Below are 57671 nucleotides of genomic sequence, written 5' to 3'. Positions count from 1 at the left end.
GTTCCCGCAGCTCGGCGTCGCCGCCCACGAGCACGCCGCGCCCCGTCAGCTCCAGCAGCGGCAGATCCGAGGAGTGGTCGCCGTACGACGTCGAGGCCGTCAGGTCGACGCCCCGTGCCCGCGCCCAGGCGCGGGCCGCGTCCGCCTTGGCCCGGCCGATCATCGGGGTGTGGACCCGGCCCGAGTACCGGCCGCCGACGATTTCCGGCTCCGTGGCCAGCACCGCGTCCACGCGAAGGTGCCGGGCGAGCGGCGCGAGCGCCGCGGGAAAGGACCCCGATACGAGAACGACAGGCTCCTCCGCCGCCTGGTGCTCGCACAGGGCGGCGACGGCGGGCCCGTGCAGGAACCCGCCGTGCGCCAGTTCGCCGCTGAACCACTCGGCCGCCAGCTCCGCCACGTAGGACGCGTCGAGCCCCGCGTAGCTGGCGAAGTACGCGCGGTTCGTCTCCGTGCGCGGCACGCCTCCCGACGTCATCGCGCGCAGCCGCTGCCGCTCGTGCCGGTACGCGTGCGCGGGACGGCCCTCGGCCGCGAACCGGTACTCCAGGAAGCGGAACAGGGTGGTGCCGGTGGTGAGCGTCCCGTCGACGTCGAAGAACGCCGCCCCGCGCCCCGCCCCGCGCGCCGACAGGCCCGCCGAAGGGCCCGCCGAGGGCCCCGGGGTCGGCTCAGCCATGGGGCCGTGCGCCCTTCCCGGCGAGCAGCGCCGCGGTACGGGTGACGTCGGCGGCGTCCAGGATCTCGTCGTCGGTGACCTCGACCCCGTACTCCTTCGTCAGGTGCACGGCGAGTTCCAGGAGCACGAGGGAGTCGAACTCCATGTCCTCGTACGGGGTCTCCGCCGTGGACCCCTCGGGCGCCTCGAACTTGCCGCGTACGGTGGCCAGCACCTCCTCGGTCAGCTCCCGCGTGACGGTGTCGGCCTGGGTGGCGGTCTGGGTGTGGGTCTGGATGCTCATGGTGTCCTTCCTTGGTTTTCTGGGACGGGGCGACGGGGCGACGGGCCGACGACCGACGGCCGGGGCCTTCAGGCCGGGACGATGTCCGGCCAGGTCAGCGCGGCGGAGCCCCAGGTCAGCCCGCCGCCGAAGGCGGTGAGCAGCAGCCGCTCGCCGGGGACGAGGCGGCCGTCGGCCGCGGCGTCGGCCAGCGCGAGGGGTATGGAGGCCGCCGACGTGTTGCCGACCTGGTCGAGGTTGACCACCGCGCGCTCGGCCGGGACGCCCAGTTGTTCCGCGACGGCCCGCAGGATGCGCGAGTTGGCCTGGTGCCCGACCAGGTGCCCGACGCTGTCGGTGCTCCAGCCGAGCCGGTCCAGCAGCGACTGCGAGGACTCGGTCATGCGCTGCACCGCCGACAGGAACACCTCGCGTCCCCGCATGGTGAAGAACTCGTCGCCGGGGGCCGGTGCCGTGCCCTGGGAGCGCTGGCGCGAGCCGCCCGCCGGGATGCAGATCAGGTCCTTCTGCTGGCCGTCGGAGCCGAGGTCGAAGCCCTGGAACGCGCCCGTCTGGCCCTCTTCCCCGGCCGTCAGCACGGCAGCGCCCGCGCCGTCCCCGAAGATCACGGAGGTGGTGCGGTCCTGCGGGTTGAGGATCGTCGAGTACGTCTCAGCGCCGATGACGAGCACGCTGCGCGCGCGTCCGGCCAGGATCGCGTTCGACGCGGTGTCCAGTGCGTAGAGGAACCCGGAGCACACCGCGCTGATGTCGAAGGCGCCGGGCGCGCCGAGCCCGAGGCGGGCCGCGACGTCGGGAGCGGTGGCCGGGCAGGGGTGGTCGGGGGTGGTGGTGGCCAGGACGACCAGGTCGACGGCGCCGGGTTCCGGGACGAGCCCGGCGGACTTCAGCGCGCGGTGACCGGCCTCCACGGCCAGGTCGCTGGTGGAGATGCCGGGGTCCGCCCAGCGACGGGTGCGGATACCGGTCCTGCTGGTGATCCACTCATCTGTGGTGTCAAAGCGGTCCGCGAGTTCTTCGTTGCTGACGCGGCGCGGCGGCAGGTAGGCACCGAGTCCGGTGAGTACCGCTGGCTGGGGCATGACGTCTCGCCTCCTGAGAAGAGCCGTGAAGAGAGCGAAGGGGGGCCGAGGGCCCGGAAAGCCGTCGGAGCGGCCGGGAGAGGGCCGTCAGACGGCGGGTACGGCGGGCAGCAGATGCGCGACGGAGCAGGTCAGGCGCAGGCCCGCGTACGTGCTGACCACGTCGGCGCTGCGCCAGGTGCCCTGCGCGCTCTCCAGCAGCGTCGGCTCGCTCAGGGCCACCTCGAACCGGCCGTCGCCGCCTGCATCGCCCTCACCCGCCGCGCCCGCACCCTCAGCCGCCGGGCCGATGACGGTGCGGCGCATCCAGAGCGTGTTGCTGTCCGCCCTGGCCACGCCGTCGAGCGAGTACAGCAGCACCTGGGCCAACTGGAGCGCGGAGACGAAGAGATCGACCATGGTCGGCTCCCCGCCCGGCGCGGACGAGGGGGCCGGGACGGTCGGGAGCGCGAGGTCGGCGCGTGCCAGGCAGGCGGACGTGTCGATCTCGACGTCGGTCAGGAACTGGCCCCGCTCCCGGTGCGGGACGCCGAACGGCGCGTCGTTCCACACGCCGGGAAGCTCGGCCGCCGAGGCGTAACTGCCGTCGCCCGGCCAGGAGTTCCACACCGGACGGCCGGTTCCCACGGCCGCCTCGATCCGTACCGTCAGCAGACCGATCCGGCACTCCATGGTCACGACGTTGTCGTCGGCCGGGCCCTCCACCACTCGGCCGGAGACCGCGAACGTGTCGAGGTCGTCCTCCTGCGGCTTGCGTCCGGCCTTGATGACGCACGAGCGGACCGCGAACGGCGTGCCGGGCCCGAGCCGCCCCGCGTGCGCCGCGTACAGGCCGGTCAACTGCGCGCCGAGCAGCATGACGTCGATGGTGGACAGGTGGGGGCGCTGCGTGGTCTCGCCCTTGCGGGACCAGGAGCCGGGTATCTCCAGACCGGCCGTCGCGGTGATCGTGCCGTCCTCGACGGCGATGTCGGTCAGCGCGTGGTGCACGCGCTTGAAGCCCTCCCCGAAGAAGCGCCCTTCGCGTGCTCCGAGGAAATCGTCGACAGTTCTCAGGGTGACAAGAGGTAGTGCGGTGGACATAGAGTTTCCTTCGTAGGCAGCGGTCACCCTTCGGGGTGCGGCTGTTGAACGACGGCGGCGATGCCCGGGACCCTCCGCAAAAGTGGACCGGGTGTCGCCGACGTCCGGCTTTCAGGCGCCCATCAGGAGGCACGCGCCTCTCAAGAGGTGCGCCCGGCCTGTACCGGCTCCGCCGTGCCCGGCGAGGGCTCGACGAGGGCGGGCTCGACGTGGTCGTCGGCGTCGGCCCCGGCAGCGGCCCGCTTGTTCAGGTTGAGCACCACCAGGAACGTCAGCGCGATGCCCACGGCGATCGCCCACGTCGCGGTGATGACGCCGTCCGTCAACTGGGCCGGGTCCTTCGCACCGCCGCCGCCGTTCATCGACTCGGCGATGGCGATCAGCACGGCGAGACCCACGGCGCCGCCGATCTGCTGGCCCGTCGTGGCGATGCCGGAGCCGATGCCCTGGTCCTCTGCGGCCACACCGGTCGTCGCGGCGGCGAACATGGTCGTGAAGACGATGCCCTGGCCGAGCGAGAGCAGGAAGAGCGACGGCGCGAGGACCGCGTAGGAGACGTCCTGCGTCAGCGTCAGCGCGAGCGCGACGGTGCCGACGACACCCATGGTGAGACCGATGAACAGGGTGTTGCGGACGCCGAACTTGGTGGCCCACTTGCCGCCGACGATCGTGCCGATCAGCACGCTGCCGGACGGGACGACGAACGCGAAGCCGGTGGTCCAGGCGCTGTACTCCTGCACGACCTGCCAGAACTGGGTGAGGAAGTAGGCCAGCGCACCGAAGGTGGCCATGAACAGGAAGGTGATGCCGGCGCCCGTGGACAGATTGCGGTTGCGGAACAGCCGCAGCGGCACCATCGGGGCCTTCGACTTGCTCTCGATGAGCAGGAACAGCAGCAGCATCACGACGGCCACGCCGAGCGCGCCCAGCACCTGGCCCGAACCCCAGCCCGCCTCGGGGCCCTGCACCAGGGCGAAGACGAACAGGGTGGAGGCGAGGGTGCCGGTGACGGCGCCCGGCAGGTCGAAGGCACCGGAGGTCTCGGCGCGGTCGCCCGGCAGCAGCGACATCGCGGCGATCATGCCCGCGCCCGCCAGGATGACGTTGACGTAGAAGACCGAGGGCCAGCCGAACGCGTCGGTCAGCAGACCGCCGAGGATGGAACCGAGGACCATGCCGGAGCCGCCGGCGCCGCCCCACACGGACAGGGCGCGGTTGCGCTCCTTGCCCTCGGCGAACAGCGTGGTGACGAGGGAGAGCGTGGCGGGCGCGAGGAACGCGCCGCCGAGGCCCTGCACCGCGCGGGCCGCCATCAGCAGCCACGGCTCCTGGGCGAGACCGCCCGCGAGCGAGGAGGCCGCGTAGAGGAACAGGCCGAAGATGAACATCCGCTTGCGGCCGAACAGGTCGGTCGCGCGCCCGCCCAGCAGCAGGAAGCCGCCGAAGGCGACCGCGTAGGCGGACACCACCCACTGGAGGTTCTGCGCGCTGAAGCCGAGGTGCTCGCCGATTTCGGGGAGGGAGACGAAGACGATGTTGTAGTCGATGGCGATGATCATCTGAGCGAAGGCGAGCAGCGCGAGCACTGCTCCCAGATGACGCGGCCTCGCGGTCACGTTGCTGGACACGACGATGTCCTTTCCTGGACGGGTCCTTGGACGGGTTTCGTACGGGGGTGGGGAGAGGGGGTCAGTAGCGCATCGCGTAGGCGATGCGGCGCGGGAGCGACTTCTGGCGCTGCGCCTCGTGGAAGCGGGCGTCGGCCTTCAGGTCCTCGATGTCGGCCTCGACGCGGCGCTGCGCCTCCGCGATGGCCTCCTCGATCGGGACGACCACGGGCAGGTCGAACATCTTCACGATCTTCTCGATGCGGTCCGGGATCGGGCCGCCGACGACGCGGTAGGGAATGTCCATCCGGTCCAGCGCCTCGATCAGCAGGTCGTCGGAGAGGCGGCGGAACTTCTCGGAGACGGGACGGTGGCCGTCGGGCTCCATGTCGAACTCGACGGGCAGGTGGACGTACGCGTCGTAGACGCGCTTGGCGCGGGCGCGGGTGATGTCGCCGAGGGTGTCGGTGTAGCGCTGGTAGAAGTGCTTCACGGGCAGGCCGACGACCTTCTTGATGCCCTTGAACCACCAGTCGGCGCCCGGGTTGATCCCGACGCGCATGCGGGCCTCGAAATAGACCCACTCGTGGAAGACGCCGCCGTCGGAGATGAACGCGTCACCGCTGGACTCGTTGTGCACCCGCTCCTCGAAACGCCGCAGACCGAGCTTCACCAGCTCCATCGCGTTCAGCTCCATGACGGTCTTCCCCGGCACGAGGTCGACGAGCAGTTCGCGTGAGGTCTTGGCGTGGGTACGGGGAATTCCGGTCGCGATGGAAAGGGCCTCGGTGGTGGTCGACTTTCCCGTCGAATAGGTGCCGGAGATAGCGAGTTTGAGCTTGGGATTGTCCTTGAAACTGGGTACTTCGAGTGTGCTCACAGGAATGTCGCCTTCACAGGAGAAAGCCCGGCGGGCTTGCTTGGTGGAATGTTGGTGGAACGGCTGATTACTTGGAGTCGGGCGCCGTGGTGAGGCGGACGGCTTCTTCGACGTCCATGACCGCTGTCTCCGCGAGCCCGAGGTGCCCGACGGCCTGCTTCAGGCGGTCGGCGAGGTCTCCGGTGACCGTGTGGACCGGCACGCCCGTCGCCGCCAGCGCGGGCAGCAGCAGGGCGTCGGAAAGGCGGCGGAAGTTCTCGTTGATGGGCCGGTTGTCCGGGGCGAGTTCGAACTCGACGGGCACGTGGACGAACGCGTCGTACGCGGTGCGGGCGTGGTGCTTCATCAGCAGGCCGATATCGTCGACCGCCGCTTCCAGCACCGCGGTCCCGGTGCTCCGGTGCCGGTCGTCCAGGGGGACGTCGGTCCCCGGGTAGGAACCGGCCACCAGCCGCAGCTTCGCGTACGTCCACTCGTGCACGACGGAGCCGTCGGAGACGAACCCTTCCGGATGTGCCGCCTCACCGAGCAGCCGCTCGGCGTAGCGGTTCACGGTCAACTGCATGAGCTGGCCGTCGGTCCAGTTGTGGACGCTGTGCCCCTCGCCGCCGATCGGCTCCCGCATCGGGGAGCCGTGGGTGCGCGGCAGGCCGGTCAGATGGGAGAGCGCCGTGGAGAGAGTGGTCTTCCCCGACCCGTAGGCGCCGACTACTGCTATTCGCTTGCTCACGGATCCAGATTCACACTGAAACCAAGTATGTACCAGTGGCCATTAATGGTATTGCCAGGAACAACAGGAACGCACTTCTGGAGTTGACAATTCCGTGACGCGTGACGCGGAACGGTGCGTTGTGGAACCGTGCGTTGCGGAACGGAGAAGTCAACTCCAGAAGTCGCCTTCAGGGATGCCCCGTCAGGGGCGCGCCTTCAGGGGCGCGTGTTCGTCATGCCGGACGTCTTCAGCTCGCGGTGCCGCCCACGCCGTTGAGGCGGTTGCGCAGCGCCTCGGTGTGCGGGAAGACGGCCCGGTTCTCCACGCTCCACCGGATCGAGTCGAGGCCGCGCTCGGCCGACCCGTTGAAGCGCGGGGCCACCTCGCTCGCCAGCAGCTCGAAGCTCCGCTTGACCTTGTCGAACGAGGCCCAGTTGACGACGTAGGTGAGGAACGTGCCGAACCCGCCGGTCGTCTCCTGGAGCCGCTGGATCGCCTCGACGGCGTCCTCGACCGAACCGATGATCGCCCGCCCCTGCTCGACGGTCGTCTCCAGCTCCCGCGACTCCGGCACCCCTTCGAGCCCTGCCGCGACATCCGCGCCGACCGACTCGCCCCAGTAGCCGTGCAGCCACTTGCCGAAGCCCGCGCGCGCGTCGCGGTACGCCTCCTCGCGGGTCTCCGCGATGTGCAGCGGTACGGCGATGCGCCAGTTGCGACGGTCCACGGTCTGCCCGTGCTCCTCGGCGGACTCCTCCGCGTACCGCCACTGCTGCGCGAGGTCGGTCGACGGCCAGCCGGGGGGCGCCGCGCCGAAGGAGAGCAGGCCGATCCCGTACTTGCCCGCGATCTGCGGGCTGTTGGGCGTGCCGACGCTGGAGATCGCCATCTCGATGCCGGGCCTGCTGTAGCGCGGCAACTGCATCTTGGCGTCCTGGAGCGTGTACCAGTCCGTCTTCTCGGAGATCCGCTCCTCGCCGTTGACCAGCTCCAGGATCGTCGGCACCGCCTCGCGGGCCATGCGCTTCAGCTCGCCCGCGTCGAGACCGAGCATGTGCGCGTCGTTGGGCGTGGCGCCGGGCCCTACGCCCAGGATGTAGCGGCCACGGGTGAGGTGGTCCAGCATGATCGCCCTGGTGGCGACGTGGAACGGGTGGTGGAACGGCAGCGTCACGACACCGTTGGCGAGCTTGATCTGACGGGTGCGCTCGGCGGCGGCGGCGATCAGGGTCTCGGGGGCGCCGATCGTCGGCCAGGACAGCGAGTGGTGCTCGCCGAACCAGCACTCGTCGAAGTTCAGCTCGTCGAGGTGCTCCACGAGCTGGAGGTCGCGCCGGATGGTCAGATGCGGGTCCTGGCCGGGGGCGTGGAGGGGGGAGAGAAAGGCTCCGAAGCCGGTGTGCATGGGGGCTCCTCAGATGGTTCGGACAGGTGGAAAACAGGGGTTTTCGGGCATGGCAGGGCAGGGTGAGCCCTTGCGTGAGCCATGTGTGAGTGGTGTGGCGTAGGGGGGAAGGGCGAGCTGACGGGGGAGGGGTCAGGCCTGGGTGCCGGTGCGGGCCGCCGTCTCGATGCGGTCCAGGAGGCGGTGGTGCGCGGCGGCGTGCGCGAAGTCCGGTACGTGGTGGGTGCCTTCGGCGAGGTCGGCGCGCAACTGGACGTACGCGTTGGCGACGACACCGGCGGGCCCCTCCAGGCCCGGCGCCAGCTCGTAGCTCTCCGGCACCGTGAGCGGACGGGGCTCCGTCTCCTCGCCGCGGCTGCCGCGCAGCTCGACCTGCCCGAACTGGAGGTGCCCGGATCCGCCCGTCACCACGAGGTCGCCCTCGGTGCCGTTGATCTCCCACAGGAAGTTCGTGCCGCGCGACGAGCCGCCCCGGTAGTGCAGGGAGGCCACGGCGCCGCCCGCCAGTCGCCCCGTCACGGCGATCTGGTCCTCGGCCGTCATGGGCAGCGTCGCGCCGGTCTCGGCGACGCGGACCTCGGTGCGGCGGGTGGCGGTGGTCGCGGTGAGCGAGTCGAAGCCGGAGAGCACCATGGTCAGCGCGTCGAGGGTGTGACCGAAGGGGACGGTGAGCATGGTGGCGCCGTTGGCGCGGTCGGCCACGTAGGCGGACCGCTCCTGGACGGCCGGGCCCCAGCCGCCGCCCGAGCCGACGAGCGTGGTGGACAGCACCTCGCCCACATAGCCGTCGGCGACGAGGTCCCGCAGATAGCGGACGACGGGCGCGGAGCGCGCCTGGAGGCCGACGGCCGTCCGGGTGCCTGACTCGGCGGCCAGCGCCGCGAGTTCCTCCGCCTCCGCGAGACCGTTGCCGAGCGGCCACTCGCTCAGCACGGTCTTGCCCGCCTGGAGCAGCGGAAGGATCAGCTCCCGGTGGCGGGGCACGCGCACGGTGACGACCACGACGTCGACGTCGTCCCGCGCCGCGAGTTCACCCGCGTCCGTCCCGGCCGCCGACTCGGGCAGCCCGAACGCGGCAGCGGCCTTGCGCGCCGACTCCGGCGTGGACGCCGTCAGCGCGCGCAGCTCGTAGCCCCCGGCGGCGGAGAGCGCGGGCAGATGCCCCCGCGCGCCCCAGCCGCCGTCCGCGCTGAGTCCGACGATCCCCACACCGAGCGGGGCAGCGTTGTGCGCCACGAATCTTCCTTTCGAACGAGATGAGCGAGATGAGCGAGACGAGCGGGCCGCGCGAGACGAGTGGGCGGCTGTGCGCCGCACGGTGATCAGAGCTGGGCGTAGCGCCCGTAGAGGCCGCGGAAGAAGACAAGGGGGGAGTCCTCTTCGGAGGCGTCCAGGTCGTGTACGCGGGCGAGCACGACGGTGTGGTCCCCGGCCGGGATCTCCTCCTCGACGGAGCACTCGATCCAGCCGATGGAGCCGTCGAGCACGGGAGCGCCGCCCGGCGACGGCGTCCACGGCACGCCGCTGAACTTCTCCGCGCCGCTCGTCGCGAAGCGCGTGCTGAGCATGCGCTGGCCCTCGCCGAGGATGTTGACGCAGAAGCGGTCAGCCGACCGTACGTCGGGCCAGCTCGTGCTGGTCCTGGCCGCGCAGAACAGGACGAGCGGCGGTTCCAGGGAGACCGAGGTGAACGAGTTGACCGCGAGCCCGACCGGGGCGCCGTCGCTCGCGCGCCGCGCTGTCACGGCCACCACTCCGGTGGTGAACCGTCCGGCGATGGACCGGAAGCGGCGTGCGGCGACCGGGGTGGCCGCGGACGCCGGGGTGGCCGTCGGGGTCGCCGCGGATGCCGGGGCCGCCGGAGCCGCCTCGGAAGTCTGGGACGTCGGGGAGGTAACCGTCGAGGACATGTCTCCAGACTCGGGGCGCCCCGCACCCCCTGCCAGTGCGCAGACAACATATTGGTCGCGCCAACAGACGCACCGCGAAATCGCCCCGGAACACGGGAATAGGCCCGGGAACCGCCCGTAGAACGGCGGCGCCCCGGCCGCCGACGTACGGCGGCCGGGACACGGGGCACGGGAACGTGGCGTCTCAGACGGTGAGCGGCTCCCAGCGCGGACGCGAACCGTCGGCCCCCGTGGCCTCGGCTCCTGTGGCCTCGGGACCCGCGCCGGAAAGGGCCAGCCGCCCGAAGACCGCACCGGCGAAGTGGCCCGCGTACCCGATCGTGCCCGGCCTGGACAGCTCCGCGACGATCCGTTCGCGGCTGCGCACCGCCTGCGCGGGGTGGACGTCGGAGAACGCGTTCCACGACAGGTCGGCGAGCTGGAGGGGGGAGTGGAGCACGTCCCCGACGACAACGGCACGCGCGCTCCCCGGCCCGCCCGGGGCCGAGGACGCCTCCGTCTCGCCGATCACGTACGAGAGGTGCCCCGGCGTGTGCCCCGGCGTGGCGAGCACCCGCACCCCCGGGAAGATCTCCTCGCCGTCCGACGCCGCGACGGCGCGCCCCGCGACCGCTCGCGGCTCCGCGCGCCACTCCTCGGCCGACGCGACGAACCGTGCGTGGCCGAGACCGGGATCGGTGGCCCAGCCGACGTGATCGTCGTGCAGATGCGTGAAGGCCACACAGCTCACCGACGCGAAGGTGTGCCCCACGGCGGCCAGGCTGGCCGGAAGCGCGCCGCCCTCGATCCGGCCGAGGGGCGGAATGGTGCGGTCGGCGGGGATACGGGCCGGGCCGAAGCCGGTGTCGATCAGCATCGCCTCGTCCCCGTACTCCACCAGCAGGGCGCCCACCGAGCCGACGAGGCAGCCGTCGGCGTCGAGGTGGCTTCCCTTGTCGGCCCAGAAGGCGTCAGGCGACGCGGGATACCAGGCGCGCGGGTACAACTGCACGTATCCGTCCGGCAGATACGTCAGCCGGTGTGCCCCTGCCGTCACGCCGGACGGCCTCATGGACGCCAGGCTGCCGACGTTCCCGGTACCGGTGCCGGACCCTGCCCCGGTTCCGAGCCCGCTCATCGTGTCTCGCCGAGCGGATCGACGGCGTTCATGCCCTGCGACAGCGTGACGTGCGAGAGCCGCCGGAGCGCCGCCTCCGTGCCGGTGCCCGGCGTGGGCAGGAAGACCGTCATCCGCATGGCGATGCGACGGGTGAAGTCCAGCGTGGCGCGGGTGAAGTGCAGTTCACCGACGTCGCGGTGGCGCAGGACCTCCGGGCCGCAGGAGTCCTCCACGACCTCGTGCCGGTCCCACAGCTCGGCGAAGTACGCGCTCTCCGCCATGAGTTCGGCGGCCAAGGCCGGGATCGCGGGCTCGTCGAGATGGTGCGCGGCGTGGCTGCGGAACCGGGCGACGAGCGTCGGCGCGGTCTCCTTCCAGCTCGGGAACGCCGCGCGCATATGCGGGCTGGTGAAGAACTCCCGCAGCACGTTGTAGGGACGGCCTTCGGCGTCCTGCTGCGCCGAGTCGATGCCGAGGAGCGCCTGTGCCGCCGCGTTCGCGACCACGATGTTCCACGCGTGGTCGGCGATGTAGGCGGGGTTGGGCCACCAGTTGTCCACGAACGGGCGCATCGCCTCGGCCTCGGGCTGCGCGACCGGCGGATGCGGAACGGCCTGGACGCCCGCCAGTTGACGCATATAGAGGCGCTGGTTCTCGCTGAGCTGGAGCACGCGGGCGATGGAGTCCAGCACCTCACCCGAGACGTTCTCGGCCCGGCCCTGTTCGATCCACGTGTACCAGGAGACGCCGACCCCGGCGAGCAGGGCGACTTCCTCCCTGCGCAGCCCCGGAGTGCGGCGCTTTCCCGCGTCGGGAAGCCCGACCTGGCTGGGAGCGACCTCGGCCCGGCGCGTCATCAAGAATCGGCCCAGATCGACCAACTGCGGAGACACAGCCCTGCGGGCTGAAGCAGTGTTCCCCATATCGGTTCGAGTCCCTTCTGTTCATCGCGGAGCAGAGGGGTGGTCAGGTTTCGTGCAGCTCCCCCGTGCCGCCGTACCTCTCAAACAAACATACTCGTCTGTTTATTGCGGTATGGCTACGTGATTTTGAACAGCAGGGTCCAGATCGGACATCGGGCGCCGTCGGCGGACGTGCGGGACTCCGGCCCAACTGGGGCTCCTGTCAGGGCATTTCATCCCGACGAGTTCCCCCGGATGCCCTCCGCGCGGCCCTCGGAACACCTACTCTCCGCCCCAACAATTTCTTGTTCCGCATCCTGAACGGAAACCGCCCGACTGGTATGTGAGGCGTTGGCTCCGCATGTGTACGGCTCGGGCTGAGTCGGGGCGGATGGGGTGAGGGCTCGCGTCGGCGCCGTCGCGGCTGGTCGCCCCGACCAGCTCCCACTGATCACCCACGACGCGGGCCTGACGACCTGACAGCTCAGCTCACGGGCCCGGGCTCAGGACCCCGGCCGAGGTGGCGCTGGGCGGGGCGAGTGCGACCAGGGCTGCGATCATCGCCTGCCTATTTGCCGCTCTCCGGGCCGTACCACTGGAGAGCCTGGCCGGTCACTGCCGCGATGCACTCGAAGCCGTGATCGCGATGGAGCAGGGTGAGCCCTTGCAGTTCGGCCGTCGCGGCGACGACGAGGTCCACCGCACCCGCACTGCGATGCTTTCCCTGTTTGGTGAGAGCTTCCTGGACCTGCCAGGCGCGGTCATGGGAGCGGTCGTCGACGGGAACCCAACCGAAGATCAGCCGCGTATCCTCGATGCCGCGTGCCCTGTCGGCAGCCGACCGGGCGCTGTAGAAGAACTCAAGCTCGGTGACCGGGCAGGTGGCGATGAGTCCGGCGGCTGCCGCTTGGTCCCAGCCGTACTGTTCCGCGTCCTCGCGCATGAATCGAGCGAGCGCGCTGGTGTCGATCAGGAACTGGGCCGCGTTCACCGGCGGTAGTTCCCCTTGTTCTCGAACAGTTCCAGGTCGAATGCGCCGTCCCCGGCCGTGGCGCGCAGCCGGGCGAGAGCCAGGGCGCGACGCCGGCTCTCCAGTACCTCGCGAAGAGCGGTGTTCACCGTCTCCTTCTTGGTTCCCGTCCCGAGGGCTTTCGCCACGTCCGCGACCAGGTCGTCGTCCAGGTCGATGACCGTCCGACTCATGCGCACCTCCCTGATATCAAATGTGGAGTTAAGTATACCTAGCGAGATGCCCATGGGGTGGCGCACCCGGGCACCCTGGCACCCGGCGCGGCCCGGTCCGCCCTTGGCCGTCGAGCCCTACGCGGGCAGCACGCCATGGACGCGGGAGAGGGTGAAGACGCGTTCCGCTTCGCGCAGGTGGCACCAGGCGTCGAGGTAGGGCGGGTCCAGTCGCAGGTCGCTGAGGGTGCGTACGGTCCGGTTGCCCGAAGCGGCGACGTACTCGACCGTAATGGCCGCGCCGGTGTCGATGGCATGGGCGATCCGGCGGACATCGCTGTACGACAGGTGCTTCGCGTATTCGGCGACGATCTCCTCGGCATCCGTCGCGCAAGGCGCCCCGCCGTCGAACGCGTCGGCTCCCGGTGAGGTTGGTGCGATCGGCGTGGTCGGTGGGGCATTGAGCAGCCGGTCGGCCAGGGCGTCCGTCCCGGTGTCGGCGGGCATGCCCGAGGCGCGGGCCGCGGTGGTCCGGGAGCCGCGCCGCCCGACGTTCCTTCGTGGGCGCGGCACGGCGACGGCGGCCCTCTGCGGCAGGCGCCTTTCGACGCGTACCGTTCCCTCGGCGGTCTCGGCGACCGGGGCGTAGCCTGCGGCACGGAGTGAGGCGAGAGCTGTCGCGGGTGAGCTGCCGCTGACCAGGACGGTCGGAGCGAGCTGCCGCAGGGCGAGCTTGGCCAGTGCGCGGTGGGCGGCGAGTTCGGCCAGGAGCGCGGGTTCGTCACCGTGGATGACACAGGCCGCGGGGGCGATGCGCACCCGTCCATGACCTCGCGCGGTGTCGTCGATGAGATAGGTCAGCGGCTGTGGCAGGGCAGTGGCGGAGCAGGCGGCCAGGTCGGCTGCGATGTCGTCCGCGGTGCGGCCGGCGTCCAGGGCCCGGCGGATACCGCTGGCGCTGAAGCGCCATACCGAAGCCGTGCCACTGGTCTCCCGGTCAGCCACTGAATCCAGCAGCGCCGCCAGTCGCGCGGACGGGGTGCCGGTGACGACGGCGGTGAGGTCGGCGCCGATCCGGGCGGTCGTGACCGCGGGGGGCAGCAGCCGCCGGGCCGTGGTGCCCAACTCGTCGTCCTCGTCGTCAGCGTGGCCCGCCAGGTGGGCACCGAGCGGGGACAGCGCGCCCCGTGCCAGCACGCCCAGCAGTTCACCCTCGCGGATGACGGCGCTGAACGGCGCCGTGTCCTCGGGCGAGGCGTCGTCGGCCAGCGGACGGTGCCAGGCCACGAGCGGGCCCAGCTCCGAAGCGAGCTTCACGCCCTGGCCTGCCGGGAGCCCCGCTGCCGCGGCGAGCAGCCCGTGCCGGGCCTGGAGGCAGCCGTCGCAGCCAGGCGCACCGGCGAGCGCGGAAAGCGCGGGAAGCGCCTTGTTGTCCTCGTCGCGCGCCCGGGTGGGGGTGAGCGGCAGGTCCCGCCACGCCCGGAGCAGTACGGCGTACCGTTCTGCGGGCTCCTGCTCGGCCCAGGCGTCGTACGCCTCGGTGGGACATACGCGATCGCCGTCGCGGGCCAGCAGTCCGGCGGCGTACGCCGTCTCCAGGACGAGGCGTACGAGGGCGTCGTCCGCGTTCGCTCCCTTGCCGAGCCGGACCAGTTCACGCGCGCCGATCCCGCCCGACTTCAGCCGGGCCGGTGGAGCGGTCGCACATGCCGAAAGGACGGAGGCGGCATGGGCCGCGAACGCGGTGGCGGCCACCGCGGCCTCCCGCTCCACCTCCGGGGAGGTGACGGGCATCAGCCGCGCGACGGGCGGCAGCGGGGCGAACGGAGCGTGCCAGTCGGGGCCACGCAGAGCCAAGGCCACCTCGACCGGCATCCGGACGCGCCCGTACCGGTGGCGGTCCTGGAGCAGAAGCCCGCGGTCGAGCGCCCATCCGGCGGCCGGTTGGACGTCGCGGCCAGGAGTCACGAACATGACGGACGGTGACTGACGGGGGCGGGGCGTGGACCTGGCGCTCTGCTCAAGCAGCTTCCGGGTGGCCGCCGGGGCCCCCGCCACCAACGCGGCGACCCGCTCCGCGTCACTGTGATGCTCCACCAGAGCCGCGAGTCGCTGCTGCTTGGTGCCGGGCGGCTTGATCCCCAGGACCGTCAGCATGCCGCGCAGTTCCTCCGAGGTGGTGCCGGTCAGCAGGTCTTCCAGCGGCGCGTCGAGTCCCAGGGGTGCGTTCCACGCCTGCCGCAAGGGCGTAGGCATGCGCAGTGTCCCGTTGCCGTCGTGCCACACGAGCGCGCGATCCGACAGCGCCTCCAGGGTCGCGTCCAGCGCGTGCACCGCTGCGGGCGACGTCAGGCCGAGCAGCTCCGCGAGGCCGTCCCGGGTCGCTCGTGCTCCCAGCGCGGCCAGCGCCTCGGCGGCCTGCAAGCACGGCAGCGTGAGCCGCGGCAGGACGAGTGCCACGGACCCCGGGCGCTGGAGACGGTCCGCCAGCTCCCCCACCGAGCGCGGTTCCGGAGAGGAGGCCGCGTCCTTTCGTGCGGCGAGTACATGTGCCAGACGGGAACTGTCGAGTCCGCTCAGCCACGTCGCAAGCGTCGACCGGGTCTTCATGAGGTGCACCTCGACGGATGGGGAACGTCACAGGCGGGCCGAAGTCTGCTTCGGCGCCAAGGTCAAGGATGACGCGGTTCCATGATCCACGGCTGACGTACGCAGACGGAGCCCAGGGGCACATTGACGAAGAACGCCAGCCGCCCATGGAGGTGCCGATGACGGTCACGTCCTTGTGGCCGCGGCTGTCCAGGAGGTCGAGGTAGCACTCGACGAGGGAGTCGATGCCGGCGAACCAGTCCGGGCGGGGGGTGTCCAGCCAGCCGGGGTGGGTGGGAACGATGACGTGGTGGCGGTTGGCGAGACGTCGCGCCAGGTCGGTGACGCCGGCCGGTGCGGGTGCCGCTGAGAATGACCGCGATCTTCGGCGACGTAACTCCTGTGGACGAGACGCGACGTACGGGGAAGGCGCGCTGGCCCTGGCGGCCTGTGCCGCGGACGGCTCAGCCGGACCGGCGGGCGTTGGCGTGAATCCTTCGCCGAGCGGGGGTTACTGGCCGCCGGGGCCGGTGGTGAAGAACGCCACCAGCTGCTCCAGGCCCTGCGGGCCGAACATCGACTCCAGGCTCTCGGCGGATTCGGCTGCCGAGGTCTCGCTGCGCGGGAAGAGGGCTGACTCGTAGGCGGCCAGGGCGGCCTCGGTGTCCCCGGGGTGGGCGGCGACGGCCGAGGCGAGTCCGGCGCCGTCGAACATGGCCAGGTTGGCGCCCTCACCGGCGAAGGGCGACATCAGGTGCGCGGCGTCGCCCAGCAGGGTCACGCCCGGCACCCGGTCCCAGCGGTGCCCGACGGGCAGGGCGTGGATGCGGCGCGGGGTGATGGTGTCCGCGTCGCCGACCAGGCGGCGCAGGCCCTCGTCCCAGTCGTCGAAGTGAGCGAGCACGGCGGCCTTGGCCGTCTCCTTGTCGGTGAAGTCGATGGTGTCCAGCCAGTCTTCGTCCGCCTTGAGGGCGGCGTAGACGTGCAGGCTGCCGTCGGTCTCCCGGTGGGCGAGGAAGCCGCGCTCGTCGCCGAGGCTGATGAAGAACCCGCCGCCGATGACGGCGGCGCTGCGCGGGTGACGGGTGTCCGCCTCCCACAGGTCGGTCTCCACGAACGAGATCCCGGTGTAGACGGGCTTGGCGTCGGAGACCAGCGGCCGGATGCGCGACCAGGCGCCGTCGGCGCCGATCAGCAGGCCGGTGGTGATGGTGGAGCCGTCGGCGAAGGCCACCTCGTGGCGGCCGTCGTCGAGTGCGCGGGCGCCGGTGACCTTGCGGCCCCAGCGGACGGTGCTGTCCGGCAGCGAGTTGAGCAGCAGGTCGCGCAGGTCGCCCCGGTCCACCTCGGAGCGGCCGCCCGCGCCGTCGTCCTCCTCGGAGACGTGGACGGTGCCGTCCTTGCCGAGCAGGCGCATGGCCTCCCCGCCCTCGTGGATGATCTTGCGGAAGCCGTCGAACAGGTCGGCGGCGTGCAGGGCCTGCTGGCCGTTCTCCTCGTGGATGTCGAGCATGCCGCCCTGCGTGCGGGCCTCGGGGGAGCCCTCGAGCTCGAAGACGGCCGACTCGATGCCGTTGACGTGCAGGACGCGGGCGGCCGTGAGGCCACCGAGGCCGCCGCCGATGATCGCGATGGGGTGGTGCGTGCTCATCCGGGAACTCCAAGGGGGTGAGAGAGCGTGACGCCGCGGGCGAACCGTTATCGGCGCTCACACATCCACCGTAACGAACATGTTCGCTACGAACAAGTTCGGCCGCGGTCGTGTCGCACCTTCACGATCGAGCGGAGCCCTCACGCACCGCCGCAGGGCTGCGAGCGCGGCCGGGCGGCTAGCCCTCGGCGCCCGGGACGGGCGTGTGGATGATGCCGTTGATCACGACGTCGAAGCCCCAGGCCAGCCTGCCGCTCTCCGTCCCGGACAGCAGGTCCGGAAGGTGTGCCTTGATCATGGGGTGGACGGCCTCGTCCGCTCCGTACACGGCCCGTGCGAGAGCGTCCCAGTCGTCCCGGCTCATGGGGTCGCGCTCCTGCGTGCCGTGCTCGGCCGCGGTGGCCGTCGCGTACTGAAGGAGATTGTCGACACCCCAGGCGACCTGCGCCTGAGGGGTGCCGCTGCGGGAAAGCAGGAGCAACAGGCGCTCGACCAGGTTGAGGTAGTTCTCACCGCTCGGACGGGCCACCAGTGCGGAGCGGGCCAACTGCGGGTGCTCGAAGAGCAGGTGCGCATAGGACGTCAGGACCGCGACGAGCTGGTCACGCCAGTCGGCCCCGGGCTCGTCGGCGGGCAGCTCCACCTCGCCCAGGAGGGCGTCCAGGACTGCGGCGTGCAGCTCGGCGGTGTTGGCCACGTAGACGTAGAGCGAGGCCGGACCGGTGTCCAGCTCCTGGGCCAGGCGCCGCATGGTGACCTTCTCCAGCCCCTCGGACCGCATGACCCGCACGGCCGCGTCGACGATTCCGCGCCGGGTCAGGGCGGGCTTCGCGGGTCGTTCACGCCGGCTGATCGGTTCTCGCTTCGCAGTCATACCCCGATCGTAACGAACATGTTCGCCGTCGAGGGGTGCGGGATCGAGCCCCACCGCCGGAGCGGTGGGGCCCTTCGTTCAGCCCGGTGAGGCGGGGCGGAAGCCGAAGACCGGCCCCTCTCGTCACCGGCCGGCGTCCCGCTAGGCGTTGACCTGGTACTCCCGGTCGAGCTCATCGGCCTCGTCGTGGCCGTGCGGCACCCCCTTCACGAAGACGGCGCGGGTACGGCGCGGGTGCCGGTGGAGAGCACGGCGGCCACGGCGGAGGCGCCGCCGCCACCGCCCAGGGCGTCGACGGCGGTGTACGCGCTGTCCTCCACGTGCCGGGCGACGGCCTCACGCACTGCACCGGGCAGTTGAGCCCAGGGGATGCGGCCCATGACGCTGACTACGTGGGTGGCTTCGGCGGCCCGTCCTGGATCCTGCCCACCTGAACCTCGGGTGTGCCTCCGTTGCCTTCCCGGTCACAACGCTAGGACCTTCTGCCGGACTTGCCCCGTCCGTGTGAGCGGTCCTGTCCCGAGCCGTAGTGGCCGTGAGCTGCGGCACTCGCCGAGGGCCCCTGGGCAGAGCCGGCAGAGCCTGCTGAGCGCGACTGCGAATGCGACGGGCCGGCGGCCAACCGCTGGGCGACGGTGAAGGATCTTCCGGGGGAGTAGTGGGGGTTGTAGTACCGCTTCGCTTTGAGCGCTCCCGTCCGGAGATCGATCTCCTGCGCGTACTTGATGTACCTGGATGGGATGCGACCTGGGGCGATGTACTCTCGCTGGTCCGGAAACGCCGAGGCGATGTCGAGGGTGGCGTTGACGTTGATGGCCCCGTGCGGAAGGTCGATGTTGTACGCCCACCGGTCCTTCATGGAAGAGACCGGGACCTGGCTTTGCATGGCCGTCCGCTGAACGTAGTTCTCGACGGTGGTGAGGCTTATGTACGTGGTGTTCTTTGGTGAATCATATACGAAGCTCAGCAGATTAGGCGTCTCTCTTCCCTTGGTCAAGAAGCCTTCGGCGAAAACCTTAGGTGGTGAATGCCTGCTGTTGCGCCAGAGCTCAACGCCATCGGTCGGTGCCCATACCGGTGTCGGATGAATCCGTGAGAGGTGTATACCGGATTCATGGGCGACCCCCCGCCAGTATTCGGGTGTCGTGGTGAAATTTGTTCCCCACTCGGTCTCAGGGAGAGAGTCGAACGCGCCGATGGATGCCCCGACCTGCCGGCCGCTCTGGTCGTACCAGTTCCATGCCGGAATCTCTCCCAGGGAGAACTGGTTTCCCGCGTAGTCTGTGATCTTTCCTGCGCGCGGCCCTGCCTGGTCATAGAAGCCGACGAGGCTGCCATCCCTGAATTGGGCCGCGTACGACTCGCTGGAGTTATCCGTGAGCAGCCGCCATGTCCCGTTTTCCTGAATCTCCCTCGTGAACCCGGTCGGCTTTTTTGGATAGCTGCTGCGCTGATTCGTTTCCATGGCCCCTGTATCTTGTGAGAGCTCGGCGCACTCGACGCTCCGCGCGTCTCAATCGCCATCCCGCAGGTCTTCCCGGCGTCGTGATCGTTCTGCGGCGAGCAGCAACGGGCTCGGGAGCCAAAGGGTTCAGTGGATGCCTCTGAGGATAAACGGCGGGTGTTATTCGAGGCGAGATAATCTGATTCCTCTGGTTTGTGCGTCGGAGCGGTCCGTGGGCACTTGGTGGCGCACATGCCTGGCCACTGATCAGGTGCGGGCAGGCAGCTGCGTCGGCACGGCTTCATCCGGTAGCGCCCGGCCCGCTCGCGTCCGGTCCAGCACGAGCCTGCGGTGGGCCGGACTCCGTGCGGTCAGAGCACTGGCTGGCGGCAACTGGACCACGAACTACGAAGGGCCCCACCGCCGGAGCGGTGGGGCCCTTCGTTCAGCCCGGTGAGGCTGGGCGGAGGATACGAGATTCGAACTCGTGAGGGGTTGCCCCCAACACGCTTTCCAAGCGTGCGCCCTAGGCCACTAGGCGAATCCTCCGCCGCAAACACTACAAGACGTTGAGGGGTGCTCGCGAACTCGATCCGGGGTCGCGAACCGGAACGGGTCCGGGGGTGGTCCGGAGGTGGGGTGGAGGGGGTCCGCGTTCGGTTCGCGCGGCGGGGATCGGGTAAGGTGGGCGCAGCCCCTCACGTGGCGCTATCTCTCTGAACTCCCCCAGGGCCGGAAGGCAGCAAGGGTAGGAGGGCTCTGGCGGGTGCGTGAGGGGCGCTTGCGTTCTGCGGGACGTCGGGCGCTCCGGGTTCCCGGGGCCCTCGCGGCGCGGGAAGCGGTACGGCAGTGGTGCGCGTACGTCGCCGATGTGACGTGTGACGCATCCGGAAGCCGTCCCGGCCGCCTCGCGTACCACGGTCCGTTCCCGCGTATCGCTGTGACCGAAACCACTTGTCAGCGGTCCCCGATATCGTCGTTGTTGTGTCGTCCCTCGCCCTGTACCGCCGCTATCGCCCCGAGACCTTCGCCGAGGTCATCGGGCAAGAGCATGTCACCGACCCCTTGCAGCAGGCGCTGCGCAACAACCGCGTCAATCACGCGTATCTCTTCAGCGGCCCCCGCGGCTGCGGCAAGACGACCAGCGCGCGCATCCTCGCCCGCTGTCTCAACTGCGAGCAGGGGCCGACGCCCACGCCGTGCGGTGAGTGCCAGTCGTGCCAGGACCTCGCGCGCAACGGCCCGGGTTCCATCGACGTCATCGAGATCGACGCGGCCTCGCACGGCGGTGTGGACGATGCCCGTGAGCTGCGCGAGAAGGCGTTCTTCGGCCCCGCCTCCAGCCGGTACAAGATCTATATCGTCGACGAGGCCCACATGGTCACCTCGGCGGGCTTCAACGCCCTGCTGAAGGTCGTCGAGGAGCCGCCGGAGCACCTGAAGTTCATCTTCGCGACGACGGAGCCCGAGAAGGTCATCGGCACGATCCGCTCGCGTACGCACCACTATCCGTTCCGCCTCGTCCCGCCCGGCACGCTGCGCGATCACCTCGCGGCGGTGTGCGAGCGGGAGGCGATCCCGGTCGACGACGCGGTGCTGCCCCTCGCCGTCCGCGCCGGTGCCGGTTCCGTGCGTGACTCGATGTCCGTCATGGACCAGCTCCTCGCGGGCGCGGGCGCCGACGGTGTGACATATGCCATGGCCACGGCCCTGCTCGGCTACACGGACAGCGCCCTCCTTGACGACGTGGTGGACGCGTTCGCCGCGGGCGACGGCGCGCGGGCCTTCGAGATCGTGGACCGCGTCATCGAGGGCGGGCACGATCCGCGCCGCTTCGTCGCCGATCTGCTGGAGCGGCTGCGGGATCTGGTGATCCTCGCCGCCGTCCCTGACGCCATGGAGAAGGGGCTCATCGAGGCTCCGGACGACGTGGTCGAGCGCATGCAGGCCCAGGCGTCGGTTTTTGGCCCCGCCGAGCTGAGCCGCGCCGCCGATCTCGTGAACTCGGGGCTGACGGAGATGCGCGGGGCGACGTCGCCGCGCCTGCAACTGGAGCTGATCTGCGCGCGGGTGCTGCTGCCCGCGACGTACGGGGACGAGCGGTCAGTCCAGGCGCGCCTCGACCGGCTGGAGCGCGGCGCGGCCCTCTCCGGGCTGGGCGGCGGCGGACAGGGCGCCCCGGGCCCCGGTCCCGGTCCTGGTCTGGCGGCAGTTGGGCCCGGTGCGTTCCAGGGCGGGGGCGCGCCCGTTCCCGGCCCGTCGACGCCCCCTGGACCCGTCGACGGCGCGGGTGCGGGTGCTGGTGGTCCGGCGCCCGCCGCTCCGGCGCCGTCCGAGGCCGCACCGCCGCCCATGCCTCCTGCGCAGCCCACGCAGCCCGCGTCGTCCGCACCGGCCGACGAGGGGCGCCGCCCCGGCGCCTGGCCAGGTGGCACCGCTCCCGGCGGGGGCGGGGAGCAGGCCCGTCGGCCCGGTGCCTGGCCCGGCAGCGAGGGGGCGCAGCCCGCACCCGCGCCCGCACCGCCGGCCCAGGCCCAGGCCCAGACCCCCGCTCCCGCACCCGCTCAGCCGCCGCAGCCGCAGACCCCCGCTCCCGCCCCCGCCGCACCGGCGCCGTCGGGCCAGCGGGGCGGCGGCCAGGACCCGTCGCAGGGCGCGGCCCAGGTGCGGAACATGTGGCCTAACATCCTGGAGGCGGTCAAGAACCGTCGCCGCTTCACCTGGATCTTGCTCAGCCAGAACGCGCAGGTGGCGGGCTTCGACGGCACGACGCTCCAGATCGGGTTCTCCAACGCGGGCGCGCGCGACAGCTTCGCCAACGGCGGCAGCGAGGACGTGCTGCGGCAGGCGCTGAGCGACGCGCTCGGCGTGCAGTGGAAGGTCGAGGCGATCGTCGATCCCTCCGGTGGCGTCTCCTCCCCGGGCGGCGGCAGCGGAGGCTCCGGTCCCGGTTCCGGCGGCGGCTACGGCGGTGGCGGCTTCGGCGGCCCGGGCGGTGGAGCCGGCGCGGGCCCCGCGAGCCCGCGTCCGCCCCAGCCCGACCAGGGCCCGCCGCCCTCCGCGCCCGCGCCCCAGGCCCAGCCGCCCCAGGCCCCGCCCCCGCAGGACGGCGGCGGCGGTGGTGGCGGTGGCGGTGGCGGTGCCGCCTCCGCACGGCAGGCGCTGGCCACGGCACAGGCGACCGTGGACGCGCCCTCGCCCGGCGGCCGGTCCGAGTGGTCCGAGTCCGCTACGGGCTCGTCCGCCGCCATGTCCGGCACATCCACGGTCGCCGAGCCCCGGTCCTCCGGGGCGTCGTCCTCCCAGGGGGCGTACGCGGGCCTCGAGGACGACATGCCTGCCGAGGACGATCCCGATCTCGACGAGTCGGCGCTCTCCGGCCACGATCTGATCGTGCGGGAGCTGGGCGCGACGGTGATAGAGGAGTTCCACCACGAGTGAGGGCCACCACGAGCGAGGGCCACCACGAGCGAGGGCCGCGAGGGCACCCTTGCCCCGGCCCCGCTTCCCCGGCCGCACCCGTCCACCGGTCACCGTCCACCGGCCACCCGTACGGCCCCGTGACGAGCCCGTACCTCCCGCGTGTGCCCATGGCGGGATCAGGACGGCGGAGGCGTCGGCGACCACGTAGGCTCGGGCCGAGCAAGCCGAGCAAGACACAGTCGACGAGCCAGGAGCCAAGTCGTGATTCCCGGTGGTGGCCAGCCCGATATGCAGCAGTTGCTGCAACAGGCACAGAAGATGCAGCAGGACCTCGCCGCGGCTCAGGAGGAGCTGGCCGAGACCCCCGTGGAGGGGTCGGCGGGCGGAGGTCTCGTCAAGGCGACGGTGACCGGGGCCGGTGAGCTGAAGGGCCTGGTCATCGACCCGAAGGCGGTGGATCCCGAGGACACCGAGACGCTGGCCGACCTCGTGCTCGCCGCCGTGCGCGACGCGAACGCCAGCGCGCAGGCGTTGCAGCAGGAGAAGCTCGGCCCCCTCGCCCAGGGCCTGGGCGGCGGCGGGATGCCGGGCCTCCCGTTCTGATCCGACGTTCCGGGCGGGACCTGCCGGGACCCCGGGACCTGCCCGGTCCTGACGGGACCCGCCGGGACCTGACGGGGTCGGACGGGGTCGGACGAGACCTGATGGGACCCGCCCGGCGCCGGGACGTCACGTTCCGGGGGCGGCGAGGGCCGGGAGGACAGAACCGCCGGTAGCTGGTGGCGGGGGGCGCGGGCAACTACGGTTCGTAGAGCAGAGCCAGCGGAAGAAACGGGAGCATCCGTGTACGAAGGCGTGGTCCAGGACCTCATCGACGAGTTGGGCAGGCTGCCCGGCGTCGGTCCCAAGAGCGCGCAGCGGATCGCCTTCCACATCCTCCAGGCCGAGCCGACGGACGTCCGGCGCCTCGCGCACGCGCTCACCGAGGTCAAGGAGAAGGTCCGGTTCTGCGGTGTCTGCGGCAACGTGGCGCAGGAGGAGCAGTGCCGGGTCTGTCTCGACCCGAGGCGGGATCCCTCGGTCATCTGCGTGGTCGAGGAGCCCAAGGACGTCGTCGCGATCGAGCGGACCCGCGAGTTCCGCGGGCGCTATCACGTACTCGGCGGGGCCATCAGCCCCATCGAGGGCGTCGGCCCCGACGATCTGCGGATACGGGAGCTGATGACCAGGCTCGCTGACGGCACCGTCACCGAGCTGATCCTTGCCACCGACCCCAACCTGGAGGGCGAGGCGACAGCGACGTACCTCGCGCGCATGGTCTCGGCGATGGGTCTCAAGGTGACCCGCCTTGCCAGCGGCCTCCCCGTCGGGGGCGATCTGGAGTACGCCGACGAGGTCACGCTGGGGCGGGCCTTCGAGGGGAGAAGGTTGCTCGATGTCTGACGCCACGCTGAACGCCATCAAGGACGACCCGAACGACTTCGAGGTGCAGATCGCCGACCAGGTCGAGAGTTTCATCGTCGCGGTCGCCGAGGTCGCCAAGGGTGACGAACCGGACAGCGCGATCCCGTATCTGCTCCTGGAGGTCTCCCAACTCCTCCTCGCGGGCGGCAGGCTGGGTGCGCACGAGGACATCGTTCCCGACGAACGCTACGAGCCGGACATCGGTCCTGAGCCGGACGTCGACGAGATGCGCATGCGGCTGGCCGCGCTGCTGGAGCCGGTGGACGTCTACTCCGAGGTCTTCGACCCGTACGTGCCGCGCACGGCACCCGTCGCCTGCCGGATCTCCGACGACCTCGCCGACGTGGTCACCGACCTGCGGCACGGCATGGCGCACTACCGCGCGGGCCGGGTCAGCGAGGCCATGTGGTGGTGGCAGTTCTCCTACCTGTCGAACTGGGGCCCCACCGCCTCCGCCGCGCTGCGCGCCCTCCAGTCGCTGGTCGCGCACGTACGCCTCGACACCCCGCTCGACGAACTCGACGGCCTGGACACCGACAGCAACGCCACCCCGGACGACGGCGAGCTGGAGGCGGAGGCCGGCGCGGTGATGGCCGCCGAGATCGGCGTCCCGCTGGGCATGAAGCAGGGCCAGTCGTAACCGCCACCTGCTCCGCCGCGTTTCCCGCCCCCTCCTGCGTCATCCCGTACGAAGGGCACCGCACATGACCACGCAAGACGTGAGGCCAGGGCTCGGGGCAGCATGGAGGGGAGGAGGCGACGCCATGACCCCCATCACCGCTGACCACCCGCAGATGCCCGTCGAGGACTTCGAGGAACTGGTCCGTACAGCGCCCGAGACCGTGTCGCTGGAGTTCATCAACGGGAAGCTAGAGGTCAAGCCGGTGCCGGACGGGGATCACGGAGCCATTGTGATGTGGCTTCTGGAACGCTGCATGCGAGTGCGGCCCGACCTGAGGCTCTACCCCGAGCAGGGTTTGAAAGTCGGCGGCTACCGGAAAGGGCGCGCGCGTCCCGACGGTGCCCTCGTGCCCGAGGACCACTTCGTGGGCCAGGGCGAGTGGGCCGACCCGGACGGCGTGCTGATGGCCGTCGAGGTCACCTCCCACGATCCGGACACCGATCGACGCGACCGCAGGGAGAAGCGGGACGGCTACGCGGCCGTCGGCATCCCCGTCTACCTGCTTATCGACCGGGACGCCTGCACTCTCACCCTCTACAGCGACCCGGAGAACGGGACGTACCGGAACAGGACGTCGCATCCGTACGGCTCCGTGGTGGAGCTGCCCGACCCGGTGGGCGTCACGTTGGAGACGGAGAAGCTGAAGGACTACGTCCACTGACGCGGAGCCCACCACCCCTCACTCTCCGTCGTGTGAGGTCTCTAACGTTCCCGTGTGGGTCCCGGATCCGGGGGCAGGGTCGTCGCTGGACGAGAGGGCCGGGCGCTCTCTCGTTAGACTGAGCCGACCGCAGGATCCCGGCAATAGGGTCCAAGAAAGACTGATTCGAGGAGCGAGCACACGTGGGCCTTGTCGTGCAGAAGTACGGCGGCTCCTCCGTTGCCGATGCCGAGGGCATCAAGCGCGTTGCCAAGCGGATCGTCGAGGCCAAGAAGAACGGCAACCAAGTGGTGGTCGTGGTCTCTGCGATGGGTGACACGACGGACGAGCTGATCGATCTCGCCAAGGAAGTTTCCCCGGTCGCGTCCGGGCGCGAGTTCGACATGCTGCTGACCGCCGGAGAGCGGATCTCCATGGCCCTTCTGGCGATGGCGATCAAATCCCTCGGCCACGAGGCGCAGTCCTTCACCGGAAGCCAGGCCGGGCTGATCACGGACTCCGCGCACAACAAGGCGCGGATCATCGACGTCACGCCGGGCCGGATCCAGACCTCCGTCGACGAGGGCAACATCGCCATCGTCGCGGGCTTCCAGGGCGTTTCCCAGGACAGCAAGGACATCACCACCCTGGGACGCGGCGGTTCCGACACCACCGCCGTCGCGCTGGCCGCCGCGCTGAACGCGGACGTCTGCGAGATCTACACCGACGTCGACGGCGTCTTCACCGCTGACCCGCGGGTCGTCAAGAAGGCGCGGAAGATCGACTGGATCTCGTTCGAGGACATGCTGGAACTGGCCAGCTCCGGTTCCAAGGTGCTGCTGCACCGCTGCGTCGAGTACGCGCGCCGGTACAACATCCCGATCCACGTGCGCTCGTCCTTCTCGGGCCTCAAGGGCACGTGGGTCAGCAACAAGCCGCTGGACGACGAGACCGGCCAGGGCGATCAGAGCGAGAGCGGGCAAGGGGAACAGTCGATGGAGCAGGCGATCATCTCGGGCGTCGCACACGACACGTCCGAGGCCAAGGTCACGATCGTCGGGGTGCCCGACAAGCCGGGCGAGGCGGCGACGATCTTCCGGACGATCGCGAACGCCGAGGTCAACATCGACATGGTGGTGCAGAACGTCTCGGCCGCCTCGACGGGTCTGACGGACATCTCCTTCACCCTGCCCAAGACCGAGGGCCGCAAGGCGATCAGCGCGCTGGAGAAGACGCAGAGCGCGATCGGCTTCGACTCGCTGCGCTACGACGACCAGATCGCGAAGATCTCCCTCGTCGGCGCGGGCATGAAGACCAACCCGGGCGTCACCGCGACCTTCTTCGAGGCGCTGTCCAACGCGGGGGTCAACATCGAGCTGATCTCCACCTCCGAGATCCGCATCTCGGTCGTGACCCGCGAGGACGACGTCAACGAGGCCGTCCGCGCGGTGCACTCCGCCTTCGGCCTGGACAGCGACAGCGACGAGGCCGTCGTCTATGGGGGCACCGGAAGGTGACCCGGTGACCCCGGCCGCCCGCTCCCACTCCCAGGGCGACCCCTCCGGGGGTCCCCACGGGGGCCGTACGGGCAAACCGGCCCTGGCGGTCGTCGGCGCGACCGGCACCGTCGGGGCCGTCATGCTCGGGCTGCTCTCGGAGCGGGCCGACATCTGGGGCGAGATCCGGCTGATCGCCTCGCCCCGCCGCGCGGGCGGCAAGCTCACCGTGCGGGGCGAGCCGACGGAGATCCTCGCGCTCGGCGAGGACGCGCTGGAAGGCGTCGACGTCGCGCTGTTCTGCGTGCCCGACGAGATCGCGGAGGAGTGGGCCCCGGTCGCGGCGGCCAAGGGCGCCGTGGCCGTCGACGGCTCGCGGGCCTTCCGCGCCGACCCCGAGGTGCCCCTCGTGGTGCCCGAGGTCAACGCGCACGCCGCGCGGCTGCGCCCCCGCGGCATCGTCGCCAGCCCGGGCTGCGCGACCCTCTCCATGATCGTCGCCATGGGCGCCCTGCACTCGGAGTGGGGCCTGGAGGAACTGGTCGTCTCCTCGTACGAGGCGGTCTCCGGTTCCGGACGCGCGGGCGTGGACGCGCTGCGCGGCCAGCTCTCGGCCGTGAGCGGTACGGAACTGGGCGAGCTGCCGGGCGACGTACGGCGGGCCGTCGGCGAGGGGACGGGCCCCTATCCCGCGCCGATCGCGCTCAACGTGGTGCCCTTCGCCGGGGTGCTGGCGGACGGCGGCTGGACCTCGGCCGAGCTGGACATCCGCGAGGAGACGCGGAAGGTGCTGGGGATGCCGGGGCTGCGGGTCACGGCGACCTGCGTACGGGTACCGGTGATCACCGGGCACTCGCACTCCGTGCACGCGCGCTTCGAGAACGAGGTCACGGTGGCCGCCGCGCACGAGATCCTCGCGAACGCGCCGGGCGTCGTCCTGTGCGACGACCCGGGGTACGGCGAGTTCCCGACACCGGCCGACGTGGCGGGCACCGACCCGACGTGGGCGGGGCGCGTACGGCGCTCGCCCGACGATCCGAGGGTGCTCGAACTCTTCGTCTGCGGCGACAACCTCCGCAAGGGCGCGGCGCTCAACATGGTGCAGATCGCGGAGTCCGTGGCCGCGGATCTGTGATCTGTGAGCCCCGGGGCTCGTTGCCGGTTCGCGGTGCTTGGGTGGGCTTGGCGCTGAAAGCGCCGGTTTTGATTACCCTCCGGTTTCAGTTGTGAAGCATTTGTGACCGTGATGCGGTCGTGCGCCACTGGTAAGGGAAGCGCTTCCTGGCCGACAATTTCAGCAGCTCCTCCCTGCAACCAATGGCAGGTCGGGGAGCGTCTCAGTGTCCGCTGCCAGGACTCGGAGACGCTGTGACAATTGGGGCATTGGGGAAGAGCTGGTACGCATGAGGACATTTGACACATCGTCAAGGGCGGTGTCTTACGCGTACAACCCTGACGGGGGGAAGTGTGTCCAACAAGCGTGGCAGAGGTACTCGGACTCGGAATCGCAACGGCCCCGGCAGGGCCCTCCGGTGTGCACACCGGAGGCATGCCCGTGATCGCGCCGTGGCCTGCCGCCCGTCCCGCGCGTATACCGTCTCAACGCGGGGATTCTGACGACGCGATGACAGTGGGCACCACAGTTGACCACCTCACCGAGACCTATCGGCTCCACTACCGTTCCCTGCTCGGCCTCGCCGCGCTGCTCCTCGACGACACGGCGTCCTGCGAGGACGTCGTCCAGGAAGCGTTCATCCGGGTGCACTCCGCCCGTAAGCGTGTCCGTGACCCGGAGAAGACCCTCGCGTATCTGCGGCAGACCGTGGTCAACCTCTCCCGCTCCGCGCTGCGCCGTCGCATCCTCGGCCTCAAGCTCCTCTCGAAGCCGATGCCCGACATGGCGAGCGCGGAGGAGGGGGCCTACGAGCAGCTCGAACGCGATCAGTTGATCCAGGCCATGCGTGGCCTCCAGCGGCGTCAGCGCGAGGTGCTGGTGCTGCGCTATTTCGCGGACATGACCGAGGCGCAGGTGGCCGAGACCCTGGGCCTGTCGCTGGGTTCGGTGAAGGCGTACGGCTCGCGCGGTATCGCCGCGCTCCGTGTCGCCATGGAGGCGGCTTCATGAGTGAGCGCGAGGAGCGCGGACGCGAGGAGGGTACGTACGAGCGGGAGCCCGGCACGGAGCCGGAGGAGCCCGACTCGGACGCGGGCCGCGTCCCGGGCGGCCGGGGCGGCTTCGCGGGTGCGGGGGGTTCCGCTCCGACGGGCGGGTCCGCCGCGACGGGCCAGGCCGGTGCGACGGGTGACTCCGGCGCGACGGGCGACTCCGGCGCCGGTGGCCGGGGCGACCCGGGTGACACGGGCGCGGAGCGCGAGTCCTCCGAGGGGCTGGACCCCGTGCTGCCGCACGGCCCCGGCTCGGACGACACGGAGACCGACCCGGGTTCTCCCGAGGAGCTGGACCCGGTGCTGCCGGAGGGCCCGGAGTCGCCCGAGGCACCGGAGGTGGAGGCGCCGGACCTGCCCGAGGGGCCGACGTCCCCCGAGGGTCCCGACATCCGGTCGCCCCGGCTGCCGGCGGGGCCGTTCAGCGACGACGCACCCGATTCCCCGGGCACGTCGGGCGCCCCGCTGGTTCCCGACTTCGAGGTGCCCGAGCCGCCGGACATCCCCATGCCCGAGATCCCCGAGGCCCCGGAGATCCCGGCACCCGAACTCCCCGAGATGCCCGAGCCGACTCTGCCGGAGGCTCCCGTGATCCCGGAACCCGAGCTGCCGGAGCCGCCGGACATTCCCGAGCCCCAGTTGCCCGACGCGCCGCCCGAGGTACCGGGCCCGATCAACCCGCGCGGCACGGGCATCCCGAGGGGCCCGGACATCCCGCACGCGCCGGACACGAAGGGCCCCGACCTCCCGGAGCTGCCGCAGCCGGACGCACCGGACGCACCCGACGCACCCGACGCGCCCCGCGCACCCGACCGCGACGAGGAGCCCGGCGAGGGCGAGACGCGTGGCGAGGGCGAGTCGCTCGGTGAGGACACGCTGCGCCGCCTCCTGCACGACAGCGTCGGCGATCTTGAACCGTCGCCGGGATCGCTCGACCACATCCGGCGTGCCGTTCCGGCGCGCCGCACGCACCGTCGTCAGGCGCTCGTCGGTGCCGCCGCGGCGGTGGTGCTGGGAAGCGCAGGGTTTCCGGTTCTGGTCAGCGCGGGGTTCGTTCCCGGCATGGGGTCGCACGAGTCGCCCGCGCGGGCCGACGGCGGCCACCAGCAGTCGCAGGGCCCCGACGGGCACCGGGGGCCGGGCGCGGGCGAGGGCGGCGAGTCCTCGGGCAGGGACGCGAGCGGCAAGGGGCGGGATGGCCGGGGCGAGGGCGGAGGCGCCGCCTCACCGAGCCCGTCGGCAGGCACGGCCACGGGCGGCGCCGACCCCAGCGACACCCTCATCGCCAGCGCCCCGACCTGCGACCGCGAGCAGTTGGGCGACGGCTCGGCAGAGTCCGGCTCGCCCGACGCGGAGGGCAAGGTCTATGGAAGCTTCCGCGTCGTGAACACCTCGGGCGACGCCTGCGCGGTCGAGGGCGAGGGCATGGTGGGCGCCTCGGCGCGCGGCCGTGCCGACAGTTCCCGTATCCAGGTCGTCGACCACACCACGGGCGATCCTGCCACGGGCCTGCCCGATCCGGGGACGGCGCCGGACGAGCTGGTGCTCAAGCCGGGCGAGGCGTATCTGGTGAAGTTCGCCTGGATCCCGGCCGACTGCCCCACCTCCGGCTCACCGACCCCGAACACCAGCGCCAGCGACCAGACCGCCGAGACCAGCGGCGGTGACGGCGGCGGCGAGGCGCAGGGCGCGACGGGCGGCGGCACCGGCAGCGGCGGCACCGACACGGGCGGCGGCGAGAGCGGCAGTACGGGCGGGACGGGCGGCGGTGGCGAGTCGGCCAGCGTGGTCCTCAGCCACACCCCCGAGGTCGGCTCCCCCGAGGTGGCGGACACCACGCTCACCGGCGCCTGCGCGGGCACCGTCTACCGCACGGGCCCGCTGGCGGCCGACGGCGGCTGACGCGTCCGGCACGGTTGGCGCGACGGGCGTGACGGGCGCGACGGGTGCGGCTGACGCGTCCCGCACGGCGGACGCGCACGAAGGCGCATAGCCGGGGGCGGATCGGGCGGTGCGGAGCCGCACCCGTACCGTGGAGGGCGTGTACCGGTTCCTGCTGACCCCGCGGTGGTGGGGAATCAACCTGTTCGCCGTGCTGGCGATCCCGGTCTGCCTCTTCATGGGCAGCTGGCAGCTCTCGCGCTTCGAGGCGCGCGTGGACACCCACCAGCAGCAGGAGCGGACCGCGGACAAGGCGGAGCACGCCAAGGCCGAGCCCCTGCACGACCTGCTGCCCCTCACCGGGGAGACCGTGGGGCGCACGGCGAAGACCACGGGGCGCTACGACACCGGGCACCCGCTCCTCGTACCGGAGCGCGAACTGGACGGGAAGCGCGGCTTCTACGTCCTCTCCCTGCTGCGTACGGACTCGGGCAAGGCCCTTCCCGTCGTACGGGGCTGGCTGCCGGGCGCCGCCGACCCCGGCCGCGTTCCCGCGCCGCCCAAGGGCGAGGTGACCGTCTCCGGAGTGCTCCAGGTGTCGGAGTCCGCGCGCAGTCCCGACGTCGAGTCGGCCGGCGGCCTCCCCGAGGGCCAGCTCGGCATGATCAGCGCCGCGGCCCTGGTGAACGTCGTGTCCTACGACGTCTACGACGCCTGGATCACCCAGCAGCGCACCGAGGCCCCGCTGAAGCCGGTGCCGCCTGTCCAGCCCGACAACTCGGGGCTCGACATGAAGGCGTTCCAGAACCTCGGCTACACGGGCGAGTGGTTCGTCTTCGCGGGCTTCGTGGTCTTCATGTGGTTCCGGCTCTTCCGCCGGGAGGCCGAGCTGGCCAGGGACGCGGCACTGGGCCTCATCCCCGACCAGCCCGACGAGTCCGGCGAGTCCGGTCAGTCCGGCGAGTCCGGTCAGCCCGACGAATCCGACGGGCCCGGCCCTAGCGAGTCGGCTGAGCCGTCAGCGGAGGGCCGCCGGGGAGATGACGGAGAGCAAAGTCGATCTCCAGCCTCAACTGCTTGATCCGCTCCTCCACGACGAGCGAGCCGTGCCCGGCGTCGTAGCGGTAGACCTCGTGCGGGTGACCTCGGTCCTCCAGCCGCGTCACGTAGTTGTCCACCTGACGGATCGGGCAGCGGGGGTCGTTGACCCCGGCCGAGATGTAGACGGGCGCCCGTACCGCATCGACGTACGTGAGCGGCGAGGACGCCTCGAACCGCTCGGGGACCTCGTCCGGCGTCCCGCCCAGGAGGGTGCGGTCCATGGACTTCAGCGCCTCCATCTCGTCCCAGTACGCGGTGACGTAGTCAGCGACCGGGACGGCCGCGAGGCCCAGCGCCCACGCCTTGGGCTGGGTACCGAGGCCCAGCAGGGTGAGGTATCCGCCCCATGAGCCGCCCGCGAGGACCATCCGCTCCGGGTCGGCGAGGCCCGAGGAGACGGCCCACTCGCGTACGGCCTCGATGTCCTCCAGCTCGATGAGCCCGATCCGGTGCTTGAGCGCGTCGGTCCAGGCGCGGCCGTAGCCGGTGGAGCCTCGGTAGTTGACCCGTACGACCGCGAAGCCGTGGTCGATCCACGCGGCGGGCTGGGCGGCGAAGGCGTCGCTGTCGTGCCAGGTGGGGCCGCCGTGCACCTCGAAGACCGTCGGGAACGGACCCTCGCCCTCCGGACGCTGCACCAGCGCGTGCACGGTCCCGCCAGGACCCTCGACCCAGGTGTCCTCGACGGGGACCGAGTCCGGGGCCTTCATCCCGGGCGGGTCCAGCACGACGGCGCCCGTCGTGCTCCGCACACGCGGCGCCTCGGCCGCCGACGACCACAGGTACTCGACGGAGCCGTCAGGGCGCGCGCCCGCGCTGGAGACGGAGCCGGCCGGGGTCTCGACGCGGGTCAGCCCGCCCGTGGCCAGCTCGTAGCGCCACAGCTCGCTGCGCGCCTGGAAGCTGTGGACGACGAGCAGCGCGCTCCCGTCCGGGTACCACTCGGCGGAGACGTCACCGGGGAGGTCGATGGCGAGGTCCGTGGTGTCACCGCTCGCGGTGTCCCAGATCATCGGCTCCCAGCGCCCGCGCCGCTGGTGTCCCACCAGCAGCCTGGCGTCGCCGTCGACGGGCGCGAAGCCCAGCACCGTCAGGCCCAGCTCGCGCCGCCCGCCCTCGCTGTCGTCCAGCTCGGCGACGGGCGTGCCGTCGGTGCGCACGACGCGCAGCGCGGAGTGCATGGCGTCGCCGTGCTCCGTGTGCTCGATCGCGATCAGCGAACTGTCGTGCGACAGGTCGCCGACCCCGGCCGACTCGCGGTGCCGGTAGATCTCCACGGGCTCGCCGCCCGCGGCGGGTACGACGTGCAGCGTCGTGCCGTCGTCGTCCGTTGAGCGGCCGACGACCGCTGTGCCGTCGCGGCCGATGGCCAGTCCGGCGGGGTAGGAGGGTTCGAGGCCCGGTACCGCGGGCTCGTCGGGGCCGCCGCCGAAGGGCTGGCGCATCCACACGCCGAACTCGTCGCCGTCCGTGTCGGAGAACCACCAGATGGTGCGGCCGTCGGGCGTCAGCGTCCCGTCGGTGGTGCCGTTCGGCCGGTCCGTGACCTGCCGCTGCTCGCCGGTCGCGCGGTCCCAGGCGTACAGCTCGTGCGTCCCCGTCACGTTCGAGACGAACAGCGACCGCTCCGGTGCGTCCTCCGCCCAGTCGGGCAGTGAGACGCGGGGTGCCCGGAAGCGCTTCTCCCAGTCCGGCATGGGATCCGTTGGGCCCGTGGAATCCGTGTTCGCGATCGAAGTCATGGCCCCATTCTGCGCTGGCGCCCGGGGGCGCCGAGGGGGAAGGGGTGCTATGGCACCGGGACGGGGCGGGGGCGGAGCGGGGACGGGGCGAGGGCGGTGGCGGTACCGGCGGTGGCGTCACCCGTATGGAGTAAGAGGGGTTTGGGGGACGGGATGCCACTGAGATGGCCCCTGCCGCCGCATGAGGCCGTTCGGGGGACCCGGGGCCCGCTGTGACGGGGCACGACGGGGGTGGCGCGGGTTGCCGCGGCCATGCGCGTCATGCGTGATGGTGGAGGCGCGTTCCCCGCCGAGGAACTGCCCCGCGGCGCGCCGCGACAAGGAGTCCGCATGGAACCCAACGGCCGGACGGACGGCTTCACCAATTCCGAGGAACTGAGCGGCCTCACCGTATACGACCCCGACGGCGACAAGATCGGCTCGGTGGAGCACGTATACGTCGACGACCGCACAGGGCGCCCTGACTGGGTGACCTGCAAGACGGGTCTCTTCGGCAGCAAGGAGACCTTCGTACCGCTCGCCGGGGCTCGGCGCCAGGGCTCCGACCTGCACATCCCGTACTCCAAGGAGATGGTCAAGGGCGCCCCGAACATGGACGCCGACCAGCATCTGGACCGCAGCGAGGAAGAGCAGCTCTACCGGCACTACGGGCTGGACCGCCGCACCGGCATGGGCACGTCCGACGAGCGCGGGATGGACGCGGGTACGGGTACGGGTACGGGTGCCGGGGCTGGTGCCGGGGCCGGTGGCATGGCGGCCACGGGCGCCGGCGCGGGTGCGGGTACGGGCCGGGGCACCGGCGGCTCAGCGTCGGACATGCGCGAGCCCGCGATGGCCCGTTCCACGGACAAGGGCGACGAGTGGAGCGACAAGGAGAGCATGATCCGCTCCGAGGAACAGATGCACGTCGGCACCGAGGAGCACGAGGTCGGCCACGCCCGCCTCCACAAGTACGTGGTCACCGAGCATGTGACGAAGGAGGTGCCCGTCAGCCACGAGGAGGTCCGCGTCGTCCGCGAGCCGATCAACGAGGCCGACCGGCCCAGGTCCGCCAGCATCGAGGAGTCCGAGATAGAGGTGACGCTCCACGCGGAGGAGCCGACGGTGCGCAAGGACACCGTCGCGGTGGAGAGGGTCCGCCTCGACACCGAGAAGGTCACCGAGCAGCAGGAGGTCTCGGCCGACATCCGCAAGGAGCAGGTCGAGTACGACACCAAGGACGACGACGCCTCCGGAGGCGGGGGCAGGGGCGGCCGGCACGGCCGTGGGCGGTGACGTCCGGCGTCGGGAGACGCCGGGGGTCGCGGGGGGCGTGGGGGAGGGGCATCCGCACATCGCGGATGCCCCTCCCTTTTTGTTCTGTGGTCGCCCTTCTCCGCGGGCATTGAGGACCGAATCTGACCGCAAGGGTTCATAACGTGGGGTTCATCGGGAGGCGCACTCCGGCGCCTCGGGATGAGAGGCGGCGACATGCCCGTAGTGGTGAAGAACGAGGCCCCCGGCGACGAGCGCGGCGCGCTGCTGCTGTACCTGGAGGCGCAGCGGGGCGGCATCCGGCGCTCGGTGTACGGGCTCACCGAGGAGCAGGCCCGCAGCGTCCCCTCGGCGAGCGCGCTCTCGCTCGCCGGGATCCTCAAGCACGTGGTGCACGGGGAGCGCGGCTGGCTCCGTACGCTCAAGGGCGAGACGTCCGACTTCGCCGAGGCCAGCAAGGAGTGGGAGCACAGCTTCGCGCCCGCCGAGGACGAGACCGTCGAGTCCCTGCTCGCCCTCTATGACCAGGTGGCCCGCGAGACCGAGGAAGCGGTGCTGGCCCTGCCCTCCCTGAACGTCACGTTCGAGGCGCTCAAGATGCCCTGGGACGAGGGCGGCCCGCGCTCCTGGCGCTGGGCCCTGCTCCACCTCATCGAGGAGGTGGCCCGCCACGCGGGGCACGCGGACGTGATCCGCGAATCCATCGACGGCAAGGGCGCGTTCGACCTCGTCTTCGCGACGGGCGCGATGCCCGAGCCGGACTGGGCCGCGTTCCGGTAAGGGGTGGGGCCCGGGGCGGGGTGGGAACGCGGGCTGGGGGACCGACGCCGTGTGCCGTACGGGAGCGGAGCCATGGGGCAGAGTGCACGGGGATGATGTACGACCTGCAGCCCCGAGCGTCGGCTCGGGCTTTGTCCGCCTTCCCGCGTCTCGTACACCCTCCGGATGTCACGACTGTGGAGACGAAGCTGACCGCCCGATCATGAGGAAGCGTAGATACGGGAAAAGGGCCAGCTGACGGCGTTCCCTGAGGGCCGCGGCGAGGGCGGCATCGAGGGCAGGGATCTCAGCGGTCGCCTGCCGGAGCTGTAGGGTCCGGCGGGCGAATGCCTCACGCTGGGCGAGCGCCGTGGTGCGTGCCTGTTCAGCCTCTCGGAGCAGCTGTTCGCGGACCTGCCGAAGGTCCGCCTCGGCACGCCTTCTCGCGGCCTCCGCCTGGGTACCGAGATCACGGATACGGCTCTGCAGGTCGGTCTGACGACAGTGGAACTCCGCTTGTGCCGCTTGCCGATCACCAGCGGGGAGAATTGTGGGGCAACGCGCTCGTGCGGTGGCGATCTGTTGCTCTCGCCACTGCCGCAGGGCTTCGGCCTTGGCCGGGCCGATCCCCTTGATGTCGGCCCGGCCTCCGTAGGCCAGATCGATATAGGCGGTGACGCTGTTGTAGCTCCCACCCGTCTTGACCAGTGTGATGCCGCGGAAGTCCGCAGCTGTCAGAACACCATGGACCGCCAAGGCGTCCCTCAACGCGGGCCCAATACCAGGGATCTTGGCCTTCGCTATGAGCGCATGTTGCAGCTGTCCGTCGACATAGCTTTGTTGGTGGCGTTTCAGACGTTTCGCTAGATCGGCCGCGAGTTCGTCGTCAAGGCGTGTCAGCTGGGCACGAAGCTCCCTCTCCCGCTTCTGTTTATCGCTTTCGATCTTTGCCAGCTTTTGCTGGTGAGCGCGGGTGGTGTCCCGCCCCGCACGGTCAGCTTTCGACGCCCGTTTGCGCTCGGACGCTTCGAAGGCATCGCGTTCCCGGTCGAGACGCTCGGCTGCGGCTTCCGGATGCTCTGCCTCCCACTTCCGTCGCTTCAGACCACGCATCTGCTGGGTCAGCTCCCGGTATTCCGGTCGAGAGCGTCGCGCGCTGCTGAAGAGGACCGCTCCTGCTGCTGCCGGTATACCGGCAGCGATGATGTCGAGGGACAGAACGCCGAGGAGAACCAGTACGGGAACGACGACGGAGAGGAGCAATACCGGGAGGACCAGCAGATCGCGGATCCGGCGACGATGGTGGAATCCGGGGCCGAGGGGGCGCAAGGGCGCTTCGGAGGCGGGAGCGGTCGACGGGATGTGATCGCGCAGCCAATCGGGCAGACCTGTGCCTGGCGGCGTTGCCGCGGATGCGGCGCTCTTCTGCTGTGTGCCTGTGGCAGTGCCGACTTCACGATTCAAGAGGTGAGGTATGGCGTTCATCGGCGCAGCGACGAGGTCCGCGATCCGCCGGGCCGACTCGGCGATATCAGGGTTCGGATGGCTGAGGAGCCGTACGAAGCGGGGAGATGTGGAAGGGGCCTTGTAGTCGTCCTCGGATAAGAGCAGATACTCACCGGAGGGCTCGTGAAGGTCGGCCCAGAGGCGGGGATCCGCTGCCACAGCTGTGAGTGCGGCATGGATGACCCAGGTGGAGAAGCGGTCCATGTCCGGGCCGAAGTCCCCAGCTCCGCGCAAAGGGGACTGATAGTTGCGGTGTCCGTCTTCCGTGGCTCGCCGTCCGTCCAGTGCGGGGACGTACATGCCGTCGTAGTCCACGAGTCGGAAGCTGAGGTCAGGCGCGACGAGGAGGTTGCCGTGCTGGAGATCTCCGTGGGCGATTCCGTGCGTGTGCAGATCGCCTACCAGCGCTTCGAAGCGCTCGGCGAGCTGCCCTACCCGCGTGCTGTCACGGTGATGATGGTTAAGCCAGGAGGCCAGGTTTTGACCCTGGACCCACTCCATCTTGAGGATGGGGTAGCGCTCGCCGCCCACCAGTATCTCGTCGGCCAGGTAGTCGAACCCCATGTTCCACGGCTGAGACAGGTGAGAGGCTGGGAGACCTGACAGATGCTTGCTGATCACTCTGTAGCGATCGTCCTGGTCGGGAACATACCGAGTGAAGCACTTCACGGCGTGGCGGACCGTGCCGTCGGCAGTGGTCAGAGAGAAGACACTGGCGAAATTGCCGGAAATCGCCTTGGGGAGGCCCAGGCTGGTCAACGTTGGCTCGGCGCCTCGCAGCTCCGGGTGCTGGAAGCACAAGGCGGTGTTCTGTAGGGCCGACGAGTATTCAGAACCGGTGGGGAACTTCCGGAAGCCACCGGATGGGGGAATGGGCACTGAGTGTCACCGTCCCTGAGCCTCAATGTGGACCAGCGCGATGTCATCGTTGTGCAAGGCGCCGCTGTCCCTCTGCTCCTGCACCCATGCCTCGAACTGCTCGCCCTGCCCCGGGTTGCGCGCGTATTCGGTGAGCACGTGGACCGCTTCCCCTGGCTGAGGCTGGGCGAGGAACCAGGCGGCCAACGCGTCGGTTGTCAGCAGCACGATGTCGCCGCTGACGCAAGTTCCGTCGAGGAAGCGGGTACGGCTCACGAGAAGCTCGGTGTCGCGGTTACTGCTCCCGAAGAGCTCCGGTTGGTTCCCGAACGCTTCCGCAGTAGCCACGGGATGGGCTGTGAGAAGACGCCCGTCGCGGATATGGAACAGACAGGAGTCACCCAGCGCCGCCGCCTGCCACGACCACTGGACGCGTTCTGGATCCGGGTCCGGAGTAAAGGCGGCAGCCAGCAGTGTCGCGTGGGCGCCGGCGTTCAGTTTCGCCTCCTCGTACCACCGAAGCGGCTGTCCCCGAGCTGAGCGTTGGCCGACGTATTCCTTCAGCCAGTTGGCCCACTGGTCGACGACGTCGGCGGCGAAGAATTGGAACTGTGCCGTCGAGGCGAACAGACCGTCCAGCCGGATGGCCGAGCGGGCCGCGTGATCTGCCAGCGTCCGCGCCCATTCACCGGACAGCAGGCTCTCCGTCGCGCCGTCGCAGACCGCCGCGGTGACAACCCCTTCGAGCAGAGCGTGGTACGGCTCGTGCGGCAGGACACTGAGCGCGTCCTCGCACTCGCTTCGGGCGACCCCTGCCTTGGGCACCACGAACCGAGTGGCGTACAGGCCTTTGCGGCTCACCGCAGCTCGGTGGCACGGGTGCCGATATCGAGGAACTGGACGACCGAGGTGATATCGGCGTTGTAGACAAACCCTCGGGTGTTCTCGCTGACCGTGTGTCCTTGTGACGCCGCGTAGGAACGCATGTGGCTCGGCAGTGGACTGGACATGGCGAAGAGCTGGCGTGCATAAGCGTCCGGCAGCCCCGCCTCGGAATTGGGGAAAACCGTCGGCTCGCCCCCGGAGTCGGAAACGTGCAGGTTGAAGAGGAGGACAGCGCCGTCAGCGGTGGCGTGGGAGGAGACCTCGCCAGCACCTTCGGTGGGGTCACCGTCGTTGGCTTCGCCATCCGTGAGGTTGAGCACGATGGGAGGGAAACAGCCCGGGTAGCGCTGTACCCAGTCCCGCACGAGCTGTGCCGCATAGCGCAGAGCGCGGTTCATGGGGGTGCCGCCGTGGGCCACCGGATCCATCCAGACGGGAAACTTCACCGAGGTCTCCACGAGCCCTCCAGCGCCATCCGGCACCTTCTTCACCCGCTCCTCCATGCGGGCGGGGAAGTCCGCCACCTGACTGAGCGGTACCAGATCGCGTCCAGCGAGATCGCCCGCGAAGGCCGAGCCGACCGTGGAGCCGTACCCGACCACGGCCACGTGGAAGTAGTCCCGCACTCCCTCTTCTTTGGCGCACTTCACGGACAGCTCGGTCAGCAGCCGGTTGATCGCGTCGGCGACGACATCGGCCTTGCGCTGAGCCGAGCTTCCGTCACCGATCGGGTCGCTCATCGAGGTGGACTGGTCGACGAGGAAGACGAGCGCGGTGGGATTCGCGCGGCTGATCTCGGCCGTGTAGGACATGACAGAGCTCCGATGGCTACGTGACGTGACGACGGGCGGCGGTAACGAGTAGCGGTCGACCGGCTGCGGAAGACGGTCGGACGCCTCAGCTGAGGAATGTTCGGGACGAGCGGAGAAGGGGCCTCCCACCGAGAAGTCAGAACTCACGATCCCCCCTTTCCTGTCAGGGCCAGCGTCGAGGTGATTACTGTGGAGACCATCGTGACGATAGCGCCGAGGCTGGCGAGGCCCGTCACAGGGTTGGCGAAAAGCTGTGCTGCGCAACGGCGAAGGCGCGGGTGCACAAAGAAGGTACGCATACGCTGCCACTTGTGTTGTTGCAGGTGACATCCGCGGAGCAGGCCTCTGGCGTTGTTGCGGCAGGTCCTGCTTGCGGCACGGATAGGGGCGCCGCATGGGTTGGGTGCCTGGAAGAGGAACCACAGCAGACTGAGCGCGGAGAGCGCCGCCACCCCACTGAACCCGAAGTCAGAGGTCAACCAGCCGGTTATTGCCAGAACGAATGCGATCAGGCCCCAGTAGGGCAGGATCCTCTTCAACATGAGCGTGGACGGTATAGCCGCCAAATTTCGCGCGCAAGAGAGCGGTTGAAGCATTGCGCGCGGTAACTGTGCGCCCCTGTATCCCACACTCGGCGTGTGGCTCGTGTTTGATGCCTCCCGGGGGTCAGTGGTCGTTGTCCAGGTGGAGTTTGAGCAGGTCCACGCCGTAGTCGTTGCCGTTCGGGGTGCGGATGATGGTGTGGATGTGCTGCCGCGTCGAGTCCCCGCCCGGGCCTGCCATGCCGCCCGGCCCGCCGCCGCCCTTGTTCCCCTTCTCGACCTGGTAGGTGGCCGAGGTCGGTTCGGAGCCCATGAACGTGAAGAAGTAGAAGAAGTAGTGGCCCTCGGTCAGGGTCTCCTTGTTCCCGCCGCTGTAGTCGCCCAGGAACGCGTTGAGCTTCATGATGTTGCGCGTCAGGGTCAGACCGTCGGCGGAGAGCGCGGAACCGAGCAGCGCGTAGCCGAGCTTGCGCTGCCCGGCGGTGAGGTCGCCCATCCGGACGCCCTCGCGCTCGTAGCCGTCGACGTTGCTCCAGGCCAGCCACTCGTCGTCCTGGACGTCGAACGTGCAGGACCGGCGCTCCTCCGCCGACAGCCCGTCGACGCGGAGGAGTCGGCCGAGCAGCCGGTCATGGTGGCCACGACGGCTGCCCCGCCGGTGAGCAGCGCCGTGTTCATGAACCAGCGGCGGCTGCGCTCGACGGCGGGAGTGCGGGGAGTGTGTCCGTTCATGACGCGCAGCCTCGTGCACGGACATAGGCGGAGGCTGTGAGGGAGCTGTTCGCGACCGAAGAGCCGGGCCCTGGCCCGGCGCGGGTCAGGCCGTCGGTCAGGGCGTCGGGAGGAGGACCACTCCGTCGCCGTCCGCGTGCAGGATGTCGCCGGGGCCGAAGGTCACGCCCCCGAACGAGACCGGTACGTCCACGGCGCCCTCGCCCGCCTTCCCGCTCTTGCGCGGGCTGGTGCCGAGCGCCTGGACGCCGAGTTCCATGGCGGCGAGCGCGTCGGTGTCGCGGACGGCGCCGCGCACGATCAGGCCCGCCCAGCCGTTGTCGCGGGCGCGGGCGGCCATGAGGTCGCCCATCAGCGCGGTGCGCAGGGACGCCGCCCCGTCGACGACCACGACGTGGCCCTCGCCGGGGGCGCGCAGCAGCTCGTGCAGCAGGGCGTTGTCCTCGCGGCAGGAGACGGTGCGCACGGGGCCCGCGAAGGAGCGCACGCCTCCGTACGAGACGAACTGTGTGTCGCAGACGCGGAGGCGGTCGCCGTACTCGTCGGCGAGATCGGCGGTGGGGACGGGCTTCGTGCGCATCGGAACCTTTCGGTGCGGCCGGGGTGACGTTCGGCGTGGGGGCGCCGGGGAGTCGAGGGGCGCCACTGCGAGACTTTGCACTAAAGCTGCGACGGATACAATCCTCCGACCCGGACGGGCCTCCTAAGATGGGGCTCCCGACGCCCCCCGACCGAAGAGCGCAGGCTGAATGTCGCGGCCGAACCTGACCACCTCCATCGCCACCCGCCTGGTGGACCTGCTGCGCCACAGCGGTCTTGAGGAGGGCGCGCACGTCACCGAGCAGTGGGCGGCGGACGAGCTGGACGTCTCGCGCACCCCGGCACGCAAGGCCATGCTCTTCCTCACCGAGGTCGGCATCCTCACGCGCGTGCCCAACCGGGGCTTCTTCCTCGCGCGCGGCGCGGCGACGCTGGCGCGGACCGATCTGAGCGAGGGCGCGGACGTCGAGCAGGACGCGTACTTCCGGATCGCCGACGACTACGTGGGCGGCCGGTTCACGGGCCCGTTCACCTCGGCCGACGTCAGCCGCGGCTACGGCCTGACGCCACGTCAGGCCGACCGGGTGCTGGCGCGCATGGAGTCCGAGGACCTGGTGCGCCGCAAGACCGGCGGGCGGGGCTGGGAGTTCCAGCAGGTGCTCTCGACCGTCGGCGCGCACGACCAGAGCTACCGCTACCGCATGATCATCGAGCCGAACGCGCTGCTGGAGCCCGGCTTCGCCGTCGATCCTGACGCGGCGGCGCAGCACCGCAAGCAGCAGGAGGCGCTGCTGAGCGGCGACATCCTGCTGCTGCCGCGGGCCGAGCTGTTCCACGTCAACGCCTCGTTCCACGAGATGCTCGTGGGCTTCTCCGGGAACCAGTTCCTCCTCGACGCCGTACGCCGCCAGAACCGGCTGCGCCGTCTCATCGAGTACCGGCACCAGGTCGACCGCTCCCGGCTCGCGGGCCAGGCGCGCGAGCATCTGCGGATGCTGGACATGGTGGAGGACGGGCGGCTCGAAGAGGCTGCCGCGTTCCTGCGCCGGCACCTGGACAAGGTCAGGGTGCTCAAGACGGGCCGCTGACGGATCGCTGACGGCTTCACGGGGACGCGTGTGCGCGTCCCCGTCCTCCTTTGTGCTCGGTTCCGGATCGTCGCGCTCCAGCGGTTGTATCAATCCGCACCTTGAGTCAACGCCGCCCTCGGAGTCAGGCACCCCGGCCCCCTTCGGGGAGCCGTTGCCCGAGGGGCCCGTCGCCATCGCCGCGATCACGAGCTGCACCAACACCGCCAACCCGACGCTGATCGTGCAGGCCGCGCTGCTCGCCGAGCGCGCGGTGCGGGCCGGGCTGAACGCGAAGCCGTGGGTGAAGACCTCGCTGTCGCCGGGCTCGCGCGTCGTCGAGGACTATCTGCGCGAGGCGGGGCTGCTGACGGCCCTGGAGCGGACCGGGTTCCACATCGTCGGCTTCGGCTGCATGACGTGCATCGGCAACTCAGGCCCCCTCCACGCCGAGCTGGAACGCCTCGCCGCTGCCGAGGCGGCCGACCCCGTGGCCGTCCTCTCCGGCAACCGGAACTTCGCGGGACGCGTCAACCCGCGCGTCGCGCACTCCTATCTCGCCTCGCCGCCGCTCGTCGTCGCCTACGCGCTGGCCGGTTCCGTCCTGCACGACTTCGCGCGCGACCCGCCCGGCACCGATGCCTCGGGCGCGCCCGTCCTCCTCAAGGACCTGTGGCCCACGGACGAGGAGGTCGCGGCGCGCGTCGCCGCCGCCGTACGCCCCGAGATGTTCCGCGCCAACGCCGCCCGGCTGCGCGAGGGAACCCAGGCGTGGCGGGACATCGAGGCACCGGGCGGCACCCGGTTCCGCTGGGACCCGGACTCGACGTACATCCGCCGTCCCCCGCACCTCACGGACCTGCCCGCCGAGGCGTCAGAGCGGCTGCGCGTCGACCGGGCCAGGGTGCTGCTGCTCCTCGGCGACGACGTCACCACCGACCACATCTCCCCGGCCGGTGCCATCCCGGCGCGCAGCGCGGCCGGGCGCTGGCTGGCCGAGCACGGGGTCGCGCCGCGCGACCTCAACCAGTATTCGACGCGCCGCAGCAACCACGAGGTCATGCTGCGCGGCGCCTTCACCAACGCCGCCGTCGCCGAGTCGTACGAGCGCATCCACCGCAGCAACCTGATCGGGATGGGCGTGCTGCCCCTGGAGTTCGCGGAGGGCGACGACGCGTCGGCGTACGGCTTCACCGGGGAGGAGGACCTCTCCCTCACCGGCCTCGACGAGCTGCGCGTCGGCACGAACGACGTCGGCCTGCATCTCGTGCGTCCCGACGGCTCCCGTACGAGCGCCGCGCTGCGGCTGCGTCTCAACTCGCGCCAGGAGCTGGCCTATCTGCGGCACGGCGGAGTCCTGCCGTACGTGGCACGACGCGCCGTCTCGGCGCCCTGACGACGAACCCTCCCCGTACCCCCGTACCCCCGTCCCCACTTCGCCGACCACTCGACGGGCGCGCTCGTCGAGAAGGTCGTCTCCGGCGAGTACGACTTCTCGATCAACATCAGCGGCGGCGTCGCCATCCCGGCCGCAGACCGCAGCGCCGGGCTGCTGGGGTGGAGCTACTGCGAGGAGGGCACCGTCGTCGTGCCGCGCGCCGCGTCCGTCGTGAAGACCGCGCCGCACCCGCACGCCGCCCGCCTCTTCCTCGACTTCCTGCTCTCCGTAGAGGGCCAGGCGGCCGTCGCGGCCGGGGGACTGGTGCCGTACCGCGCTGGGGTGCGCCAGGACGCCATGGACAGCCTGGCCGACATGGAACGCAGGCTCGGCCGGGACCGGGTGCACCGCTACCGCTACGTCCGGGTGCCGGAGCGGACGTCCTACGCGCTGTGGCCGCACATGACCATCGCCGACAACCTCGCCCTGCCGCTCAAGCTCCGCAAGGTCGCCAAGGCCGAGCGGCGGCGGCTGATCGACGACGCGCTCGGCAAGGTCGACATGCTGCACCTGCGCGAGCGCTACCCGCACCAGCTCTCCGGTGGCCAGCAGCAGCGCGTCGCGCTCGCCCGCGGCATCGTCTACTCGCCCGGCGTGCTGCTCCTGGACGAGCCGCTGTCCAACCTGGACGCGAAGATGCGCGACCAGGCCCGCATGTGGCTCAAGGACCTCCAGCGCGACGTCGGCATCACCACGGTCTACGTCACCCACGACCAGATCGAGGCGATGTCCCTGTCGGACCGCGTCGCGGTCTTCATGCACGGCCGCCTCCAGCAGATCGGCACCCCGACCGAGATCTACGAGTCCCCGGCCACCCCGGAGGTCGCGGGCTTCATCGGCCGCTGCAACCTCCTGGAGGGGCACGTCGAGGACGTCGCGTCGGCCACGGGGAGCGCGTCCGCCTCGGACCCCGGCCCCCGCTCAGGCAAGGTCCTCCACCAGCAGGTCCAGGGTGGCCTCCTCGTGCAGGGCGACGTTGAGCGCGGTCATGCTGTGGGCCAGGTCCGGATCCCAGCTCGCGGCCACGGGCGGCCCCGTGAGGGAGAGCTGGGGTATCTCCCGCGCACTGGTGCGGGCGACGAGGCGTTCGTAGTCGTCGGCGCTCATGCGCCAGGGGCGCGCGGCACAGCGGCTGATGACGCGGTTGGCGAGGGCGATGCCCGGCCAGTCGAAGTCGCCGTGGTACGCGAAGGCGCAGCCCGCGTCGGCGAGCGCGTCGAGCAGCGTGAGTACGGCCGTACTCGCGTTGCCCGAGGTACAGACGACCGGCTGCGTGCAACGGGCCTGCGCCGCCGCCTCCACCACGCGGGGGTTCTCGCAGATGCGCACGAGCGTGTCCGGCGGCATGGAAAGCCGCGTCCCGCTCAGATCGCGCAGCGTGAGGTGGGTCTCGGCACCGTGCTCCGCGCGTTCGCGAAGGGCTCGCGCACGCCAGTCGTCGCCCTCGGGGCGCAGCCCGTAGGAGAGCACGGTGCTGGACACCTCGTCCGGGGCGACGGCCGCCAGCCGCCACAGTGCCCGCCGTCCGGCTGCGTCCTCGGGCAGTTCGGTACCGTGCGCGAGGGCTATTCCGCGCAGGACGAGGCGGGTGAGCCAGGCGCCGTCGTCGAGCCCGTGCGCCGTCCCCGTCGTCTCGGCCGCCAGCTCCCCGCGCCCCCGGATGCGGGAGGCGCCGTCGGGCGGGAACAGCAGGGTCAGGACGTGGACCGCCTGGTGCAGCGTCCGGACGGCGATCTCGGGCCCGACGCCCTTCGGGACACCGGCACGGCGCAGCGCCTCGGCCCATGGGCGACTCCACCCCTCCGCCGCGAGCGGGGAGGAGTCCACGGCCGAGGCGAACGACGACCAGACGTGGTCGCGACGGGCCTGGGCCCGCGACCGGGCGGCCCTGCGGTCCACGAGAGGCGGGCCGAGCGCGTTCAGGGTCTCCACCAGGCCGCAGCAGGCGGAGGAGGCGCGCAGCCGTGCGTCGAGCTGGTCCAGCCGAACAGTGACGGCGGTGGCCGTGAGCGTGCGGCCGAGCAGCAGCGACAGCGCTTCCCGCTCCTCGTGCGCGAGCGCGCCGAGCCGCAGCGAGCCCGTGGCCTGGAGTCCGTTGCCCTCCAGCCGCTTCCGCGCCGCCGTCCACAGCCCTGTGAGTCCTGGTCTGGCGAGCCAGTCCCTGGCGTCGGAAGGGAGCGTGGTCATACGGGCATCAGCCGCCGGTGGCGGCCGTTCCAGGTGTAGTGGAGGCTGGCCACGCCCCGCACGCGGGCATCGCGCAGGCACTCGTAGATGTGCAGGGAGGGCACCTCGGGCCAATTGCCCATGAGCCGTTCGCTGGTCAGGACGAAGTCCAGGTCCAGATCGACGAGTATTCGGCCGAGCCGCCCGTGCGTGGGCTCGTCCACCTTGGCGAAGGCGTCGTCCAGCAGGATCAGCCGGGGCGCGTGCGGGGCGGCTTCCCCGAGGGTGGTGAAGTGGGCGGCTGCCGCGGCGAACAGCACCAGATACGACAGCACGCGCTGCTCGCCCTGGCTGAGCCCCGTGCGCCCGGTGAGCTTGCGCTTGCGTCCCGGCGCCGCGTCGTCGACGACGTACGTCTCGAAGCGGAACCAGTCGCGGTAGTCCAGCGCGGTACGCAGATGAGCGGCGTATCCGGCGGACGGGTCGGCCTTCCGGGCGTCCTCGATGCGGCGTTGCAGCACCTCGCGCAGTTGCTCCCCCTGCTCACGGGTGCGGAGACCGGAGGGGCTGCGCAGCAGTTCAACGGCGGCGCGTACGTCAGCGTCCACATCCTCGTGGAGCTGCCACCGCAACTCGATGCCGAGGCCGTGCGAGGTCCGTACCGTCCTGAGTGTTTCGTTGAGAGCGGCCACCAGATTGGCGGCGGCGATGACCTGGGCCGATAGGTGGTCTCCCAACTCGCCCGTGAGGAAGCGCTGGAACACCTCCCGCTCGCGTTCGGTGAGCCGCCCGCGAGCCTCGGTGGCCTGTGCGGCGATCCGCTCCCCGACGAGGGCGACGTCGTGCGGCCCGTGATCGTCCACCAGTCGGCAGATCTTGACGCCGTCGTGCTCCTCCAGCTGGGCGTCGTAGCCACCGGCGAGCTGATCGCGCAGCTCCGTGTGCCGGTTGAGCAGGGTGGTGTCCGATACCTCGCGCCCGGGCTGGCCGAGACCGTCGCGCACCGCGTCCGTCAGCTCCTGGAGCTGACGGACACGCGTGCGCACATCGGCTCCGGGGTCCTCGGCCGCGCCGAGCCGCGCTGACGCCGCGGGCAGCTCCGCGCCCCGGACCACGTCCGGGCGTGCCACGACGCGGCGCAGGACGCGGCCGACGGCGACGACGGACTCCTCCTGCACCGTCAACGCGTGGCGGTGCTGCTTCTCCTCCTCTTCCGCCCGGACCGTCAGGTCATGGAGGCCGGCCAGCTCTTCCCTGACGTCGTCGAGCTGTCGCTTCGCCGCCGTGATGCGCTGCTCCGTGGCCCGCTCCCTGGCGAGGATCTCGTCCTCGGCCGCTCCGACGGCCTCTTCGAGGGTGCGGAGGGCTGTACGTGCCGGGGTCAGCTCGTCGAGCCGGCGGCCGTACTGGCGGCCCGCTTCGAGACGCTCCTCGTGAACGCGCCGGTACCCCTCGACCTCCGTACGGCTGACAGTCAGTTCCTCGGCCGTACCGCTGACGGACCGGCACAGCCGCTGGACCGCACTGCCGAGGGCGGCCAGTGACGTGCGGACACGGGCGAGGTCTTCCGCCGCGGCAGGCAGGTCATGGGCGCTGGCGGTGGCCTCGGTCTCCGTACGCGCTGCGACCGCACGCGCGCGGGCGGCCTCCGCGTCCCGCGCCGCCTTCCTCGCCTTCGCGGCCAGTTCCTTGCGGGCCCGCTCGACCTCTTCCAGCCTGGTCCACGCGGTGGAGAGCCGACGTGCCCGGGGCAGCTCGCGCAGCGCCGTCTCCACCGCCTGCCGCCTGCCGTTGACGTCGTCCAGAGCGGACCGCTCGGAGGCCAGCCGCCGTTCCACGCCGTCGATCCGCTCCGTGAGTTCGGCGAGCTTACGGCGGCGCGTCTCGGCCCGGACGGCGGCGCCGACGTACTCGGCGGTCTCCTTCATATGGCGGCCTCGGGCAGCGCCCAGGCGCCAGCTCCCGTCGAAGCCGACGGCGCTGACGGCACCCGTCGTCGTGCCCGTGGGGGCGAGTGCGATGGCGGCCAGCCCTCGGCGCACCTGCTCGGTGGTCAGGCCACTCTCCCGGGGCACCACGGGGCGAAGCGCACTGGCGAGGGTGCGCTCTCCCGGAGCCGGAGCCGAGGCGGTGGTGACGGGATCGAGCAGCGTGTCCCGGGTGTCGGGGTCGAGGAACGTGCCCTCGGCGGAGACCCAGGCGTCCAGGAGTCCGCTCGCCTCCAGGGCCGCCTCCAGACCGGCCCGCTCGGTGTCGGAGACGGACTCGGCGAAGTCCACGAGCTGGTAGAGCGCGGCGCCCGTTCCGGCCGCCCGCTCCGCCGCGCGGTGGTGTGGAGCGGGCGGCTGCGGATCGGTGCGCGCTTCCCACTCCCGCCACGTGCGCACCAGCTGGTCACGCGCGTCCTCCGTACGGCCGATGTCCAGGGCGAGACCGTCGCGGCGGGCGGCGAGCCGTTCGGCGTACGGGTCCAGCAGGGCGCGGGCGCGCTCCTCGACCTGGGCATCGACATCGGCGGCGAGCACGCGTTCTTCGAAGGGCGCGTCCGGAGCGGAGGCGAGGCCGGTCAACGTGCGTACGGTTTCGAGCGAGGGCACGTCCGGGTCGCCGGAGCGGGACCCCACGCGCTCCAGCCACTCCTCCGTATGCCCGGCGTACCGTGCGCTCTCCTCGGCCAGGGATTCCCGGGCTTCGCGGAGCCGGTCTTGCGTGGCCTCCGCCGCCTCGTCCAGCCGTTCCCGTTCGGCGTCCGCCTGGGCCGCGTCCGCCTGGGCCCGCTGAGCGAGACCGATGAGCCGCTCCACATCCGTGACCATGCGAGAGCGGTGTTTCACCACGGACCGCGCGTCCGTCAGCCGCTGTTCCCACGTACGCAGAGCTGTTTCCGCGGCCTCCGTGTCCACGGCGGTGACGTTCCCGAGGCCAAGGTGCCGTACCTCTCCGTCGGGGCCCGTCACCTCGGACTCGACGGGCGGTGCCAGAACGGTCAGCGGGACGGAAGGGGCCTCGCCGAGGTGGCCGCGTGCGACGCCGGCCCGTTCCGCCTCGGACACCACCTCGCGGTGCTCGTCCGACAACGCGCGGAACCGGCCGCCGAAGCGCTTGTTGTCCTGGCCGAGGCGTTCCGTCGCGGTCCTCTCGGCGCCGTGGGAGTTCAGCAGCGTGGTGAAGGCCGACTCCGCCGCGGTGTGCAGCGCCGCCACCGTCCTGCGGCGTTCTGCCAGGTCTTTCAGACTCCGGTACCCCTCGCTCGCCCGCAGTGCGTCCAGCTCGGCACGCGCGTTGTCCAGCTCGTCCTCCAGCGCCGTCAGCCGTGCTCCGGTCTCGGACTCCCGCTCCCGGAGGCTCGCCGTCTTCTTCCCGGCGTCACCGGCCGCCCGCCGGCGCTGCGTGAGCAGCCGCAGCTCCTCGTCGACGTTCTCCGCGTTCCGGCGCAGCACGCCTTTCAGATATCCGCTGTAGCTGGTGAGGAAGGTGCGCAACGCGTTGTCGGTGCGCTCCAGGCGGCCCAGTTCGTCCCGCACGGCGTCGAGATCGTGGAGATTGCGCGCGACCTTCTCGACCACATCCTCGTCCAGCCCGGGAAGCGTCTCGCTCAGCAGGGTGATCAGCCCGCCGGATTCGATACGGTCACCGACCGTGGGGCGCCGCAGCCGGTGCAGGAGCTGGGTGAGGTTGCGGTACCGCGTGGCTTCGGTGAGGCCGAAGAGCTTCCGGGCCACCCGGGCCCTGTGCTCAACGGCGTGTTCCGTCACATTGTCCGGGCCGACGGCGTCCTTCAAGGCGTCGATCGGCAGCGGTTTGCCGGAGTCCACCAGAGTGAGGTCCTCGCCGACGCGGAGAGGCGTGATGAAGAAGAACGGCGACGCCTTCTTCGTGGACTTCGAGGCGCGCAGGGCGGCGCCGAGCGTGACGTGACTGTCGCTGCCGTCCTCCGCCGTCATGCGGAACTCGACCCAGAGATAGCCGAGGCGGTTGGTGCCCTCGAAGCCGTCGAGCATGAGCCAGGCGAGTGTCGTCCGCCCCGTGCCGGTGGCGTCCAGGGCGCGGGCGTCGCCGTCCAGCAGGTACGGGAGCAGCATCTCCAGGGCCTTGGACTTACCGGCGCCGTTCTTGCCGCGCAGCAGGAGGCGGCCGTCGCCGAAGAGGAACTCCTGCTGGTCGTACTGCCAGACGTTGACGATGCCCGCGCGGTGCAGCCGATAGCGGGGGCCACGGCGGGAGGCGGGGTACGGGGACGGGGACGAGGACGAGGGCTGTTGCAGCGGGATGGGCGCGCTGCCGTGGGACGTCATAGCGGAAGCTCCTGCTGGGTGGCCGGTTCCTGCTGCGTGGGAGCAGCCTTGCCTACAGTGACGCGGGGGGCGTAGCGCGCTGCGGCGGCGAGCAGCACCCAGCCGTCGCCGGTCCCCCGGGCCGAGGAGACGTCGGTGACGGAACGCCCCTCGGGGACAGCGTCCTGGTACGTCGGCGGCAGCCCTTCTCCCGCCGAGCGGAGCGGGTGCCGCCGCGCCACCAGCCGCATCCGGGCCAGCAGGTCCAGCACGGCCGCCCGGAACTCCGGAAGATCCTCGACGTAGCCTCGCTGCCAGTTGCACCGCTTGCCGTACTCGTCGACGAGCCCGGCGAGCACGCGCTCCACGAGCCCTTCGGGGAGGGGGACGCCGACCACGAGTTCACCGCCCGTGGCGGGGTGGCCCGGCTTCTCCGGGCGCAACTCGCCGGCCAACCGCTCCACCAGGAGCAGCGCGGCCTGCGCGAGGGTTCCCGTACCGGGGAGGCGGAGGTCGGTCAGCTCCTCCTCCGGGTCCACCAGCACGACACCCTCGGCCCGGATCTCGGCCTCCAGACCGAGCAGTTCGGAGAAGGCGGTGGCCTCGCGCCGCTGCCGGGTCCGCAGCCAGTCGCGCTCGCTGTCGGCCAGCTCGTCGAGATAGACGGCGGGTGTCTCCACCAGCATGCGCCGCACGTATGTCCGCGGCCCGCCGAAGCCCGGGTCGGCGCCGCGCCGCACCAGATCGGCCCCGTCGCGGCTCTGCGCGAGGGGCCCGGAGACGAGGGCGCGGGCGATCTCCCGGTCCACCGTCAGCAGCGCCTCGCCCGTGCCCTCTTGGGCGACGGCGGCCACGCTGCCGTCGGTCTCGACCAGCGCGCCCCAGTCCACGAGTTGTCTCAGAGCGGCGGCCAGTGTGCGCTTCTCCGCCTGTCGGCCCGTTCCCTCCAGCTCGATCCCGGCATCCGCCGCCGCGGCCTTCAGATCCGCGACGAGCCGGGACAGCAGCATCTGTTCCGGAGCGGTGACGAGTACGGAGAGCGCCAGCGCGAGACACGCGTAGGTGCGCGGTGTGAAGGGAGTGCCGGTGGAGCGTACGAGCCGGTGCCCCGATCCGTGGCCGAGGCCCGCCTTGAACAGCCGCGCGTAGGCCGTGTCCACCAGCAGTTGGTAGCCGAGCACTTGCTGGAACCGGTGCGTCAGCCACTCGGCGTGCCTGCGGATGAGGGGGAACAGGTCCGCGTGGGGCCCCTTCGCCCGCACCAGGGGGTGGGTGAGCAGCAGCCGGGCCGCGCTCCGCCGCTCGGCGGCGAGGGCGACGTCGTGCGCGGAGGGCACTGTCATGACGCGCTCACCCCCGTACGCGCGTCTTGTGTGCCGCCCTGTGCGTTGTCCGGCGCGTTGTCCTGTGCGTTGTCCGATGCGGCTCCCAGGAGCCCTTCGACGCTCAGGTCCAGTTCCTCCAGGGTCAGGTCGCCGTCGACGGAGTGGAGCACCGTGCTGCTGCCGGGCAGGCGCCGGACGGAGAGCCGGATGCCGAGTTCCGCGTCCTCCGTCCAAGCGGCTTCGAGACCGAAGCCGCTGCCCGTGCCTGAGGCGCTTCCGCCGCCCTCGTCGGAGCCGTCCGCCCCGCCGGCGCCGTCCTCCGTGCCGGTGCCGTCCTCCGTGCCGCGCAGCAACCGCGCGTTCCCCAGGGCGCCGGCCAGCAGTTCCAGCAGCAGAGCCAGCGCCGGGGAGGTGAGCCGGACCCGGGCGAAGTGGCCTGAGACGCCGCGCAGCTCGTCGGCGGCGGCCTGCCGGGCCGACGCGTGTTCCCTGGCCTCCCGTTGCAGCCGTTGTCTCTGCTCGGAGTGGTCCTCCACCGACGACGTGCGGCCACGCTGGGCGCGGCTCCCCCGCTCGCGCAGGGCCACCGGGACCTCCACCACGGGGCCCGTCCACCAACTGGTGTACGCGGGCACCGCCTCGTCGGTCTCTGGCGGCACGCCCAGATGCCGGGAGCTGTACATGCCGAAGGCGGAGACCGCGATGTCGTGCGCGTCCTCCGGAGCCGCCTCGTCGAACCAGCGGGCCAGCTTCAGCAGGTCCTTGCGCCGCGACATCTCCCCCGACGCCGAACGCAGCATGCGCTTGGCGTTCGCCAGCAGAGACTGGAGGGCACGCATCGTGGCGTCCCTGAGCTGGTCCACCTGGCTGCCCTGGCCTTCGGCATCGGTGAACCAGCCCCGCAGCCCCTCCCAGTCCGCGAGTTCCCGGCCCCTGCTGCGCTGCACCCGTGTCTCGGGCAGCCCCTCCACCGTGCCGGACAGGCCGCCCGAGACGGCGTCGATGCGGGCCAGCAGCCCGGGGAGGCCGGGCCACAGGGCGTCGAGGGTGGCGGCGATGCGCGGGGCCCGGAAGGACACCTCCTCGGTTATCGCCTCCACGTAGTCCAGGAGCAGGTCCTTGAAGCCCTGGTACTCGGCGCTGTCCAGGTCGTAGCGGGCCAGCACCTGTCCGAGGTAGGCGTAGAAGTCACGGATGGAGTCCGCGAACTCGGTGAACTGCACGAACAGCGTGCTGATCCGCTCCAGCGACTCCTGGGGATTCGCGCCGCCCGGCTGCTGAACCAGCTCGGCCAGCTCGCGCAGCCCGCGCTCGACCAGGGCCAGCAGCTCGCTGCTGACCTCGCGCGCCGCGTCAGCCCCGGCCAGGACCTCGTCGGCATCGCGCTGGACGCGCTCCCCGAGCTTGGAAAGCTGATAACGGGACCGGGCCCGTTGGTATTCACGGATGCTGGACGCGGTGACGGTGTGGCTGCTGCGGAGGAGGTTTCCCCAGTCGGTGAGCTGTTCCAGGCGGGCGGTGAGCTGGTCCGCGTCCAGGCCGGCGGCTGCGCCCGTGGTCCCTCGCAGCTTCGCCAGCACGTCGGGGACCGAGAGGTCCGTCAGCAGAGTCGCGCAGAACACGCGCATGATCTCGACGTATTCGAGCCGCTCGCGAGCGCTCAGGTAGGAGTACGTGGTGAGCCGCTGCCACGCGTCTTCGCCGTCGGTCTCCTGAACCGACTCCAGGTCCTGTTCCGCCATGAGAACGAGGCTACGTACTCCTACTGACAGCGGGGCCGCGTTGACCGAGCGCGACCGAGCGCGACCGAGCGCGACCGGGTGCGGCCAGGTGCGAGCGAGTGCGGCCGGATGCGGCCGGATGCGGCCGGGAACGGGCGGGAGCCGCCGTGGATGTCCGGAGGAGCAGGCTGGACTCGCTGCTGAGAAGGTTCTCCTGGGCTGTCATTCCGTCGTGCGACGTGGATAAAGTCGGCGGGGAGCGGACCCGGGAGGGGCGGCGTGATCGAGGTCGTGACGGCGAGTGCGGTCACAGCATTTGTGACTGCTGTGCTCAATGGTGCTGCTGGTGAGATGGGAAAGCAGTTACTGCTGTCGACACAGGCGCAGATCGTGCGGACCCTGGGACGGCCGACGCCCCTCCCGGCCAGCGGCCCCGAGCTGGACATGGTGGGCCGCGAGATCAGCTCCCGGCTCGAACCCGACCAGCGCCTCACCCGTGAGTGGGCACTGCTCCTGGGCAGCGCGCCCGTCGCGGCCACGCTGACCCCCGGAGCGGGGATGCCGCCGTCACCCCGGGACTTCACGGACCGGGTGGCCGTGCTGCGGCAGTTGAAGCGCGAGGCGACGCGTCCCGCGAAGGGGCGGTCGCGGGTGGCGCTGCTGTGGGGCCCGCCGGGTATCGGCCGCCGAGTGATCGCGTTGCAGTTCGCGTCCGAGAACGCGGGTCTCTATCCCGACGGGCAGTTCTACGTCGATCTACGGGACGTCGCCGGGGACCAGGCCGTGGAGCCCGTCGTCGTACTCCAGCGCGTGCTGCGGGAGATGAACGTCGGCCCTGACGACCTTCCGGCCACCGAGCTGGGGTGCCAGGACCTCTACCGGCGTCTGACGAACGGCCGTCGCGCCCTCGTGGTGATCAACCACGCGACGACGGCAGCCCAGGTGCGCCCCCTCGTCCCCAACACGCCGGAACTGTTCCTGGTGGTCGTCGCCTCGGGGCCGCCCTTCGCCCTGGACGCCGAGCGCATCGAGGTGCCCCCGCTCAAGGACCGGGACGCGAAGGCGCTGCTCAAGAAGGCGGCGGGAGCTGAGAACGTCGCGCGGGCAAAGGCGCGGCTGCCCGGAATCCTGGAGCGCTGCGAGGGGAACGGCTACGCGCTGCGCGCTGCGGCGGTGCGGCTGTTCGACGCGGAGCCGCCAGAGCCGCTGAGTGAACCCCGGTCCCTGCCCTCCGACCCCGTGCGCGGCACGGTGCGGGCGGTCTGCGCCCGACTGCCGTCGCCGACAGTGCGGATGTGCCGTCTGGTGGCGCTGGGCGGCTGGCCGGTGGTGACCGCCGAGCTCGCCGCGTGGGCGGTGGCGGCGTCCCCGGAGGACGTCGCGCCGATGCTGGCCGAGGCGGCCGAAGCGGAACTGCTCCAGCCCCTGGGCGACGGCGGCTACCGCTTCCCGCCCGAGGTGGGGCGCTACCTCGCGGACACGGCGGGCGCGGAACTCGGCGCGCCCGCGTGCTCGGCCGCTGTGTCCCAGATGCTGACGGGCCTGCTGAACCGCGCGGAGCACGCGGCGCACGCCGCGCTGCCGCAGAGCTGGCGGGTCGCGGAAGCACCCGAGCGGGGCGAACCGTACGCGGGGGAGGCCGAGGGCCTGGCGGCGCTCGTGGCCGGGCGGGTGAACCTGCTGCGGGCGATCTTCGTCGCGGAGGACTACCAGCACATCGAGACCTGCCTGCGGCTGGCCCGCACTCTGTGGCCCCTCGTGCTGAAGGCCGGGTACTGGGCCGAGGCGCTGCCCGCGCTCCAGGTCGCGGCCCGGCGCGCGGACGAGCGGCATCCGGAGTCGGAGACGTCAGCGGCGCTGCACTTCCAGCTCGCCCACTGCCTGGGCCAACTGCGCCGCTGGGACGAAGCGGAACGCGAGGCCGGGACCGCCGTCGCGCACGAGCGGGCCGCCGGGCACCTCTTCGGCGAGGCGTCCTGCGTCGAGTATCTGGGCCTGCTGCACCTCTACCAGTCGAAGGGCCCGGAGGCCGCGCAGCGGTTCGCCGAGGCCGGAGCGCTCTACCGGCGCACCGTGGACGACAGGGGAGACGACGCGGGAGCGGATGCGGGAGAGGACCGCCAACTGCGGCGCGCCCTCGCCCTCCTGGAGCGCCACACGGGGCGCGCCCTGTGGGTCAACGGAGAGCTGGCGGAGTCCCGCCGTCATCTGGGCGTCGCACGCGCCCACTTCGAGCGGGAGGGAGAGGACTACAACCTGGCCCGCACGCTCACCGACCTCGCGGAGACGACGCACACCATGGGGCGCGACCGCGAGGCGCTGGACCACATCGCCGAGGCCGAACGGCTGCTTCCCGCCAGCGCGAGCGCGCACCGCCGCTATCTCACGGACCTGCGGCGCCGCTGCGAGGCGACGTCGCGGTAGACGCGGTAGCGGACTCCACCGTCACCGGGTGCGTACGGCCCGCCGTGCGCACCCGTAGCGTCGTCGTTCCCTCCGGGGGCAGGGAGCCTCCGCCGGTCAGCCAGGCGTGCAGCGCCGAGGCGTAGGCGGCGGGGTCCGCGTCCGCGTCCGGCCCCGAGGCGAGCCGGAGCAGGCCGTACCCCCGCACGTAAGCGGTGCAGGTGTGGGGGCCGGTGACGTAGGCGGCGAGCGCGCACTGCGGGTACCGTTCCATCGCCTCCGCGGCCCAGACCGCCGGACCGCCCCACCGCGGGTCGTCGCGCGGCCCCTCCCGCACGATCACGTCGGCCACGGTGAGATCGACGGGATTCCGCGTGTCCTCGTGCACCGCGAGATGGGTCTCGCCACTCGCCCCGTACGGGTGCTCAGCCGTCCGCTCGACGCCGATACGCCGCCCCTTGACCCAGGTCCGCACGTGCAGCGGCGCCGTCCGCCGGGGCGGCTCGTAAGGCGGCAGCGCCAGCGGCTCCAGCAGCGCGGGGGACGCGGGCTCGGAGAGGCCCAGCAGCTCGTAGAAGCTCCGGCGCAGCAGCGCGGCCGACTCACCGGGCACCGAGCTGGTGAACTCCGCGGGGCCAGGGAGGGGTCGGTGCCCCGAGAGGGCCCGCTCCAGTTGGCCGCGCAGGTCGGCGTACGGGTCGAGCCGGGGCGCGGTACGGACGAAGTCCGCGAGCGGTGCCTCGGGGTCCAGCCGCTCCTGGCCCGTCGCCGCGAGCAGTACGGGGACGCCCAGCGCCGCGGAGTAGTAGGAGACGGCCCCGAAGTCGCCCAGCACGATGTCCGCGGCCAGGAGAGCCTGCCGCCAGGAGTGCAGGGGGTCGATGAGCGCGAGCCCGTGGCGACGGGCCCGGTCCAGCCACGCGCGCACCTGGCCCGGCCCGTGGCCGTACCAGATGTTGGGGTGCAGCACGGCGGCCACGCGGTACTCGTCCGCCGGAAGCTCGGCGGCCAGCCGTGGGAGCAGGCTGGGCAGCAGGTCCTCGGGGCCGCCGTCACCGAAGAAACCCTCGGGGTTCCACGTGGAGTTCAGCACCACGAGCCGCTGCCCGCGCCGCACCCCCAGGGCACGTCGGAACCGCTCGCGGTACGGGCGTCCCGCGAGCATGCGGTCGTAGCAGGGGTCACCCGCGACGACCGCGGCGTGCGCAGCCTCCGGGCACACGCGTCGCAGCCGCGAAAGCTGCTCGGGGTGGGACAGCACGAGGGCGTCGACGAACGGTTCGCCGTCCGCCAGCAGCCAGTCGGGCGCCAGCCCGAACGTCGGCTCCAAGGCTCGCGGCTCGCGGCTCGCGGCTCGCGGCTCGCGGCTCGCGGCTCGCGGCTCGCGGCTCGCGGCTCGCGGCTCGCGGCTC

Annotated in this window: 46 protein-coding genes, 1 tRNA gene, 1 other RNA gene and 2 pseudogenes (1 of these 50 running past the window's edge); 18 read left to right on the top strand and 32 right to left on the bottom strand. The window is 71.2% G+C overall.

Annotation, left to right across the window (positions count from 1 at the left end):
• From ACYVOO_RS03645 to ACYVOO_RS03550, 20 genes are all read right to left on the bottom strand, one after another.
• On the bottom strand, positions 1-679 hold the 5' portion of the coding sequence (locus tag ACYVOO_RS03645) for an HAD family hydrolase (protein ID WP_461014189.1). The gene continues 113 nt to the left of window position 1, outside the view; the window shows 679 of its 792 coding nt (coding positions 1-679); it begins with the start codon at positions 677-679; the stop codon falls past the left edge of the window.
• Positions 672-962: an acyl carrier protein gene (locus ACYVOO_RS03640; RefSeq protein ID WP_461014188.1), complete on the bottom strand. Its 291-nt coding sequence runs from the start codon at positions 960-962 to the stop codon at positions 672-674. Before ACYVOO_RS03640 ends, ACYVOO_RS03645 begins: the two co-directional genes overlap by 8 nt.
• 68 nt (positions 963-1030) lie before the next feature.
• Complete coding sequence (locus tag ACYVOO_RS03635; RefSeq protein WP_461014187.1) at positions 1031-2044, bottom strand: beta-ketoacyl-ACP synthase III; 1014 nt, start codon at positions 2042-2044, stop codon at positions 1031-1033.
• A gap of 87 nt (positions 2045-2131) precedes the next feature.
• A complete protein-coding gene (locus tag ACYVOO_RS03630; protein ID WP_461014186.1) occupies positions 2132-3127 on the bottom strand; it encodes an AvrD family protein in 996 nt (331 codons plus the stop codon).
• A gap of 140 nt (positions 3128-3267) precedes the next feature.
• A complete protein-coding gene (locus ACYVOO_RS03625; RefSeq protein ID WP_461014185.1) occupies positions 3268-4755 on the bottom strand; it encodes an MFS transporter in 1488 nt (495 codons plus the stop codon).
• Between the two features lie 61 nt (positions 4756-4816).
• The gene (locus tag ACYVOO_RS03620) at positions 4817-5614 is read right to left on the bottom strand and encodes an ATP/GTP-binding protein (protein WP_461014184.1); all 798 of its coding nucleotides are present in this window, start codon (positions 5612-5614) and stop codon (positions 4817-4819) included.
• 67 nt (positions 5615-5681) lie between these two features.
• Positions 5682-6344, bottom strand: a complete 663-nt coding sequence (locus ACYVOO_RS03615; RefSeq protein WP_461014183.1) for an AAA family ATPase — start codon at positions 6342-6344, stop codon at positions 5682-5684.
• 229 nt (positions 6345-6573) lie between these two features.
• The gene (locus ACYVOO_RS03610) at positions 6574-7731 is read right to left on the bottom strand and encodes an LLM class flavin-dependent oxidoreductase (RefSeq protein ID WP_453346562.1); all 1158 of its coding nucleotides are present in this window, start codon (positions 7729-7731) and stop codon (positions 6574-6576) included.
• A gap of 132 nt (positions 7732-7863) precedes the next feature.
• A complete protein-coding gene (locus ACYVOO_RS03605) occupies positions 7864-8967 on the bottom strand; it encodes a Gfo/Idh/MocA family protein (protein WP_461014182.1) in 1104 nt (367 codons plus the stop codon).
• An 86-nt stretch (positions 8968-9053) separates the two neighbouring features.
• Positions 9054-9641 (bottom strand): flavin reductase family protein, encoded by a 588-nt coding sequence (locus ACYVOO_RS03600; protein WP_461014181.1) that lies wholly within the window; start codon positions 9639-9641, stop codon positions 9054-9056.
• Positions 9642-9825: 184 nt separating this feature from the next.
• Positions 9826-10692, bottom strand: coding sequence for an MBL fold metallo-hydrolase (locus ACYVOO_RS03595; protein WP_461014180.1), 867 nt, complete (start codon positions 10690-10692; stop codon positions 9826-9828).
• 62 nt (positions 10693-10754) lie between these two features.
• Positions 10755-11633 carry a helix-turn-helix transcriptional regulator gene (locus ACYVOO_RS03590; RefSeq protein WP_461014179.1) on the bottom strand — a complete coding sequence of 293 codons (879 nt, stop codon included), beginning with the start codon at positions 11631-11633 and terminating at the stop codon, positions 10755-10757.
• 577 nt (positions 11634-12210) lie between these two features.
• Positions 12211-12633, bottom strand: a complete 423-nt coding sequence (locus ACYVOO_RS03585; protein ID WP_461014178.1) for a PIN domain-containing protein — start codon at positions 12631-12633, stop codon at positions 12211-12213.
• Positions 12630-12845, bottom strand: coding sequence for a type II toxin-antitoxin system VapB family antitoxin (locus ACYVOO_RS03580; protein WP_453346570.1), 216 nt, complete (start codon positions 12843-12845; stop codon positions 12630-12632). The genes ACYVOO_RS03585 and ACYVOO_RS03580 overlap by 4 nt, the downstream gene beginning before the upstream one ends.
• 117 nt (positions 12846-12962) lie before the next feature.
• Positions 12963-15434, bottom strand: a complete 2472-nt coding sequence (locus ACYVOO_RS03575; protein WP_461014177.1) for a helicase-associated domain-containing protein — start codon at positions 15432-15434, stop codon at positions 12963-12965.
• Positions 15435-15924: 490 nt separating this feature from the next.
• A complete protein-coding gene (locus tag ACYVOO_RS03570) occupies positions 15925-17064 on the bottom strand; it encodes an FAD-dependent oxidoreductase (RefSeq protein WP_461014176.1) in 1140 nt (379 codons plus the stop codon).
• Between the two features lie 178 nt (positions 17065-17242).
• Positions 17243-17938: a TetR/AcrR family transcriptional regulator gene (locus tag ACYVOO_RS03565; protein WP_461014175.1), complete on the bottom strand. Its 696-nt coding sequence runs from the start codon at positions 17936-17938 to the stop codon at positions 17243-17245.
• 206 nt (positions 17939-18144) lie between these two features.
• The gene (locus tag ACYVOO_RS03560; RefSeq protein WP_461014174.1) at positions 18145-18318 is read right to left on the bottom strand and encodes a hypothetical protein; all 174 of its coding nucleotides are present in this window, start codon (positions 18316-18318) and stop codon (positions 18145-18147) included.
• 92 nt (positions 18319-18410) lie between these two features.
• A complete protein-coding gene (locus ACYVOO_RS03555) occupies positions 18411-19403 on the bottom strand; it encodes a scabin-related ADP-ribosyltransferase (RefSeq protein WP_461014173.1) in 993 nt (330 codons plus the stop codon).
• 443 nt (positions 19404-19846) lie between these two features.
• Positions 19847-19931, bottom strand: a tRNA-Ser gene (locus ACYVOO_RS03550).
• A 140-nt stretch (positions 19932-20071) separates the two neighbouring features.
• Here ACYVOO_RS03550 and ffs point away from each other — a divergent pair.
• The 11 genes from ffs to ACYVOO_RS03495 all read left to right on the top strand — a co-directional run bounded on the left by ffs (position 20072) and on the right by ACYVOO_RS03495 (position 32215).
• Positions 20072-20170: signal recognition particle sRNA small type (gene ffs / locus ACYVOO_RS03545), an RNA gene on the top strand.
• Between the two features lie 196 nt (positions 20171-20366).
• Positions 20367-22823, top strand: coding sequence for a DNA polymerase III subunit gamma and tau (locus tag ACYVOO_RS03540; protein ID WP_461014172.1), 2457 nt, complete (start codon positions 20367-20369; stop codon positions 22821-22823).
• A gap of 243 nt (positions 22824-23066) precedes the next feature.
• Positions 23067-23408 carry a YbaB/EbfC family nucleoid-associated protein gene (locus ACYVOO_RS03535; RefSeq protein ID WP_461014171.1) on the top strand — a complete coding sequence of 114 codons (342 nt, stop codon included), beginning with the start codon at positions 23067-23069 and terminating at the stop codon, positions 23406-23408.
• 240 nt (positions 23409-23648) lie between these two features.
• Positions 23649-24248 (top strand): recombination mediator RecR, encoded by a 600-nt coding sequence (gene recR, locus ACYVOO_RS03530; RefSeq protein ID WP_453346579.1) that lies wholly within the window; start codon positions 23649-23651, stop codon positions 24246-24248.
• Entirely contained in the window at positions 24241-24909 is a 669-nt protein-coding gene (locus tag ACYVOO_RS03525) for a DUF5063 domain-containing protein (protein WP_461014170.1), read from the top strand. The genes recR and ACYVOO_RS03525 overlap by 8 nt, the downstream gene beginning before the upstream one ends.
• Positions 24910-25033: 124 nt before the next feature.
• Positions 25034-25612 carry a Uma2 family endonuclease gene (locus tag ACYVOO_RS03520; RefSeq protein WP_461014169.1) on the top strand — a complete coding sequence of 193 codons (579 nt, stop codon included), beginning with the start codon at positions 25034-25036 and terminating at the stop codon, positions 25610-25612.
• Between the two features lie 182 nt (positions 25613-25794).
• Positions 25795-27108, top strand: coding sequence for an aspartate kinase (locus ACYVOO_RS03515; RefSeq protein WP_453346591.1), 1314 nt, complete (start codon positions 25795-25797; stop codon positions 27106-27108).
• Between the two features lie 82 nt (positions 27109-27190).
• A complete protein-coding gene (locus ACYVOO_RS03510) occupies positions 27191-28222 on the top strand; it encodes an aspartate-semialdehyde dehydrogenase (protein ID WP_461014231.1) in 1032 nt (343 codons plus the stop codon).
• Between the two features lie 414 nt (positions 28223-28636).
• Positions 28637-29212 carry a SigE family RNA polymerase sigma factor gene (locus ACYVOO_RS03505; protein ID WP_461014168.1) on the top strand — a complete coding sequence of 192 codons (576 nt, stop codon included), beginning with the start codon at positions 28637-28639 and terminating at the stop codon, positions 29210-29212.
• Entirely contained in the window at positions 29209-31155 is a 1947-nt protein-coding gene (locus ACYVOO_RS03500) for a hypothetical protein (RefSeq protein ID WP_461014167.1), read from the top strand. The genes ACYVOO_RS03505 and ACYVOO_RS03500 overlap by 4 nt, the downstream gene beginning before the upstream one ends.
• Positions 31156-31294: 139 nt before the next feature.
• Positions 31295-32215 carry an SURF1 family protein gene (locus ACYVOO_RS03495; RefSeq protein ID WP_461014166.1) on the top strand — a complete coding sequence of 307 codons (921 nt, stop codon included), beginning with the start codon at positions 31295-31297 and terminating at the stop codon, positions 32213-32215.
• On the opposite strand, the gene ACYVOO_RS03490 is transcribed toward ACYVOO_RS03495, so the two are convergent.
• The gene (locus ACYVOO_RS03490) at positions 32133-33977 is read right to left on the bottom strand and encodes a S9 family peptidase (protein ID WP_461014165.1); all 1845 of its coding nucleotides are present in this window, start codon (positions 33975-33977) and stop codon (positions 32133-32135) included. The genes ACYVOO_RS03495 and ACYVOO_RS03490 overlap by 83 nt on opposite strands.
• Before the next feature lie 330 nt (positions 33978-34307).
• On the opposite strand from ACYVOO_RS03490, the gene ACYVOO_RS03485 reads away from it, so the two are divergent.
• Together ACYVOO_RS03485 and ACYVOO_RS03480 are read left to right on the top strand one after the other, a co-directional pair.
• Positions 34308-35252 (top strand): DUF2382 domain-containing protein, encoded by a 945-nt coding sequence (locus ACYVOO_RS03485; protein ID WP_461014164.1) that lies wholly within the window; start codon positions 34308-34310, stop codon positions 35250-35252.
• A gap of 195 nt (positions 35253-35447) precedes the next feature.
• Positions 35448-36011 carry a DinB family protein gene (locus ACYVOO_RS03480; RefSeq protein ID WP_461014163.1) on the top strand — a complete coding sequence of 188 codons (564 nt, stop codon included), beginning with the start codon at positions 35448-35450 and terminating at the stop codon, positions 36009-36011.
• A gap of 168 nt (positions 36012-36179) precedes the next feature.
• Here ACYVOO_RS03480 and ACYVOO_RS03475 read toward each other — a convergent pair whose 3' ends face one another.
• The 6 genes from ACYVOO_RS03475 to rraA form a co-directional block, all read right to left on the bottom strand.
• Complete coding sequence (locus ACYVOO_RS03475; RefSeq protein ID WP_461014162.1) at positions 36180-38255, bottom strand: serine/threonine-protein kinase; 2076 nt, start codon at positions 38253-38255, stop codon at positions 36180-36182.
• A 126-nt stretch (positions 38256-38381) separates the two neighbouring features.
• Complete coding sequence (locus ACYVOO_RS03470; RefSeq protein ID WP_461014161.1) at positions 38382-39215, bottom strand: hypothetical protein; 834 nt, start codon at positions 39213-39215, stop codon at positions 38382-38384.
• Positions 39212-40051 carry a VWA domain-containing protein gene (locus tag ACYVOO_RS03465; RefSeq protein ID WP_461014160.1) on the bottom strand — a complete coding sequence of 280 codons (840 nt, stop codon included), beginning with the start codon at positions 40049-40051 and terminating at the stop codon, positions 39212-39214. The genes ACYVOO_RS03470 and ACYVOO_RS03465 overlap by 4 nt, the downstream gene beginning before the upstream one ends.
• A gap of 143 nt (positions 40052-40194) precedes the next feature.
• Positions 40195-40593, bottom strand: coding sequence for a hypothetical protein (locus ACYVOO_RS03460; protein ID WP_461014159.1), 399 nt, complete (start codon positions 40591-40593; stop codon positions 40195-40197).
• Positions 40594-40717: 124 nt separating this feature from the next.
• A complete protein-coding gene (locus ACYVOO_RS03455; protein ID WP_461014158.1) occupies positions 40718-41350 on the bottom strand; it encodes a DUF3500 domain-containing protein in 633 nt (210 codons plus the stop codon).
• A 72-nt stretch (positions 41351-41422) separates the two neighbouring features.
• Positions 41423-41905, bottom strand: coding sequence for a ribonuclease E activity regulator RraA (gene rraA / locus ACYVOO_RS03450; RefSeq protein WP_461014157.1), 483 nt, complete (start codon positions 41903-41905; stop codon positions 41423-41425).
• Positions 41906-42074: 169 nt separating this feature from the next.
• Here rraA and ACYVOO_RS03445 point away from each other — a divergent pair, with 169 nt between their 5' ends.
• From ACYVOO_RS03445 to ACYVOO_RS03430, 4 genes and pseudogenes are all read left to right on the top strand, one after another.
• On the top strand, positions 42075-42953 hold the full coding sequence (locus ACYVOO_RS03445) for a GntR family transcriptional regulator (RefSeq protein ID WP_461014156.1): 879 nt from the start codon (positions 42075-42077) through the stop codon (positions 42951-42953).
• A gap of 154 nt (positions 42954-43107) precedes the next feature.
• Complete coding sequence (locus ACYVOO_RS03440; protein WP_461014155.1) at positions 43108-44328, top strand: aconitase family protein; 1221 nt, start codon at positions 43108-43110, stop codon at positions 44326-44328.
• Between the two features lie 102 nt (positions 44329-44430).
• Positions 44431-44571 (top strand): annotated as a pseudogene (locus ACYVOO_RS03435) (ABC transporter substrate-binding protein); the annotation flags it as partial.
• Positions 44572-44751: 180 nt separating this feature from the next.
• Positions 44752-45237: pseudogene (locus ACYVOO_RS03430) on the top strand (ABC transporter ATP-binding protein); the annotation flags it as partial.
• Between the two features lie 54 nt (positions 45238-45291).
• Here the strand turns inward: ACYVOO_RS03430 and ACYVOO_RS03425 are convergent.
• Genes ACYVOO_RS03425 through ACYVOO_RS03410 form a run of 4 tightly spaced genes read right to left on the bottom strand, consistent with a single transcriptional unit; the run spans position 45292 to position 53877 of the window.
• The gene (locus ACYVOO_RS03425; RefSeq protein WP_461014154.1) at positions 45292-46557 is read right to left on the bottom strand and encodes a TIGR02679 family protein; all 1266 of its coding nucleotides are present in this window, start codon (positions 46555-46557) and stop codon (positions 45292-45294) included.
• On the bottom strand, positions 46554-50831 hold the full coding sequence (locus ACYVOO_RS03420; protein WP_461014153.1) for a TIGR02680 family protein: 4278 nt from the start codon (positions 50829-50831) through the stop codon (positions 46554-46556). Before ACYVOO_RS03420 ends, ACYVOO_RS03425 begins: the two co-directional genes overlap by 4 nt.
• A complete protein-coding gene (locus ACYVOO_RS03415) occupies positions 50828-52153 on the bottom strand; it encodes a TIGR02678 family protein (RefSeq protein ID WP_461014152.1) in 1326 nt (441 codons plus the stop codon). The genes ACYVOO_RS03420 and ACYVOO_RS03415 overlap by 4 nt, the downstream gene beginning before the upstream one ends.
• On the bottom strand, positions 52150-53877 hold the full coding sequence (locus ACYVOO_RS03410; RefSeq protein WP_461014151.1) for a TIGR02677 family protein: 1728 nt from the start codon (positions 53875-53877) through the stop codon (positions 52150-52152). Before ACYVOO_RS03410 ends, ACYVOO_RS03415 begins: the two co-directional genes overlap by 4 nt.
• Before the next feature lie 330 nt (positions 53878-54207).
• On the opposite strand from ACYVOO_RS03410, the gene ACYVOO_RS03405 reads away from it, so the two are divergent.
• Positions 54208-56280, top strand: a complete 2073-nt coding sequence (locus tag ACYVOO_RS03405) for an ATP-binding protein (protein ID WP_461014150.1) — start codon at positions 54208-54210, stop codon at positions 56278-56280.
• Here the strand turns inward: ACYVOO_RS03405 and ACYVOO_RS03400 are convergent.
• The coding region (locus ACYVOO_RS03400) for a hypothetical protein (RefSeq protein ID WP_461014149.1) at positions 56240-57671 on the bottom strand (1432 nt) is incomplete at its 5' end. The two genes, ACYVOO_RS03405 and ACYVOO_RS03400, sit on opposite strands and share 41 nt — an antisense overlap.

The organism is Streptomyces daliensis, from assembly GCF_054782395.1.
The sequence above is the reverse complement of the archived record's forward strand: the minus strand, read 5'-3'. Positions and strand labels throughout refer to the sequence as shown.

What these genes read in the sequence shown, in the direction of transcription:
- ACYVOO_RS03640 (WP_461014188.1), bottom strand. Translation starts at nt 962, where the DNA reads ATGAGCATCCAGACCCACACCCAGACCGCCACCCAGGCCGACACCGTC.
- ACYVOO_RS03420 (WP_461014153.1), bottom strand. Translation starts at nt 50,831, where the DNA reads ATGACGTCCCACGGCAGCGCGCCCATCCCGCTGCAACAGCCCTCGTCC.
- ACYVOO_RS03635 (WP_461014187.1), bottom strand. Translation starts at nt 2,044, where the DNA reads ATGCCCCAGCCAGCGGTACTCACCGGACTCGGTGCCTACCTGCCGCCG.
- ACYVOO_RS03465 (WP_461014160.1), bottom strand. Translation starts at nt 40,051, where the DNA reads ATGTCCTACACGGCCGAGATCAGCCGCGCGAATCCCACCGCGCTCGTC.
- ACYVOO_RS03570 (WP_461014176.1), bottom strand. Translation starts at nt 17,064, where the DNA reads ATGAGCACGCACCACCCCATCGCGATCATCGGCGGCGGCCTCGGTGGC.
- ACYVOO_RS03575 (WP_461014177.1), bottom strand. Translation starts at nt 15,434, where the DNA reads ATGAAGACCCGGTCGACGCTTGCGACGTGGCTGAGCGGACTCGACAGT.
- ACYVOO_RS03425 (WP_461014154.1), bottom strand. Translation starts at nt 46,557, where the DNA reads ATGACCACGCTCCCTTCCGACGCCAGGGACTGGCTCGCCAGACCAGGA.
- ACYVOO_RS03490 (WP_461014165.1), bottom strand. Translation starts at nt 33,977, where the DNA reads ATGACTTCGATCGCGAACACGGATTCCACGGGCCCAACGGATCCCATG.
- ACYVOO_RS03445 (WP_461014156.1), top strand. Translation starts at nt 42,075, where the DNA reads ATGTCGCGGCCGAACCTGACCACCTCCATCGCCACCCGCCTGGTGGAC.
- ACYVOO_RS03595 (WP_461014180.1), bottom strand. Translation starts at nt 10,692, where the DNA reads ATGAGGCCGTCCGGCGTGACGGCAGGGGCACACCGGCTGACGTATCTG.
- ACYVOO_RS03555 (WP_461014173.1), bottom strand. Translation starts at nt 19,403, where the DNA reads ATGGAAACGAATCAGCGCAGCAGCTATCCAAAAAAGCCGACCGGGTTC.
- rraA (WP_461014157.1), bottom strand. Translation starts at nt 41,905, where the DNA reads ATGCGCACGAAGCCCGTCCCCACCGCCGATCTCGCCGACGAGTACGGC.
- ACYVOO_RS03460 (WP_461014159.1), bottom strand. Translation starts at nt 40,593, where the DNA reads ATGTTGAAGAGGATCCTGCCCTACTGGGGCCTGATCGCATTCGTTCTG.
- ACYVOO_RS03560 (WP_461014174.1), bottom strand. Translation starts at nt 18,318, where the DNA reads ATGGGCCGCATCCCCTGGGCTCAACTGCCCGGTGCAGTGCGTGAGGCC.
- ACYVOO_RS03565 (WP_461014175.1), bottom strand. Translation starts at nt 17,938, where the DNA reads ATGACTGCGAAGCGAGAACCGATCAGCCGGCGTGAACGACCCGCGAAG.
- ACYVOO_RS03630 (WP_461014186.1), bottom strand. Translation starts at nt 3,127, where the DNA reads ATGTCCACCGCACTACCTCTTGTCACCCTGAGAACTGTCGACGATTTC.
- ACYVOO_RS03610 (WP_453346562.1), bottom strand. Translation starts at nt 7,731, where the DNA reads ATGCACACCGGCTTCGGAGCCTTTCTCTCCCCCCTCCACGCCCCCGGC.
- ACYVOO_RS03525 (WP_461014170.1), top strand. Translation starts at nt 24,241, where the DNA reads ATGTCTGACGCCACGCTGAACGCCATCAAGGACGACCCGAACGACTTC.
- ACYVOO_RS03580 (WP_453346570.1), bottom strand. Translation starts at nt 12,845, where the DNA reads ATGAGTCGGACGGTCATCGACCTGGACGACGACCTGGTCGCGGACGTG.
- ACYVOO_RS03405 (WP_461014150.1), top strand. Translation starts at nt 54,208, where the DNA reads ATGGGAAAGCAGTTACTGCTGTCGACACAGGCGCAGATCGTGCGGACC.
- ACYVOO_RS03600 (WP_461014181.1), bottom strand. Translation starts at nt 9,641, where the DNA reads ATGTCCTCGACGGTTACCTCCCCGACGTCCCAGACTTCCGAGGCGGCT.
- ACYVOO_RS03455 (WP_461014158.1), bottom strand. Translation starts at nt 41,350, where the DNA reads ATGTCCGTGCACGAGGCTGCGCGTCATGAACGGACACACTCCCCGCAC.
- ACYVOO_RS03480 (WP_461014163.1), top strand. Translation starts at nt 35,448, where the DNA reads ATGCCCGTAGTGGTGAAGAACGAGGCCCCCGGCGACGAGCGCGGCGCG.
- ACYVOO_RS03415 (WP_461014152.1), bottom strand. Translation starts at nt 52,153, where the DNA reads ATGACAGTGCCCTCCGCGCACGACGTCGCCCTCGCCGCCGAGCGGCGG.
- ACYVOO_RS03410 (WP_461014151.1), bottom strand. Translation starts at nt 53,877, where the DNA reads ATGGCGGAACAGGACCTGGAGTCGGTTCAGGAGACCGACGGCGAAGAC.
- ACYVOO_RS03505 (WP_461014168.1), top strand. Translation starts at nt 28,637, where the DNA reads ATGCCCGTGATCGCGCCGTGGCCTGCCGCCCGTCCCGCGCGTATACCG.
- ACYVOO_RS03500 (WP_461014167.1), top strand. Translation starts at nt 29,209, where the DNA reads ATGAGTGAGCGCGAGGAGCGCGGACGCGAGGAGGGTACGTACGAGCGG.
- ACYVOO_RS03485 (WP_461014164.1), top strand. Translation starts at nt 34,308, where the DNA reads ATGGAACCCAACGGCCGGACGGACGGCTTCACCAATTCCGAGGAACTG.
- ACYVOO_RS03520 (WP_461014169.1), top strand. Translation starts at nt 25,034, where the DNA reads ATGACCCCCATCACCGCTGACCACCCGCAGATGCCCGTCGAGGACTTC.